This window comes from Streptomyces sp. SDr-06, from assembly GCF_003324565.1.
In the GTDB taxonomy this organism is placed as follows: domain Bacteria; phylum Actinomycetota; class Actinomycetes; order Streptomycetales; family Streptomycetaceae; genus Streptomyces.
The window spans coordinates 1-57,671 of sequence record NZ_QOLA01000014.1; the positions used below are offsets into that span (position 1 = coordinate 1).

At 72.1% G+C, this 57,671-nt stretch carries 46 protein-coding genes, 1 tRNA gene and 1 pseudogene; 34 read left to right on the forward strand and 14 right to left on the reverse strand.

The genetic code is table 11. The annotated features are described in order from the left end of the window. Positions 1 to 34 precede the first annotated feature (34 nt). Entirely contained in the window at positions 35 to 1,018 is a 984-nt protein-coding gene (locus DT019_RS25245; RefSeq protein WP_114039205.1) for a helix-turn-helix transcriptional regulator, read from the reverse strand. A 64-nt stretch (positions 1,019 to 1,082) separates the two neighbouring features. Here DT019_RS25245 and DT019_RS25250 point away from each other — a divergent pair, with 64 nt between their 5' ends. The 5 genes from DT019_RS25250 to DT019_RS25270 all read left to right on the forward strand — a co-directional run bounded on the left by DT019_RS25250 (position 1,083) and on the right by DT019_RS25270 (position 7,071). Next, positions 1,083 to 2,612 (forward strand): MFS transporter, encoded by a 1,530-nt coding sequence (locus tag DT019_RS25250; RefSeq protein ID WP_114039206.1) that lies wholly within the window; start codon positions 1,083 to 1,085, stop codon positions 2,610 to 2,612. Positions 2,613 to 2,930: 318 nt separating this feature from the next. Next, positions 2,931 to 3,692: a DeoR/GlpR family DNA-binding transcription regulator gene (locus DT019_RS25255; RefSeq protein WP_114039207.1), complete on the forward strand. Its 762-nt coding sequence runs from the start codon at positions 2,931 to 2,933 to the stop codon at positions 3,690 to 3,692. Then, on the forward strand, positions 3,689 to 4,639 hold the full coding sequence (gene pfkB, locus DT019_RS25260) for a 1-phosphofructokinase (RefSeq protein WP_114039208.1): 951 nt from the start codon (positions 3,689 to 3,691) through the stop codon (positions 4,637 to 4,639). Before DT019_RS25255 ends, pfkB begins: the two co-directional genes overlap by 4 nt. Positions 4,640 to 4,682: 43 nt before the next feature. Continuing rightward, entirely contained in the window at positions 4,683 to 6,677 is a 1,995-nt protein-coding gene (locus tag DT019_RS25265) for a fructose-specific PTS transporter subunit EIIC (protein ID WP_114039209.1), read from the forward strand. 139 nt (positions 6,678 to 6,816) lie between these two features. After that, positions 6,817 to 7,071 carry a hypothetical protein gene (locus tag DT019_RS25270; RefSeq protein WP_114039210.1) on the forward strand — a complete coding sequence of 85 codons (255 nt, stop codon included), beginning with the start codon at positions 6,817 to 6,819 and terminating at the stop codon, positions 7,069 to 7,071. Positions 7,072 to 7,140: 69 nt separating this feature from the next. On the opposite strand, the gene DT019_RS25275 is transcribed toward DT019_RS25270, so the two are convergent. The 3 genes from DT019_RS25275 to DT019_RS25285 all read right to left on the reverse strand — a co-directional run bounded on the left by DT019_RS25275 (position 7,141) and on the right by DT019_RS25285 (position 10,643). Beyond that, entirely contained in the window at positions 7,141 to 8,001 is an 861-nt protein-coding gene (locus tag DT019_RS25275; protein ID WP_411292733.1) for a DUF6227 family protein, read from the reverse strand. Positions 8,002 to 8,167: 166 nt separating this feature from the next. Further along, a complete protein-coding gene (locus DT019_RS25280; protein ID WP_114039211.1) occupies positions 8,168 to 9,466 on the reverse strand; it encodes an Ig-like domain-containing protein in 1,299 nt (432 codons plus the stop codon). A 112-nt stretch (positions 9,467 to 9,578) separates the two neighbouring features. Further along, positions 9,579 to 10,643, reverse strand: a complete 1,065-nt coding sequence (locus tag DT019_RS25285) for a P1 family peptidase (RefSeq protein WP_114039212.1) — start codon at positions 10,641 to 10,643, stop codon at positions 9,579 to 9,581. A gap of 768 nt (positions 10,644 to 11,411) precedes the next feature. Here DT019_RS25285 and DT019_RS25295 point away from each other — a divergent pair. The 15 genes and pseudogenes from DT019_RS25295 (at position 11,412) to DT019_RS25365 (ending at position 30,617) form a co-directional block, all read left to right on the forward strand. Beyond that, positions 11,412 to 12,071: a sirohydrochlorin chelatase gene (locus tag DT019_RS25295; protein ID WP_114039213.1), complete on the forward strand. Its 660-nt coding sequence runs from the start codon at positions 11,412 to 11,414 to the stop codon at positions 12,069 to 12,071. A gap of 38 nt (positions 12,072 to 12,109) precedes the next feature. Further along, positions 12,110 to 13,264, forward strand: a complete 1,155-nt coding sequence (locus DT019_RS25300) for a low temperature requirement protein A (RefSeq protein ID WP_411292728.1) — start codon at positions 12,110 to 12,112, stop codon at positions 13,262 to 13,264. Positions 13,265 to 13,765: 501 nt separating this feature from the next. Further along, positions 13,766 to 13,915 (forward strand): annotated as a pseudogene (locus tag DT019_RS25305) (cupin domain-containing protein); the annotation flags it as partial. A gap of 62 nt (positions 13,916 to 13,977) precedes the next feature. Continuing rightward, positions 13,978 to 14,724, forward strand: coding sequence for a DUF1838 family protein (locus DT019_RS25310; RefSeq protein ID WP_114039215.1), 747 nt, complete (start codon positions 13,978 to 13,980; stop codon positions 14,722 to 14,724). Positions 14,725 to 14,861: 137 nt separating this feature from the next. Beyond that, positions 14,862 to 17,627 (forward strand): nitrite reductase large subunit NirB, encoded by a 2,766-nt coding sequence (nirB, locus tag DT019_RS25315; protein ID WP_114039216.1) that lies wholly within the window; start codon positions 14,862 to 14,864, stop codon positions 17,625 to 17,627. 183 nt (positions 17,628 to 17,810) lie between these two features. Beyond that, on the forward strand, positions 17,811 to 19,241 hold the full coding sequence (locus tag DT019_RS25320) for a NarK family nitrate/nitrite MFS transporter (RefSeq protein ID WP_114039217.1): 1,431 nt from the start codon (positions 17,811 to 17,813) through the stop codon (positions 19,239 to 19,241). 332 nt (positions 19,242 to 19,573) lie between these two features. Then, a complete protein-coding gene (gene pflB / locus DT019_RS25325) occupies positions 19,574 to 21,844 on the forward strand; it encodes a formate C-acetyltransferase (RefSeq protein ID WP_114039218.1) in 2,271 nt (756 codons plus the stop codon). A gap of 114 nt (positions 21,845 to 21,958) precedes the next feature. Further along, positions 21,959 to 22,789 (forward strand): pyruvate formate-lyase-activating protein, encoded by an 831-nt coding sequence (pflA, locus tag DT019_RS25330; RefSeq protein WP_114039219.1) that lies wholly within the window; start codon positions 21,959 to 21,961, stop codon positions 22,787 to 22,789. A gap of 379 nt (positions 22,790 to 23,168) precedes the next feature. Next, positions 23,169 to 24,818 (forward strand): TlrC/CarA/OleB/SrmB family ABC-F type ribosomal protection protein, encoded by a 1,650-nt coding sequence (locus DT019_RS25335; protein ID WP_114039220.1) that lies wholly within the window; start codon positions 23,169 to 23,171, stop codon positions 24,816 to 24,818. A 46-nt stretch (positions 24,819 to 24,864) separates the two neighbouring features. Then, entirely contained in the window at positions 24,865 to 25,983 is a 1,119-nt protein-coding gene (locus DT019_RS25340; protein WP_411292729.1) for an MFS transporter, read from the forward strand. Further along, on the forward strand, positions 25,980 to 28,280 hold the full coding sequence (locus tag DT019_RS25345; protein WP_114039221.1) for a molybdopterin oxidoreductase family protein: 2,301 nt from the start codon (positions 25,980 to 25,982) through the stop codon (positions 28,278 to 28,280). The genes DT019_RS25340 and DT019_RS25345 overlap by 4 nt, the downstream gene beginning before the upstream one ends. Before the next feature lie 8 nt (positions 28,281 to 28,288). Next, positions 28,289 to 28,948 carry a 4Fe-4S dicluster domain-containing protein gene (locus DT019_RS25350; RefSeq protein WP_114039222.1) on the forward strand — a complete coding sequence of 220 codons (660 nt, stop codon included), beginning with the start codon at positions 28,289 to 28,291 and terminating at the stop codon, positions 28,946 to 28,948. Then, on the forward strand, positions 28,945 to 29,664 hold the full coding sequence (locus DT019_RS25355; protein WP_114039223.1) for a ubiquinol-cytochrome c reductase iron-sulfur subunit: 720 nt from the start codon (positions 28,945 to 28,947) through the stop codon (positions 29,662 to 29,664). Before DT019_RS25350 ends, DT019_RS25355 begins: the two co-directional genes overlap by 4 nt. Next, entirely contained in the window at positions 29,661 to 30,155 is a 495-nt protein-coding gene (locus tag DT019_RS25360; RefSeq protein WP_223279745.1) for a hypothetical protein, read from the forward strand. The genes DT019_RS25355 and DT019_RS25360 overlap by 4 nt, the downstream gene beginning before the upstream one ends. A gap of 258 nt (positions 30,156 to 30,413) precedes the next feature. Further along, complete coding sequence (locus tag DT019_RS25365; RefSeq protein WP_114039224.1) at positions 30,414 to 30,617, forward strand: hypothetical protein; 204 nt, start codon at positions 30,414 to 30,416, stop codon at positions 30,615 to 30,617. Positions 30,618 to 30,633: 16 nt separating this feature from the next. Here DT019_RS25365 and DT019_RS25370 read toward each other — a convergent pair whose 3' ends face one another. The 6 genes from DT019_RS25370 to DT019_RS25400 all read right to left on the reverse strand — a co-directional run bounded on the left by DT019_RS25370 (position 30,634) and on the right by DT019_RS25400 (position 36,414). Then, a complete protein-coding gene (locus DT019_RS25370; protein ID WP_411292734.1) occupies positions 30,634 to 31,041 on the reverse strand; it encodes an MscL family protein in 408 nt (135 codons plus the stop codon). Between the two features lie 171 nt (positions 31,042 to 31,212). Next, positions 31,213 to 31,713: an RcpC/CpaB family pilus assembly protein gene (locus DT019_RS25375; RefSeq protein WP_317617799.1), complete on the reverse strand. Its 501-nt coding sequence runs from the start codon at positions 31,711 to 31,713 to the stop codon at positions 31,213 to 31,215. Between the two features lie 277 nt (positions 31,714 to 31,990). Then, the gene (locus DT019_RS25380; RefSeq protein ID WP_114039227.1) at positions 31,991 to 32,824 is read right to left on the reverse strand and encodes an S-methyl-5'-thioadenosine phosphorylase; all 834 of its coding nucleotides are present in this window, start codon (positions 32,822 to 32,824) and stop codon (positions 31,991 to 31,993) included. 74 nt (positions 32,825 to 32,898) lie between these two features. Further along, positions 32,899 to 33,210, reverse strand: a complete 312-nt coding sequence (locus tag DT019_RS25385; protein WP_114039228.1) for an FmdB family zinc ribbon protein — start codon at positions 33,208 to 33,210, stop codon at positions 32,899 to 32,901. A gap of 68 nt (positions 33,211 to 33,278) precedes the next feature. After that, positions 33,279 to 34,550, reverse strand: a complete 1,272-nt coding sequence (locus DT019_RS25390; protein WP_114039229.1) for an MFS transporter — start codon at positions 34,548 to 34,550, stop codon at positions 33,279 to 33,281. A 295-nt stretch (positions 34,551 to 34,845) separates the two neighbouring features. Further along, positions 34,846 to 36,414: a potassium/proton antiporter gene (locus tag DT019_RS25400; RefSeq protein WP_114039230.1), complete on the reverse strand. Its 1,569-nt coding sequence runs from the start codon at positions 36,412 to 36,414 to the stop codon at positions 34,846 to 34,848. Between the two features lie 253 nt (positions 36,415 to 36,667). Between DT019_RS25400 and DT019_RS25405 the strand changes: the two genes are divergently transcribed. Continuing rightward, a complete protein-coding gene (locus DT019_RS25405; protein WP_114039231.1) occupies positions 36,668 to 39,421 on the forward strand; it encodes a penicillin acylase family protein in 2,754 nt (917 codons plus the stop codon). Positions 39,422 to 39,430: 9 nt separating this feature from the next. Here DT019_RS25405 and DT019_RS25410 read toward each other — a convergent pair whose 3' ends face one another. Then, positions 39,431 to 39,994 (reverse strand): 5-formyltetrahydrofolate cyclo-ligase, encoded by a 564-nt coding sequence (locus DT019_RS25410; protein WP_411292730.1) that lies wholly within the window; start codon positions 39,992 to 39,994, stop codon positions 39,431 to 39,433. A 124-nt stretch (positions 39,995 to 40,118) separates the two neighbouring features. Between DT019_RS25410 and galU the strand changes: the two genes are divergently transcribed. The 7 genes from galU (at position 40,119) to DT019_RS25445 (ending at position 45,501) form a co-directional block, all read left to right on the forward strand. Continuing rightward, a complete protein-coding gene (gene galU / locus DT019_RS25415; RefSeq protein ID WP_114039233.1) occupies positions 40,119 to 41,021 on the forward strand; it encodes a UTP--glucose-1-phosphate uridylyltransferase GalU in 903 nt (300 codons plus the stop codon). A 6-nt stretch (positions 41,022 to 41,027) separates the two neighbouring features. Continuing rightward, positions 41,028 to 42,329 carry a gephyrin-like molybdotransferase Glp gene (gene glp / locus DT019_RS25420; protein WP_114039234.1) on the forward strand — a complete coding sequence of 434 codons (1,302 nt, stop codon included), beginning with the start codon at positions 41,028 to 41,030 and terminating at the stop codon, positions 42,327 to 42,329. Positions 42,330 to 42,388: 59 nt separating this feature from the next. Then, positions 42,389 to 42,886 carry a cyclic pyranopterin monophosphate synthase MoaC gene (gene moaC / locus DT019_RS25425; protein ID WP_114039235.1) on the forward strand — a complete coding sequence of 166 codons (498 nt, stop codon included), beginning with the start codon at positions 42,389 to 42,391 and terminating at the stop codon, positions 42,884 to 42,886. Between the two features lie 95 nt (positions 42,887 to 42,981). Further along, positions 42,982 to 43,488 carry a molybdenum cofactor biosynthesis protein B gene (locus tag DT019_RS25430; RefSeq protein ID WP_114039352.1) on the forward strand — a complete coding sequence of 169 codons (507 nt, stop codon included), beginning with the start codon at positions 42,982 to 42,984 and terminating at the stop codon, positions 43,486 to 43,488. Then, on the forward strand, positions 43,485 to 44,111 hold the full coding sequence (locus DT019_RS25435; RefSeq protein WP_114039236.1) for a GNAT family N-acetyltransferase: 627 nt from the start codon (positions 43,485 to 43,487) through the stop codon (positions 44,109 to 44,111). The genes DT019_RS25430 and DT019_RS25435 overlap by 4 nt, the downstream gene beginning before the upstream one ends. A gap of 152 nt (positions 44,112 to 44,263) precedes the next feature. Continuing rightward, positions 44,264 to 45,352, forward strand: a complete 1,089-nt coding sequence (glpR, locus tag DT019_RS25440; RefSeq protein ID WP_114039237.1) for a gephyrin-like molybdotransferase receptor GlpR — start codon at positions 44,264 to 44,266, stop codon at positions 45,350 to 45,352. 75 nt (positions 45,353 to 45,427) lie between these two features. Continuing rightward, a tRNA-Ala gene (locus tag DT019_RS25445) sits at positions 45,428 to 45,501 on the forward strand. 87 nt (positions 45,502 to 45,588) lie between these two features. Here the strand turns inward: DT019_RS25445 and DT019_RS25450 are convergent. Continuing rightward, on the reverse strand, positions 45,589 to 46,074 hold the full coding sequence (locus tag DT019_RS25450) for a GNAT family N-acetyltransferase (RefSeq protein WP_114039238.1): 486 nt from the start codon (positions 46,072 to 46,074) through the stop codon (positions 45,589 to 45,591). A 58-nt stretch (positions 46,075 to 46,132) separates the two neighbouring features. Here DT019_RS25450 and DT019_RS25455 point away from each other — a divergent pair, with 58 nt between their 5' ends. Further along, positions 46,133 to 46,936 carry an exodeoxyribonuclease III gene (locus DT019_RS25455; RefSeq protein WP_114039239.1) on the forward strand — a complete coding sequence of 268 codons (804 nt, stop codon included), beginning with the start codon at positions 46,133 to 46,135 and terminating at the stop codon, positions 46,934 to 46,936. A gap of 45 nt (positions 46,937 to 46,981) precedes the next feature. Here DT019_RS25455 and DT019_RS25460 read toward each other — a convergent pair whose 3' ends face one another. Next, on the reverse strand, positions 46,982 to 47,602 hold the full coding sequence (locus DT019_RS25460) for a MerR family transcriptional regulator (RefSeq protein ID WP_114039240.1): 621 nt from the start codon (positions 47,600 to 47,602) through the stop codon (positions 46,982 to 46,984). 250 nt (positions 47,603 to 47,852) lie between these two features. On the opposite strand from DT019_RS25460, the gene DT019_RS25465 reads away from it, so the two are divergent. From DT019_RS25465 to DT019_RS25475, 3 genes are read left to right on the forward strand one after another with little or no spacing between them, the layout of a single operon-like run. Then, a complete protein-coding gene (locus tag DT019_RS25465; protein WP_114039241.1) occupies positions 47,853 to 49,385 on the forward strand; it encodes a flavin-containing monooxygenase in 1,533 nt (510 codons plus the stop codon). Continuing rightward, positions 49,382 to 50,323, forward strand: a complete 942-nt coding sequence (locus tag DT019_RS25470; RefSeq protein ID WP_114039242.1) for an alpha/beta fold hydrolase — start codon at positions 49,382 to 49,384, stop codon at positions 50,321 to 50,323. Before DT019_RS25465 ends, DT019_RS25470 begins: the two co-directional genes overlap by 4 nt. After that, a complete protein-coding gene (locus DT019_RS25475) occupies positions 50,320 to 51,213 on the forward strand; it encodes an SDR family oxidoreductase (protein ID WP_114039243.1) in 894 nt (297 codons plus the stop codon). The genes DT019_RS25470 and DT019_RS25475 overlap by 4 nt, the downstream gene beginning before the upstream one ends. Before the next feature lie 72 nt (positions 51,214 to 51,285). On the opposite strand, the gene DT019_RS25480 is transcribed toward DT019_RS25475, so the two are convergent. Then, a complete protein-coding gene (locus tag DT019_RS25480; protein ID WP_114039244.1) occupies positions 51,286 to 54,561 on the reverse strand; it encodes a S41 family peptidase in 3,276 nt (1,091 codons plus the stop codon). Between the two features lie 151 nt (positions 54,562 to 54,712). On the opposite strand from DT019_RS25480, the gene DT019_RS25485 reads away from it, so the two are divergent. Both DT019_RS25485 and DT019_RS25490 read left to right on the forward strand, forming a co-directional pair. After that, positions 54,713 to 55,291: a TetR/AcrR family transcriptional regulator gene (locus DT019_RS25485; protein WP_114039353.1), complete on the forward strand. Its 579-nt coding sequence runs from the start codon at positions 54,713 to 54,715 to the stop codon at positions 55,289 to 55,291. A 118-nt stretch (positions 55,292 to 55,409) separates the two neighbouring features. Beyond that, complete coding sequence (locus DT019_RS25490; RefSeq protein WP_114039245.1) at positions 55,410 to 57,641, forward strand: MMPL family transporter; 2,232 nt, start codon at positions 55,410 to 55,412, stop codon at positions 57,639 to 57,641. Positions 57,642 to 57,671 lie beyond the last annotated feature (30 nt).

Consider the following 57,671-nt stretch of genomic DNA (forward strand, 5'->3'; position numbering starts at 1 on the left):
TCCCCCCCTGGTGTCGGGGCCCCTCTCATTCCCCTCATTCCCCGGGGCCGCCGGAGGTCGCCCGGGTGAGGCGCTCGCCCAGCTCGTGCAGGTAACTCGTCATCGCCTGCGGCCCGTTGACGGTGAACTCGCAGTCCACCAGGGCGAGCCGCAGCGCCACCCACTCCAGCGAGTCCGTGCACGAGGTGCGCAGCCGGCAGCGCCCGGCGTCCAGCGGCTCGGGCGCGCCGAGCGAGGCGGGCAGCCGGGCGGTCACGAAGTCGGCCGGTGCCTCGAAGGTGACGTCGACGTCCAGAACGGGCTGGAGCCGGTTCATGGAGGTGCGCACGAACTCCGCCGCGTTCGCCTCGGGCAGCTCGCGCGGCGCGAACCGGGCCCCGGTCGCGAACGGCTCGGCGACCCGGTCGACCCGGAACGTACGCCAGTCGCCGCGCTCCACGTCGTACGCCACCAGGTACCACCGGCGCCCCGTCGACACCAGGCGGTACGGCTCGACCAGGCGCTTGGTGGCCGTGCCGTCGCCGGATACGTAGCCGAAGCGGAGCCGTTCCTGGCCGGTGACGGCCGAGGCCAGCGTGGTCAGGGTGCGCGGGTCCACCGTCGCGCCGTCCCCGCGCCAGGGACCGGACAGCGGCATCGTGGCCGCCTGGAGGCTCGCGACCCGGTGGCGCAGGCGCGCGGGCAGCACCTGCTCCAGTTTGGCGAGGGCCCGCACCGAGGCCTCGTCCACCCCGTCCACGGCATGGCCCGCGCCCGCGCGCAGCCCCACCGCGATGGCCACCGCCTCCTCGTCGTCCAGGACCAGCGGGGGCATCGCCTTGCCCGCGACCAGCCGGTAGCCGCCGTCGGCGCCGCGCGCCGCCTGGACCGGATAGCCGAGCTCGCGCAGCCGGTCGATGTCGCGCCGGACCGTGCGCCGGGAGACCCCGAGCCGGTCGGCGAGCTCCCCGCCGGGCCACTCGCGCGGGGTCTGGAGCAGGGAGAGCAGTTGCAGCAGCCGTGCCGGAGTGTCGGTCATGCCGTCCAGGATGCCCCGCCAAAGAGGACACACCCTGACCTATAGGGGGTCTAACTTTCTTCCCATGACCTCCACCACGACCAGTAGCACCCCAGAGTCCGCGGCCACGGCCGCAGCAGACCGCCGCCGGTGGTTCGCCCTGGCCATCGTGATGACCGCGGCCTTCATGGACCTGGTCGACGTCACGATCGTCAACATCGCCATACCGTCCATCCAGAAGGACACCGGGGCGACCTTCTCCTCGATCCAGTGGATAACCGCCGGCTACGCGCTCGCGTTCGCCGCGGGCCTGATCACCGGCGGCCGCCTCGGCGACATCCACGGCCGCAAGAAGCTCTTCCTGCTCGGCATCGGCGGCTTCACGCTCGCCTCCGCGCTGTGCGGCTTCGCCGCCAACCCCGAGATGCTGGTCGCCTCCCGCATCCTCCAGGGCGCCATGGCCGCCATGATGGTGCCGCAGGTCCTCTCGATCGTCCACGCCACCTTCCCCGCGCACGAGCGCGGCAAGGTCTTCGGCCTGTTCGGCGCGGTCGTCGGGCTCGGCGCGGTCTCCGGACCGCTGCTCGGCGCGCTGCTCACCGAGTGGAACCTGTTCGGTCTGGAATGGCGTCCGATCTTCCTGATCAACCTGCCGGTCGGCATCGCGGGCCTGGTCCTCGGCACCAAGTTCATCAGCGAGTCCAAGGCCCCCAAGGCACTCCGCCTCGACCTCGTCGGCGTGGTCCTGGTGACGCTCGGCCTGCTCATGCTGCTCTACCCGCTGACCCGCGGCCGCGAGCTCGGCTGGCCGCTGTGGGGCTACCTGTCGATGGCGGGCAGCGTCCTGGTCTTCGCCGGTCTGGTCGCGTACGAGCGGATGAAGGCGCGCCGCGACGGCTCCCCGCTCATCGAGCTGTCGCTGTTCAAGGTGAAGAGCTTCGCTGCGGGCATCGCCGTCCAGGCCACCTTCGGCGTCGGCCTCGGCATCTTCTTCCTGGTGTGGACGCTCTACATGCAGACAGGCCTCGGCTGGAGCGCCCTGCGCGCGGGCCTGACCGGCGTGCCGTTCTCGATCGCGGTCTCGGTGGCGGCCGGCATGTCCGTGCAGAAGCTGGTGCCGCGCTTCGGCCGCAAGGTCCTCCAGGCGGGCGCCCTGACGATGGCGGCCGGGCTGCTCATCTACATCTGGGAGGCCGACCGCTACGGCATGGCCATCGCCTCCTGGCAGATGGCGCTCCCGCTGGTCGTGATGGGCCTCGGCATGGGGCTCATCGTCGCCCCGCTCACCGACGCGGTGCTCTCGGAGGTCCCCAAGGAGCACTCCGGCTCGGCGTCCGGGCTCATCAACACCGTGCAGCAGATGGGCAACGCGCTGGGCCTCGGCCTCGTCTCCGTCGTCTTCTTCGGCTCGATCGGCGACGACGTGGTGCCGCCGCAGCTGAACCAGGAGTTCGTGGACGGCTTCCAGCACTCGCTCTGGTACGTGGCCGGGGTCCTCGTGGTGATCTTCCTGGTCATGTTCGCGCTGCCGGCGCGGGCGCGGCAGCAGGTGGAGGGTGCGGCTGGCGAGGCCGAGCTGCTCGACCTCGCCAGGGAGGCTGAGCCGGTCGGCTGACCCTGGGCCGCCCCGGTCTCGCGTGGTTCGATGGCCCGCACCTTTCTAGGGTGCGGGCCATCGGCCGTTTTGGCCCCGCTCCGGGGGCTGCGCCCCTGAACCCCGATCTCGCCCGCGGGTCGTGGTCGCTTCTCGCGCAGTTCCTCGCGCCCCTGCCAGGGCCCTTGCTTGCCCGGATCGGTGGCTTTGGCCTGGGTGGGGCGGGACCTAAGTCTGTTTGTGTCCGATGAATGTCCGAATCGATTTACATGGCCGATTCCTGGTCGTACTCTGGCGGGGTAACCACAGGTACGGGCAGGGAAACGGACGTAAACAGACATGTATGCACCGGAGCGGCAGCAGGAGATCCTGCGGATCGCGCGGGAGAGCGGGCGCGTGGACGTGCTCTCGCTCGCCGAGGCCTTCCAGGTCACCGCCGAGACCGTACGGCGCGATCTGAAGGCGCTCGACCGGGCCGGGCTCGTGCGCCGCGTGCACGGCGGGGCCATCCCGGCCGGGCGGCTCGACTTCGAGCCTGACCTCGCCGAGCGGGAGTCCACCGCCGCCGACGAGAAGGACCGCATCGCACGGGCCGCCCTCGCCGAACTGCCCGCCGAGGGCAGCGTCATCCTGGATGCCGGGTCGACCATCGCCCGGCTCGCCGCCGTCCTTCCCCTGGAGAGCGGGCTGACCCTCGTCACCCACGCCCTGCCCGTCGCCGCCCGGCTCGCCGACCACCCCGCCATCGACCTCCACCTCGTGGGCGGCCGGGTCCGGCACCGCACCCGGGCCGCCGTGGACGCCTGGGCGCTGCGCGCCTACGGCGAGATCCGCGCCGACGTCGTCTTCCTCGGCACCAACGGCTTCTCCGCCGCCCACGGCCTCACCACCCCCGACCTGGCCGAGGCCGCCGTCAAGCGCGCCGCGATCGGCGCCGCCCGGCGGGTGGTGCTGCTCGCCGACTCCGCCAAGCACGGCCAGGAACACTTCGCCCGCTTCGGCGACATGGCCGACGTCGACGTCCTCGTCACCGACGCCGGGCTCGCCCCCGACGACCGCGCCGCCATCGAGGCCGCGGGCACGGACGTGATCACCGTATGAACATCCTCACCGTCACCCCCAACCCCAGCCTCGACCGCACCTACGAGGTCCCCGGCCTCGTACGGGGCGAGGTGCTGCGCGCGACCGGCGAGCGGGTGGACCCCGGCGGCAAGGGCGTCAACGTCTCGCGCGCCGTCGCCGCCGCCGGACACCGCACGGTGGCCGTCATGCCGCTCGGCGGCGCACCCGGCGCGCTGGTCGCCGAGCTGCTCCGCGCCGAGGGCATCGAGGTGGCCCCCGTCACCGTCGCGGGCCACACCCGGTCCAACATCGCGGTCGCCGAACCCGACGGCACCCTGACGAAGATCAACGCGCCGGGGCCCGAACTGACCGCCGCCGAGGGCGAGTCGCTGCTCGACACCGTGCGCGAGCACTCCGGTCGGGCCGACTGGATCGCCTGCTGCGGCAGCCTGCCGCGCGGGCTCGCCCCCCAGTGGTACGCGGACCTCGTCGCGCGTGCCCACGCCGCCGGGGCCAAGGTCGCCCTCGACACCTCGGGCCCCTCCCTCCTCGCCGCGCTGCGCGAGCGCCCCGACGTGGTCAAGCCCAACGCCGAGGAACTCGCCCAAGCGGTCGGCCGCCCCCTCGCCACCGTCGGCGACGCCGTCAAGGCGGCCGAGGAAGTGCGGGAGTTGGGGGCGGGCGCCGTCCTGGCCAGCCTCGGCGCGGACGGCCAGCTCCTGGTCACCGCCTCCGGGACGTACTTCGCCTCGGCGCCCGTCGCGACCGTACGCAGCAACGTCGGGGCCGGGGACGCCTCGCTCGCCGGGTTCCTCGCGGCGGGCGGCGAAGGCCCCGCGGCGCTCGCCGCCGCCGTCGCGCACGGAGCGGCCGCCGTCCAGCTGCCCGGCAGCGTGATGCCCACGCCCGGCGACCTCGACCCGGCGGCCGTCACCGTCACCGACACAGTCCCGCTGGACCGGACCCTGACGGAACCGGCGTCATGATCCCCGCCCCGTCCGCCCCTCACCGCCCGCAAAGGAGCCCGCGATGAGCCAGATGATCACCGCGGAACTGGTCGACCTCGAACTCGACCTGGCCGCCGACTCCAAGGAAGCCGCCGCACGTTCGCTCGCCGAGCGGATGGTCGCGCTCGGCCGCGTCACCGACCTCGACGGCTTCCTCGCCGACGTGGCCGCCCGCGAGGCCCAGATGCCGACCGGGCTCGACGGCGGCATCGGCATCCCGCACTGCCGCAGCGCCCACGTCACCGAGCCGACCCTGGCCTTCGGACGCAGCGCCGCCGGGATCGACTTCGGGGCGCCGGACGGCCCGGCCGACCTGATCTTCCTCATCGCGGCCCCGGCGGGCGCGGACGACGCCCACCTGTCCATCCTGTCGAGCCTGGCCCGGCAGCTGATGGACGCCGAGTTCACCGCCGCGCTGCGGGCCGCGGCCACCCCCGCGCGGGCGGCCGCGCTGATCCGCGGCGAGGAGGCGGGGGAGCCGGAGGGGGCCGGGGAGCCGGAGCCCGTCACCGAGGAGCCCGCGGCCGACCCCGCGGCCGGGCCGTTCCGGATCGTGGCGGTCACCTCCTGCCCCACCGGCATCGCCCACACCTACATGGCGGCGGAGTCCCTGGAGCGGGCCGGGCGGGCCGAGGGCGTCGAGATCACCGTCGAGACGCAGGGCTCGTCCGGGTTCACCCGCCTGGACCCGGCCGTCATCGCCGCCGCCGACGGCGTGATCCTCGCGCACGACGTGCCCGTACGGGACAAGGAGCGCTTCACCGGGAAGCCCACCGTGGACGTCGGCGTGAAGGCGGGCGTCAACCGTCCCGCCGAGCTGATCGCCGAGGTGCGCGACAAGGCCGCCCGCGGCGAGATCACCGAGCCGGGCGCCCGCCCGACCCCCGTCGAGGCGGGCGGTGAACCGGGCGAGGGCTACGGCACCATGCTCCGCAAGTGGCTGATGTCCGGCGTCAGTTACATGGTCCCGTTCGTCGCCGCGGGCGGCCTGCTCATCGCCCTCGGCTTCGCCCTCGGCGGCTACAAGGTCAGCGAGGCGCCCTCCGTCATGGAGCACTTCGTCTGGACCGACGCCACCAGCTGGGCCGCGCTGCTCTTCCAGATCGGCGGCGTCGCCTTCAAGTTCCTCGTCCCGGTCCTGGCGGGCTACATCGCGTACGGAATGGCCGACCGGCCGGGCCTGGTGCCCGGGTTCGTCGGCGGCGCGATCGCCCTCGACATCAAGGCGGGCTTCCTCGGCGGTCTCGCGGCGGGCCTGATCGCGGGCGCCGTGGTCATGGCGGTCCAGAAGGCCAGGATCCCGGCACCGCTGCGCGGCATCATGCCCGTGGTGGTGATCCCGCTGATCTCCTCGGCGGTCGTCGGCTTCCTGATGTTCCTGGTCGTCGGCGAGCCGATCTCCAAGCTCCAGTCCGCGCTGACCAGTTGGCTCAACGGCCTCTCCGGCGCGAACGTGATCGTCCTCGGTGTGGTCCTGGGCCTGATGATGTGCTTCGACCTGGGCGGCCCGCTCAACAAGGTGGCGTACACCTTCGCGATCGGCGGGCTTGCCGACGGGAGCGACGGCAGCTTCAAGGTGATGGCGGCCGTGATGGCCGCGGGCATGGTCCCGCCGCTGGCGATGGCCCTGGCCACGACCGTACGGGGCCGCCTGTTCACCCGCGCCGAGCGCGAGAACGGCAAGGCGGCCTGGGTGCTCGGCGCCTCGTTCGTCACCGAGGGCGCGATCCCGTTTGCCGCGGCCGACCCGCTGCGGGTCATCCCCTCGGCGATGGCGGGCGGCGCGGTCACCGGCGCCCTGTCGATGGCCTTCGGCTGCACCCTGCGGGCGCCGCACGGCGGGATCTTCGTGGTCCCGCTGATCGGCAACGCCTTCCTGTACCTCCTGGCCATCGCCGCGGGCACCGCCGTGAGCGCGGCGCTGGTCGTCCTCCTCAAGGGCCTGCGCAAGCAGCGGCCCGAGGCCGAGGCGGGCGCCGAGGACCTCGACGGGGCGAAGGTGGCCGTCGCCGCCTGAGCGCCTCCCCACCGGTACGCCCGGCCCCTGCCACGGGGCCGGGCGTCTTCGGCCGCCATGACGTGACATGTACCACTTGAGGACCAAAGTCCCGGCACACCCTGCCGCAAGTCCCGGCCGGTGTTGTCTACTGGGGCGCGTGGCTCAGAACATCACGATCATTCAGCAGATAGGCCTCTCCGTCCTCGCTGCGGCGAGTGTCGCCTGGGTCGTCGGACTGGTCCGCGTCCTGCGCCGGGAGCGCGCCGACCGCGCCGAGTGGCGCGCCATGCGCCCCCTGCGGGCGGTGGGCCGCCAGGCGGGGCCGCCCGCCCGGGAGGCCGTGGCGCTCACCGAGGCCGAGCGGGACGCGTTCGCCGGCCTGATCCGCCAGCTCGATCCGCGCAGCTCCTGACGCGCGCCTTCGGCGTGTGCGCGCCCTGAGCCGACCGCCCCCTTCCCAGGGGGTCGGCTTGCGCGGCCCTCAACTCACGTGGGCCCGGCGCTCCATGGCCGTCCGGGCCGCCTGCTCGGTCGCGTAGACCTCGCACATGTGGCGCCCGTCCGGGGTCGCCGTGTGCTCGACCTCCCACAGGCTCACCTCGCCGCCGTCGAGCAGCCGAAACGCGTGCTCGTACAGCGTGAACGCGGCGTCCCGGCCCGCCGGGCGGCAGTGGCTGCCGAACGCCTGGGTGATCCGGTGGGCGTGCGCGGACCGCAGCCGCAGCGCGGTGCGCTCGCCCGGCCGGTCCGGGTTCTCGGCGCGGCGCAGCAGCCGGCGCGCGTGGTCCGCCGCGTCCTCAGGGGCGTACGGGCCCGGGGCGGGCGGTGCGGCGCGGTGCTCCGCCAGGGTGTCCGGGCCGAGCCCGGCCTCCCAGCAGTCGTCGACGTCCTGGAACGGACCCCCGACGCCGCCCCCGTAGCCGCTCAACTCCGCTTCCAGCGCGCCCAGTTCCTCCTCGGGGCCGGGGGCCGGCTCGGTCGGCAGGGCCTTGCGGCGCAGCCGGACGGCGGCGATGCGGGCGTCCTCCTCGGATCCGTACACCTCGTGCGCGTACTCGCGGCCGTCGTGGTGGGCCAGCTCCCACAGGGTGACCGTGGAGCCGTCCAGGAGCAGATAGGAGTGCCGGTACGTCTCGCGGCTCAGGCGGTGGCCGCCCGGCCCCGCCGCAGAGGTGTGCAGGGAGGAGTGCAGGGACGTGGTGTGCGCCATCGCGAGATCGAGGCGCTCGACGAGCTCGTCCGGCAGGTCGAAGGAGTTCAGGGCCCGCCCCAGGAGTGCGGCCAGCTGTTCCTGGGCCGAGCCGTCGCCGGGGCCGCGCTCGCCGTCGAGCGGGTGGGGCACATGGAGCACCAAGGCTTCTCCTGGCCGTCGCTGTTGGTCACGTAGAAGGTGCTCAACGTAGCCCCTGAGGGCGGATCGCGCAGCGGGGATGGCCGAAACTTTTCCGGCCGGCACCTCGCGAAGGAGGTACCGGCCGGTCAAGTGGCGCTGGATGAAAGGGAGTTGGTCAGGAGGTGGAGTCCGCCGTCCACTGCGACCACGGCATGTTCCAGCCGTTGAGGCCGTTCTCGGGGGCGATGGTCTTGTCCGGCGAGCCCTTCACCACGACGACGTCACCGATCAGGCTGTGGTCGAACATCCACTTGGCCGGAGTGTCCCCGGCAGCGCCCTGGACGTCCTTCATGCCGACGCAGCCGTGGCTGGTGCCGTCGTTGCCGAACGGGTCGCCCTTGTACCAGTAGTTGCCGTGGATGAAGGTGCCCGACTGGGACAGGCGCATCGCGTGCGGCACGTCCTTGATGTCGTACTCACCGCCGAAGCCCACGCTGTCGCCGTTCATGCGGGTCTGCGTGAACTTCTCCGAGATCACCATCTGCCCGTTGTAGGTGGGGTGTTCGGAGCTGCCGGTGGAGACCGGGATCGTCTTGATGGTCTTGCCGTCCTGCTGGACGGTCATCTCCTGCGTCTTCACGTCCACGGTGGAGACCTGGTTGCGGCCGATGGTGAAGGTGACTTCCTTCGACTGCACGCCGTAGACGCCCTTCGAGCCCTCCACCTTGTCCAGGTCGATCTTCATCGTGACCTTGGACCCGGCCTTCCAGTAGTCCTGGGGACGGAAGTCCAGGCGGTCCGAGCCGAACCAGTGGCCGACGACCTGCTGGCCGCTGCTGCTGGTCACCGTGATGTGCGAGAGGACGTCCTTCTTGTTGGTGATCGCCTTGTTGAAGTTGAAGGACACCGGCATGCCGACACCGACCGTGGAGCCGTCGTCGGGGGTGTAGTTGGCGATGAAGCTGTCCTTGGCCGAGACGGTGGAGAACTGCGAGTTCTCCGTCGCGGGCCGGCCCTTGTCGTCCTTGCCGTTGGCGGTGATCTTGTACTGGGTGCCGCGCTCGACCTTGCCGGTCGGCTTCCAGGAGAGCCCGTCGGCCGCGAGCGTGCCGGGCACGGCCTTGCCGCCCTGCACCTCGGTCATCGTCACGTCGGAGAGCTTGCCGCCCTCGGCCTTGACGGTGACGTCGTTGATGGAGGCGTTGGTGGAGCCGTTCTTCGCCGAGATGGTGATCTTCAGCGTGGAGGCGTCCTTGGCGGCCGCGGCGTCGGTGCCCTTGCCGTCCTTGGCGTCGTCGTTCGCCTTCGCGTCGCCGCCGCAGGCGGTCAGCGCGAGCGCGCCGACCAGGAGGCCCGCCGCTCCCGCGATCAGCCGGACACGACGCCGGGCGAGCGGACGCGCGGGGCGCGGGGTGCTGAACTGCTGGGGGTGCGCTGCGATGTCCGACGCCGGCGGTGTCACGGGCTGCTCCATGTATGTGTGATGTACTGCGAAATGAATCCAGTACGGGCATAGAGAACCCAAATGGGTCAACGGTTGCGACAGTGGGCTGTGACGCCGGTCACAAACAGGGGGTTTCTGGCCCTCAACTGCCGTACAAATCCCCGTAAGCGGGGAAACTTCCCCCCGGCCCGTCGACGCTCGCCGCGGCCCGCATGCCCCGCACGATCGCCCGCGCGACGACGTCCGCCCCGGCGGCGAGAACGAAGTTGAACTCCTCGGGGGTGAGGGCGCCGGGCGTATCGGAAGAGTGGGTTCCGGCTGGTGCGGGGGAGTTGGCGGCTCCGTGGGTTCCGGTCGCCAGGGCGAACACCGTGTCGCCGTCGTGCATCAGGTGGACGGGCCGGATGGCGCGGGCCAGGCCGTCGTGCGAGGTCCCGGCGAGCTTCTGCGCCTGCGGCCGGGTGAGCCGCGCGTCGGTCGCCACCACGGCGAGGGTCGTGTTGAGCGGCGGGAGCCCGGACCCCGCTCCGGCCTCGGCGAGCCGGGCGGCGGCGGCCAAGTGGCGTGCGCGGGACGGTACTTGGAGCGGGCCGGCCGATCCGTACTCCCCGTACAGCACCCCGTTGTGCGGGTCGATGGCCGACCCGGCGGCGTTGACGACGGCCAGGGCGGCCACCGTGACCCCCGACGCGAGCCGCACGCTCGCCGTGCCGACCCCGCCCTTCACGCCGCCGACCACCGCGCCGGTCCCGGCCCCCACGTTGCCCTCCGCGACCTCCACCCGGGCGGCGCCGGCCGCCTCGGCCGCAGCCCGGCCCACCTCGGCGTCGGGCCTGGCCCGCCAGTCGCCGCCGCGGCCCAGGTCGAACACGCAGGCCGCGGGCACCACCGGCACCACGTGGTGCGGCTCGGGCCCCACCCGCACGCCGCGCCGCTGCTCCTCCAGCCAGGCCATCACGCCGCTCGCCGCGTCGAGCCCGTACGCGCTGCCGCCGGTCAGCACCACCGCGTCGATGCGCTCGACGACGTTCTTCGGGTCGAGGGCGTCGGTCTCCCGGGTGCCGGGCCCGCCCCCGCGCACCGCGACCCCCGCGACGGCGCCGCCGGGCGGGGCGAGCACGACGGTGGTGCCGCTGAGGGCGCCGGGGCCGGTAACGGCGGCGTGGCCGACTCGGAAGCCGGGCACGTCGGTGAGGGAGTCATTCATGGCCCATCCCTACCACGGGGGTTGGGGGTGGGGGTGGGGGTTGGGTTGGGGTGGCTGCTCCTCGGCCCCGCTTGCGGGCGGCGGTTGTCGCTGCGGTTTACGGTTCGCGCCGTTCCCCGCGTGGGCCGTTTCGGCCTGCGGGACGAGGGCGGCTGTTCGCGCAGTTCCTCGCGCCCCTGAGCCCCCTTTCCTCTGCGGGCCGAGGGTGGCTGGTCGCGCAGTTCCCCGCGCCCCTGGGTATGTCGGTCCTCGCGGGGTGCCCGAGTTCGCCCTCCGGCCCTCTTCGGCCTGCGGGTCGAGGGTGGCTGGTCGCGCAGTTCCCCGCGCCCCTAACCCCCTTTTCTTGTGCGGGTCGCGGGTGGTTGCTCGCGCAGTTCCTCGCGCCCCTGGGGGTGTCGGTCCTCGCGGGGTGCCTGCGTGCCCCCTCAGCCCCCTTCGGTCTGCGGGCCGTGCCCGCTGCTCGCGCAGTTCCTCGCGCCCCAACAGCACCATGCTGGCCAGCACAGGCATACCCAGCCCGTCATGGGGGTCCCCCCTGGCCCTTAAGGCCTTGGGGGAGATTGAGGACGAGCGCCGTTCAGGCGCGAAGGGGGGTGCGGGGGCGGAGCCCCTCAGGGGGTCGGGGCGGATTGAAGCTGCGGGAGGTGTCCAATGGCTCCCCGTCAGGGGACTTTGGCGGCGTCCTGACCCGTCCGGACCGGGCTAGCGTGAGGGTGCCGGGGTGCCACGACACCACCCCGGCACCCACCCCCACCCCGGGAGGCCACGATGCTGGTGCTCGCCGTGCACGGCAGCTCCGCCCCCGAGGCGGGCGAGACGATCGCCCGCCTCGTGAGGACGCTGCCGGTCCCCACCCTCGTGGCGCACCTGGACGTCCAGCGCCCGACGCTCGCCGACGTCCTCGCCAGGAACCCCGGCGCCATCGTCGTCCCCCTGCTCCTGGGCGACGGCTACCACCGCCACGTGGACATCCCCTCCGTCGCCCGCCGCCACCGCTGCACCGTCACCGACGGGCTCGCGGGCGAGCCGGACGTGGCCCGCGCCGTGCACGAGCGGCTGCTCGCGGCCGGTGGCCCCGGGGACGCGATCGTCGTGGCGGGCGCCGGATCCACCAGGCCGCACGGAATCGACGGAACCGGGGCCGTGGTACGGGAGTTGAGCGCCGCGCATCCCGACATCCCCGTACTCGACGCGTACTGCGCCGCCGCGTCCCCCACCGTCCCGGAGCGGGTCGGGCACCTCCGCGCCGCCGGATTCCGGCGGATCACCCTCGCCGCCCACCTGCTCGCGCCCGGCCGGTTCACCCGCGCCCTTGAGGCGACCCCCGGTGTGCACGCCGTGTCCGCGCCGATCGCCGACCACCCCCTCCTCGCGCGCCTTGTGCTGAACCGGTACGAATCCGTACACCCTGAAGTGTTGGCGGCTTAGCCCACCGGCCGGTCTGCTGTGCTGTGCGCATGCCACGCATGACCGCACGCAGCCGCCACGAGGCGCACCGCGCCTCCACCCCGCTGGAACTGTTCTTCGACCTCTGCTTCGTCGTCGCCGTCGCCCAGGCGGGCGCCCGGCTCGTCCACGCCCTCGCGGAGGGGCACGTGGGGCCGGGCCTCGCCGGATACGCGGCGGTGTTCTTCGCCATCTGGTGGGCGTGGATGAACTTCACATGGTTCGCCTCGGCATACGACACCGACGACGCCCTGTACCGGGTGGTGACCCTCGTCCAGATCACCGGCGTGCTGATCCTCGCCGCGGGAGTGCCGCGCGCGTTCGACGACGGGGACTTCACGATCAGCGTCATCGGCTACATCGTGATGCGGCTCGCGCTCACCAGCCAGTGGCTGCGGGCGGCGATGACCAGCGAGAACCCGGCCGAACGCCAGGTGTGCCTGCGGTACGCGGCCGGGCTCGTGGTCTGCCAGCTCGGCTGGATCGGCATGCTGTTCGTCCCCGACTCCACCCGCCCCTGGGCCTTCCCCCTGCTCGCCCTCGCCGAACTGTCCGTACCGATGATCGCCGAGCACCGCCACACCACCACCTGGCATCCGCACCACATCGCCGAGCGGTACGGCCTGTTCACGCTCATCGTGCTCGGCGAGACGGTGTCGGCCGCCACCATCGCCGTACAGGAGGCCCTCGACGAGCACGACGAGCTCGGCGACCTGCTGCCGCTGGCGGCGGGCGGGCTGCTCATCGTGTTCGCCGCCTGGTGGATCTACTTCGCGGTCCCCATCCACGACCACCTGACCTCCAACCGGCAGGGTTTCGTGTGGGGTTACGGCCACTACGTGGTGCTGGCTTCGGCGGCGGCGATCGGGGCGGGCATGGAGGTCGCGGTCGAGCAGACGGTCGGCAAGGCCCACATCTCGACGGCGGCGGCCGCGGCGGCGGTGACGGTCCCGGCGGCGCTGTTCATGCTGACGGTGTGGCTGCTGCACGCGCGGCACTTCAAGCGGGGGCTCGCTCAGCAACTGGCGTTGCCGGTCTCGGCGTTGGTGATTCTGGGGTGCACGTTCGCGGGGCGGGGGGCGGTGCCGCTCGCCGGAGGTGTGGCCGCGCTGACCGTCGCGGTCGGCTGGACCCTGAACCGGCAGCGCACGGAGTCGCCCTCGCCGCAGCACTGATCCCCCCACCCCGCGGTAACACCCTGCGGTTCCGCCGCGTGACCTCCGGAGGCGTGACCTGGGGCTCCGCCCCAGACCCCCCTCGCGCCTCGAGGGTGCTCGTCCTCGATCTCCCCCAAGACCTCAGGGGCCAGGAGGGGACCCCATGACAGGCCAAGGATTCCCCTGCCGGCCCCCCACAGGGGCGCGGACAACTCCGCACGGAGCCAGGCAAAGGGAACCCAGGGGCGCGGGGAACTGCGCGAGTAACCACGCACGGTGGACGGACACATGCGGGCCAGGGTGCCCCGGGGAGGGAACTGCGCGACGAGCCACGCACGGTGGACGGACGGAGGGGGATCCGGGGCGCGGGCGCCTGGGCGCGAGGGCAAGCAAAGGTGCGCGGGGAACTGCGCGGGCGGCCCGCCACGGGGCGCGGGCAAACGGGGAGTCGGGGGCACCAGGCCCCCCGACAGCGACACCCCCCAGGCGCGGCCGCCCCCCGACGCCCCGCCGCGTCGGGGGGTGGGACGCTTCGACTACCTGCGCCTGCTCGGCCGGGTCATGCGCGGCGAGGCCGACCCGAAGGAGATCGCCGAGTCCGCCGAGCGGTTCGACAACCACTACTGCGACAGCCCCGCCTGGCGCGCCGCCCTGGAAGCGTCCGCCTGACCATGCCGCCGCCGGGCCCCGCGGGGTTTCCCGCAGGGGCCCCGACCCGCAGAGTGGTGTCCATGACCACACACGCCGCGCTGCTCCGCGACTTCGCCCGCACCCGTGCCTCCCTCGACGGGGAGGAGGTCACCTACTGGTGGTCCGGGGACGTGTACTCCTGGGCCCCCGACGAGCCCTACCGGCGTCTCTTCGGTTTCGAGGGGGTCAACGTCGCCCGTCTGGTGCGGGACGAGGAGGCCGGGCCGGACGCCTATCAGCTGCTCACCCGGGAAGCCGCCTTCTACCTGGACCCGGGCACCCGCGAGATCCTGGAGACCTGGCAGGGCCTGCCCGTCGTGCACATCTGGAACGACCCCGCCAACCAGAAGTGGCGCCCCTTCCCGATCCCGACGACCGAGCTCGGCGGGCAGGTCTGCTTCAGCCTGGAGATCCCGCTCGCCTACCCGTCGCCGCTCCCGGTGGCCGAGTATCCGCTGCACTCGGCGGGCGACACGTACAAGGCCCTGGAACTCTTCCAGTTCTTCGTCGACCGCGCCGATCTGGCGGGCCCGGCGGCCGGTGTCCCGGCCAGCATGTCGTGGACCCGGATGTCCCCGTGGCTTCCCTGGATGGCGCGCGGGCAGCGGCCCGGCGGGCTCACCTACCACTGCCGGGGCCGCAAGCTCGGCTCCTACGCCGAGGTTCCCGAGCGCACCCGCGCCTACATAGCGGACCACCACCCGGAGTTCGCGCAGGCCCCGGAGAAGTGGAGCGAGCCGAACGAGACCAGCTGGACCTACTTCCGCAAGCTCAACCCCCCGGCCTAGCCGAAGCCCGGGGCGGGTCCAAGTGCCCGGCCCCGGGGGCCGCAAGGCCCTGGCGGGCAGGGCTTTTTCGGGGGCCGCGGCGGGCCCGGCCGGACTAGCGTCGAAGGGGTAGCACCCCCCAGCCCCGGAGCGAAGCCATGTCGCAGCCCGCGCAGAACCTCGTGCTGATCGGCCACGGCATGGTCGGCCACCGCCTCCTGGAGTCCCTCGCCGAACGCGGGGCCTTCGCCCGGCCCGGCGGCCCCGGCTGGCACGTCACGGTGCTCGCCGAGGAGGACGTCCCCGCCTACGACCGCGTCCACCTCTCGTCCGCCTTCACCGGGGCCACGCCCGAACAACTCGCCCTCACGGACGACGCGTTCCTCCGGACGCACGGCATCGACCTGCGGCTCGGCGACCCCGCCGAGTCCGTCGACCCCGCGGCCCGCACCGTCACCACCACCTCCGGCGCTGTCGTCCCCTACGACGCCCTCGTCCTCGCCACCGGCTCCTACCCCTTCGTGCCGCCCATCCCCGGCGCCGACGCCACCGGCTGCTTCACCTACCGCACCCTCTACGACGTCGAACAGCTCACCGGCTACGTCCGCGAGGGTGCCCGCGGCGGCGGCGTCGTCATCGGAGGCGGGCTGCTCGGCCTGGAGGCGGCGGGCGCGCTGCGCACGCTCGGGCTGCGGACCCACGTCGTCGAGTTCGCGCCGCGCCTCATGCCGCTCCAGGTCGACGACGGCGGCGCGGCCGCCCTGCGCACCACCATCGAGTCCATGGGCGTGGCCGTGCACACCGGTGTCGGGGCCCACGAGGTCGAGCTCGACGACGCGGGCCGGGTGCGCGGGCTCCGCCTCGGCGACGGCCGCCGCATCGACGCCGACGTCGTGGTCTTCTCCGCCGGAGTACGCCCCCGCGACCGGCTCGCCCGGACCTGCGGGCTCGCCGTCGGCGACCGGGGCGGCGTGGCCGTGGACGCGTACTGCCGCACCACCGACCCGTACATCTACGCCATCGGCGAGTGCGCCCAGACCGCCGACGGCCGGGTCTACGGCCTGGTCGCCCCCGGCTATCAGATGGCCGAGACCGTCGCCGAGCGCCTGGCGGGCGACGGCGCGCTCACCTTCACCGGCGCCGACACCTCCACCAAACTGAAGCTGATGGGCGCCGACGTCGCCTCCTTCGGCGACCCCTTCGCCACCTCCGAGAGCGGCGCCGTCGAGGTGCTCTTCTCCGACGGGCGCAAGGGCGTCTACAAGAAGCTGCTCCTCGGCCCCGACGGGCGCCTCCTCGGCGGCATCCTGGTCGGCGACGCCGACGCGTACGGCTCCCTCAAGCCGCACACCGGACGCCAACTGCCCGCCCCGGCGGCCGTGTTCATCGCCCCGGGCGGCGGGGACGCGCCCGGCGCCGACGCGCTGCCGGACGACGCCGTCGTCTGCTCCTGCCACAACGTCACCAAGGGCCAGGTGCGCTCCGCCGTCGCCGAGCACGGGCTAACCGACCTCGGCGGCGTCAAGCGCTGCACCAAGGCCGGCAGCGGCTGCGGCGGCTGCACCGGCGCGCTCCAGGCCGTCCTCGACACCGAGCTCGCCGCGTCGGGGGTGACCGGGCCGCAGGGGATCTGCGAGCACTTCGCGCTGTCCCGCTCCGAGATCTACGGTGTCGTCAAGGACCAACGCATCCGCTCCTTCGGCGAGTTGATGGCGCGCCACGGGCGCGGCGGCGAGGGATGCGCGGTGTGCAAGCCCGTCGTCGGCAACGTGCTCGGCACGCTCGCCCCCGAGCTCGGCATCGGGCACGTCCTCGACGGCGAGCAGGCCGCCCTCCAGGACTCCAACGACCTCTTCCTCGCCAACCTCCAGAAGGACGGCACCTACTCCGTCATCCCGCGCGTCCCCGGCGGCGAGGTCACCCCCGAGCAGGTCATCGTGCTCGGCGAGGTCGCCCGCGACTACGGCCTCTACACCAAGATCACCGGAGCCCAGCGCATCGGTCTCTTCGGCGCCCGCGCCGACCAGCTCCCCGACATCTGGCGCCGCCTCGGCGCGGCGGGCTTCGAGTCCGGGCAGGCGTACGGAAAGTCGCTGCGGGCCGTCAAGTCCTGTGTGGGCGCCCGGTTCTGCCGCTTCGGACAGGGCGACTCCATCCAGCTCGCCATCGATCTGGAGACCCGCTACCGGGGGCTGCGCACCCCGCACAAGTTCAAGGGCGGCGTCTCCGGGTGCCTGCGCGAATGCGCCGAGGCGCGCGGCAAGGACATCGGCGTCATCGCGACGGCGAGCGGCTGGAACCTGTACGTCTGCGGCAACGGCGGCGCTCGGCCCCGCCACGCCGACCTGCTCGCCCGCGACCTGTCGACGGCCGAACTCCTGCGGACCGTCGACCGCTTCCTCATGTACTACGTGCGCACCGCCGAACGCCTGGAGCGCACCGCCGCCTGGATCGAGCGCATCGACGGCGGCCTGGAGCACCTCAAGGACGTACTCCTCGAAGACTCCCTCGGGATCTGCGCCGAGCTAGAAGCGCAGATGGACCGCCACGTCGCCGCCTACCAGGACGAATGGCAGGCCGTCCTCGCCGACCCCGCCGCCCTCGACCGCTTCGGGCGCGTCGACTTCGGCGCCCTCGATGACCTGGAGCCCGGCCGCGGCCGCCCCGCCCGGCTCCCCGACGGCGGCGAGGCAGCCCTGTTCAAGTCCCGCACCGGAGAGGTGTACGCGGTCTCCAACCGCGACCCGTTCTCCGGCGCCGACGTCATCGCGGGCGGCATCATGGGCACCCGCGACGGCGTCCCCGTGGTCACCTCGCCCATGCACAAGCAGGACTTCGACCTGCGCACCGGCCAGTGCCTCGACGACCCGGACGTCAGCCTCCCGGTCGTCGACCTCGCCGACCTCCCCGCCACCCGCTTCTGAGCGGTCCCGGCGCCGTGCGGCGGCCCCGCCGGGACCCCGGCCCTGATCCGCAGGAAGGGCCGTACGGCGGCCCCACCGGGACCAACGGCAGCCCGCAGTCATGGCATTCGCCTCTCACCCCCACCCCGGCCGGCGACGCACCGTGGATATGTCAGGACTCGTCTCAACCCCCTGGGAAGCACCATGAGTTCCGCGCTCCAGCCGTCCACCCGGCCCCCGGCAGGCCCCGACGCCCCCGTCTCGTACGACCCCGAGGACTACCGGCCCGGCCGCACCATCACCGCATGGGAGCCGGAGAACGAGGTCTTCTGGCGTTCGGTCGGCCGCAAGGTCGCCACCCGGAACCTGTGGATCGCCGTCCCCGCCCTGCTCGTCGCCTTCGTGGTCTGGCAGGTGTGGTCCGTCACCGCGACGAACCTCAAGGACGTCGGCTTCTCCTTCTCCACCTCGCAGCTGTTCTGGCTCACCGCCATCCCCGGCCTGACCGGCGGCACCGCCCGCATCTTCTACACCTTCCTCGGCCCGATGATCGGCCAGCGCCGCTTCACCGCGCTGTCGACGGTCGTGCTGATCGTGCCGCTGATCTGGCTCGGCATCGCCATCCAGGACACCTCGACCCCGTACGGCGTCATGGTGATCATCGCGGCGCTGTGCGGCATCGGCGGCGCCAACTTCGCCTCCTCGCTCGCCAACATCGGCTTCTTCTTCCCGAAGAAGGAGAAGGGCAACGCCACCGGCATCAACGGCGGGCTCGGCAACCTCGGCGTCTCCGTCGTCCAGCTGCTCACCCCGATCGTGATCACCTTCTCGACCATCGCGATCGGCACCGCCCAGCACAAGAAGGACGGCACCCCGGTCTACCTGCAGAACGCCGCGTTCCTGTGGGTCCCGGTCCTCATCGTCCTCGCGCTGATCGCCTGGTTCGGCCAGAACGACCTGAAGGTGGCCGCCACCCCGTTCAGCAAGCAGAAGGTGATCTTCCGCCGCAAGCACACCTGGCTGATGACCTGGCTGTACGTCGGCACCTTCGGCTCCTTCATCGGCTTCGCCGCCGCCCTGCCGCTGCTCATCAAGACGACCTTCCCGGCCTACTCGGTGGCCACCTACGCCTGGATGGGCCCGGCGCTCGGCGCGCTGGCCCGCTGGGCGGGCGGCTGGATCGCCGACAAGCTCGGCGGCGCGCGGGTCACCATCATCTCGTTCGTCGGCATGGCGCTCGCGATCATCGGCGTCATCAACTTCCTTCCGGCGGGCGGCGGTTCGGGCAACTTCTACGGCTTCTTCGGCTGCTTCCTGGCCGCGTTCTTCTTCTCCGGCGTCGGCAACGGCTCCACCTTCCGGCAGATCCCGGTGATCTTCCGCAACCAGCACCTGAAGGGGCTGGCCGAGGGCACGCCGGAGTACGCCAAGGCGCTCAAGCAGGCCGAGATGGAGGCGGGCGCGGTCACCGGCTTCACCTCCGCGATCGCCGCGTACGGCTTCTTCTTCATCCCGGCGATGTTCGCCAACTTCGCGGTGACCAGCGCGATGTGGGGCTTCGTGGCCTTCTACGCCAGCAGCGTCGTGCTCGCCTGGTGGTACTACGCCCGCACGTCGGCGGAGGCCCCGAGCTAGGCCGGAACCGTTCCGGGGAAAAGGGCCCGCGCGTCGGATCGAACCGGCTGCGCGGGCCCTTTCGGTGTCTGTGACGGAAATCCGGCCCAGGGTGGAGAAATTCTTGTGAATGCATTCACAAGTGAACTAGGGGCCAAGGTCCCGGAGAAAAATGCAGGTCAAGGGCGTCGTCAAGAGTGATGGGAGGGAGGGGGCGGGACTTCCGGCCCGATTCTGGTGACCTATGCCGACCCCTCTGATCGATCAAAAGGAGTGGAATGGGAACAGGCCAAGAGAGCCCCGGCTCCACGGCCGAAGTGCCACACCAACGGTGATTCGGAAGGGTGTCTGCCATGACCGCGACTCCTGCAGAGGCAACGAAGAACGGCGGAGCCTGGGACGGCTTCAAGGGCGGACTGTGGCGCGACGCCATCGACGTCCGCGACTTCGTCCAGCAGAACTACACGCCGTACGAGGGTGGCGCCGACTTCCTCACCGGCCCCACCCGGCGCACCACCGCCGTGTGGAACAAGCTCCTGTCGATGTTCCCGCAGGAGATCGAGCAGGGCATCCACGACGTGGACGTGAAGACCCCGTCCCGCATCGACGCCTTCCGCCCCGGCTACATCGACGGCACCGCCGCCGACCACAGCGACCTCATCGTGGGCCTCCAGACCGACGCCCCCCTCAAGCGCGCCATCATGCCCAACGGCGGCTGGCGCATGGTCGAAGGCGCCCTCAACGCCTACGGCTACGAAGCCGACCCCGAGGTGCGCGAGGTCTACACCCACCTCCGCAAGACCCACAACGAAGGCGTCTTCGACGCGTACACCCCCGAGATCCGCGCCTGCCGCTCCTCCGGCATCATCACCGGCCTGCCCGACGCCTACGGACGCGGCCGCATCATCGGCGACTACCGGCGCGTCGCCCTGTACGGCGTCGACCGCCTCATCCAGGCCAAGGAGGCCGACAAGGCGCGCCTCGGCGAGGCATGGGCCACGGAAACGGTCATCCGCGACCGCGAGGAGATCTCCGAGCAGATCAAGGCCCTGAACGAACTCAAGGCCATGGCCCTCGCCTACGGCTACGACATCTCCGGCCCCGCCACCACCGGCCGCGAAGCCGTCCAGTGGCTCTACTTCGCCTACCTCGCCGCCGTGAAGGAGCAGAACGGCGCGGCCATGTCGATCGGCCGCATCGACAACTTCCTCGACATCTACCTCCAGCGCGACATCGACGCCGGACTCCTCACCGAGGAGCAGGCCCAGGAGTTCATCGACGACTTCGTCATCAAGCTCCGCATCGTCCGCTTCCTGCGCACCCCCGAATACAACGAGCTGTACTCCGGCGACCCCACCTGGGTCACCTGGTCCATGGCCGGCATCGGCGAAGACGGCCGCCCCCTCGTCTCCCGCACGACCTTCCGCGCCCTGCAGACCCTCTACAACCTCGGCCCCGCGCCCGAACCGAACCTCACCGTCTTCTGGTCCAGCCGACTCCCCGCCGGATTCAAGGACTTCGCCGCCAAGGTCGCCATCGACACCTCGGCCATCCAGTTCGAGTCCGACGAGCTGATGCGCCCCAAGTACGGTGACGACACCGCCATCGCCTGCTGCGTCTCGGCCATGGCCACCGGCAAGCAGATGCAGTTCTTCGGCGCCCGCGTCAACGTCGCCAAGGCCCTGCTCTACGCCATCAACGGCGGCCGCGACGAGAAGAGCGGAAAGCTCGTCGTCGAGGGCTTCACCCCCATCGAGGGCGAGTACCTCGACTACGAGAGCGTCGCCGCCCAGTACGACGCCATGCTGGACTGGCTCGCCAAGACGTACGTCCACGCCCTCAACGTCATCCACTACATGCACGACAAGTACGCCTACGAGCGCATCGAGATGGCGCTGCACGACCAGCAGATCCTGCGCACCATGGCCTGCGGCATCGCGGGGCTCTCGGTCGCCGCCGACTCGCTGTCCGCCATCAAGCACGCCAAGGTCAAGGTGGTCCGCGACGAGACCGGCCTCGCCGTCGACTACGAGATCGAGGGCGACTACCCGGCGTACGGCAACAACGACGACCGCGCCGACGAACTGGCCACCAAGATCGTGCACGACTTCATGGAGAAGGTGCGCAAGCACCCCACCTACCGCGACGCCGTCCACACCCAGTCCGTGCTGACCATCACCTCCAACGTCGTCTACGGCAAGAAGACCGGCAACACCCCCGACGGGCGCCGCGCCGGCACCCCGTTCGCGCCCGGTGCCAACCCCATGAACGGCCGCGACGAGCACGGCTACATCGCCTCCGCCCTGTCCGTCGCCAAGCTGCCCTACGACGACGCCGAGGACGGCATCTCGCTCACCAACACCATCACCCCCGACGCGCTCGGCCGCACCCCGCAGGAGCGCATCGACAACCTGTCCGGCGTCCTCGACGGCTTCATGGCCAGCGACGGCTTCCACATGAACGTCAACGTCCTCGACAAGGCCACCCTGGAAGACGCCATGCGGCACCCGGAGAACTACCCCCAGCTGACCATCCGGGTCTCCGGCTACGCCGTCAACTTCGTCCGCCTCACCCGCGAACAGCAGCTGGACGTCATCAACCGGACGTTCCACGGGGCGCTTTGAGGACGCGGGGGTGGGGGGGCTCCCCCTCCCCCCCACCCCCCTCGCCCACCCACCCCCACCTCCGCCCAACCCCTCCCTCAATCCCAGCCGGTCCCAGTCCAGGAAGGTCCTGCCATGGCCGTTCTGCTCAGCTCCGAGATCCCCGTCGGCCGCCCGGCGCACGCCGACCGCGACGAGGACGCCAGCACGCTCGCCGGGGCGGCCACCCGTCGGCCGATCGTCGGGTCGGTGCACTCCTGGGACCTGTCGACCGGCGTCGACGGGCCGGGCACGCGCTTCGTCACCTTCCTCTCGGGCTGTCCGCTGACCTGCCTGTACTGTCACAACCCCGACACCTGGCGGATGCGCAACGGCAAGCGCACCACCGCCGACGACGTGGTCGCCGAGGCCGCGAAGTACACGACCTTCATCCGCGCGGCGGGCGGCGGCGCCACCGTCAGCGGCGGCGAACCGCTGCTCCAGCCCGTGTTCGCCGGTGAACTACTGCACCGCTACAAGCACGAACTCGGCCTGCACACCGCCCTGGACACCTCCGGTTTCCTCGGCACCCGGGCCACCGACGCGCTGCTGCGCGACGTGGACCTGGTGCTCCTCGACATCAAGTCCTGGGACCGCGAGACGTACCGCGAGGTCACGGGCCGGCCGTTGCAGCCCACGCTGGACTTCGCGCGGCGTCTCGCGGACCTCGGCAAGGAGGTCCATGTCCGCTTCGTTCTGGTGCCGGGTCTCACGGACGCCCCCTCCAACATCGAGGGCGTCGCCTCCTTCGCCGCCTCACTCGGCAATGTGTCCCGCGTCGACGTCCTTCCCTTCCACAAGCTGGGCGAGGCCAAGTGGCAGGCCCTCGACATGAACTTCACCCTCCACGACACCCCGTCCCCCACTCCGGACCAGGTGGCCACCGCCCGCGAGCACTTCACCGCCCACGGCCTGCATGCGGTCTGAGGCAGCGGCCACACCACCACGCGCGCGAGCTGTCCCCGAAAGACCACCAGCGACCGCGTGCGATCCGCCCTCAAATCGGCGCCAGTGAGCGGTAGTTGGGGAGAGCCCTCGCCCCCTCCCCGCACCCCTCCCATCTCTTCCCCCTCCCCGTTAATGCTTTGCGGGTGGGGGACGGCCGTGCGTACGGTGCTGCGCATGGGTTCCCTGTGACAGTCCCCGTACGGCCGCGTTGAGCTTCGCTCCGCCGCCGTACGTCGTCATCCGCGTTCCGCCTCCTCCCGCGCTGCCGTCTGCCCGGCCCCGTCGCGGACTGTTCCGGCTGAGCGGATGCGTTCATCCGCCCATTCCTTCCGGCTCGGCCGAGAACAGGGGACTGCCCATGCCTGCCGCACAACTCTCGCTTCACCACGTCACCCGCCGATACGACGAGCGCCTCGTGCTCGACGATGTCTCGTTCACCGTCAAGCCCGGCGAGAGGGCCGGCGTCATCGGCGACAACGGGGCCGGAAAGACGACCCTGTTGCGCCTGCTCTCGGGGCAGGACCGCCCCGACAACGGCGAGCTGACCGTGACCGCGCCCGGCGGCACCGGTCATCTCGCCCAGTCGCTCGCGCTGCCTCCCCGGGCCACGGTCCAGGACGCGGTGGACGTGTCCCTGGCGGACCTGCGCGACCTCGAAGCCCGGATCCGCCACGCCGAGGCCGCCCTGGACGGCCCGGCCGGGCCCGAACTCACGGCCGCCCTGGACGCCTATGCCCGGCTGGTGGCCCGCTACGAGGCGCGCGGCGGATACGGGGCCGAGGCCCGGGTCGACATCGCCCTGCACGGTCTCGGCCTGCCCCACCTCGAACGGGACCGGCCGCTCGGCACCCTCTCCGGCGGCGAGCGCTCCCGGCTGGCGCTGGCCGCCACGCTCGCGTCCCAGCCGGAGCTGCTCCTGCTCGACGAGCCGACCAACGACCTCGACGACCAGGCCGTGGCCTGGCTGGAGACGCGTCTGCGGTCCCACCGCGGCACGCTCCTGGTGGTCACCCACGACCGCGTGTTCCTGGAACGGGTCACCACCACGATCCTGGAGGTCGCCGAGGGCAAGGTGTCCCGCTACGGCGACGGCTATGGCGGATACCTGTCCACCAAGGCCGCCGAACGCCGCGGGCGGTTGCGGGAGTACCACGCCTGGTGCGCCGAACTGGCCCGCAGCAAGCGGCTCGCCGCCACCAACGCCTCCCGGCTCGCGGCGATCCCGCAGAAGCTGCCATTCGCCGTGTTCGGCCACGGTGGCTTCCGTGCCCGCACCCGGGGGCACGGAGCGATGGGCCGGATCCGCAACGCCAAGGAGCGCGTCGAACGCCTGACGGACAACCCCGTTGCGGCGCCGCCCGACCCGCTGGTCTTCACCGGCCGCCTCGCCACCGCCGCGCCGGACGAGCCGCGGACCGCCGCCGAACTCACCGGAGTCCGGGTCGCCGGTCGGCTGTCCGTGCCGGAGCTGCGGATCGGGTCCCGCGAACGCCTGCTCGTCACCGGCCCCAATGGCGCGGGCAAGACCACCCTCATGCGGATCCTGGCGAACGAACTCGTCCCCGACGAGGGCACCGTCCGCACCCACGGCCGGGTCGGCCACCTGCGCCAGGAGGAGACCCCCTGGCCCGCGGGCCTCACCCTGCCGCAGGCCTTCGCCCACGGGCGGGCCGGAGACCTGGACGCCCACACCGACCACCTCCTCTCTCTCGGTCTGTTCAGCCCCGCCGACCTGCGTCTCAAGGTCGGCGAACTCTCCTATGGACAACGCCGGCGCATCGAACTGGCACGGCTGGTCAGCGACCCCGTCGACCTGTTGCTCCTGGACGAGCCCACCAACCACCTCTCCCCGGCCCTGGTCGAGGAACTGGAAGGAGCCCTCGCCGACTACCCGGGCGCCGTGGTGGTCGTCACCCACGACCGCCGGCTGCGCGCCCGCTTCGCCGGCACCCACATCGAGCTCGTCGACGGCCGGATCACCCCGGAGCCCTGTGACTCACCCCGTTGAGCGTCAAAACAGGTGAAAAGGGGTGTAATGTCCCTACCGTGGCAGGGTGAGCGAGCCACCCGCACCTCCCGCCGCCCCACCGGACGCGTCCGCCCGGGGAGTGCCGCCACCCGTGGCGGCCGCCCCCGCCGGACGCGCCCCGCGTCCGGTGGCGCTGCGCGCGACGCTGGCCGGTACCGCCGTGTCCGTCCTGCTGATCCTGGCCATCGTGCTCGGCAGCCGCCTGCTCAAGGACTTCGACTCCGCGCTCCTTCCGTACGCGGTCGCCACGGTGTTCCTGGCCTTCGGCGTCGCCTACCGCTACACCGTGTGGATCTCCTCTCCGGGCGCCCGCCGCCTGTTCCGGCAGGGCTGGCGCAGCCTGTTCTCGGCGGCCAACTTCCGCCGGGCGCCCACCGCCCTGCCGAAGATGATCGCCACGTATCTGGGCTTCCAGAAGTTCCTCGGTGCCCGCTCGCACGCCCGCTGGGCGGCCCACCAGCTGATCTTCTGGGGCTGCATCCTGGCCGCGGCCATCACCTTTCCGCTGACCTGGGGCTGGTTCACCTTCACCTCCGCATCCGGCTCGGGCCCCGGCTACGAGATGCGGATCTGGGGGCTGAAGGTCCTCGGCTTCGACTCGCTGAGCTTCGTCGGCTGGCTGATGTTCCACGGCCTGGACATCGCCGCCGTCCTGGTGATCCCGGGAGCCTCGTACTTCCTGTGGCGGCGGATGAAGGACCGCGGGGCCATCACGGGCCAGCGCTTCGCCTACGACCTCGTCCCGCTGATCGCGCTGATCGTCATCTCCGTGACGGGCCTCCTCCTCACCTTCTCGTCGATCTTCCTGCACGGCGGCGGCTACCAGTTCCTCGCGGTGCTGCACATGGTGTCGGTGGTGTTCACCCTCATCTACATCCCGTTCGGGAAGTTCTTCCACATCGTGCAGCGGCCCGCCGCGGTCGGCATGCAGCTCTTCAAGTACACGGCCCGCCAGGACGAACAGGTCTTCGCGTGCAAGCGCTGCGGCGAGCCGATCGACACCGCCCCGTACGTCGAGAACCTCCAGGGCACCATGCGCGACCTGAAGCTCGACTTCGATGCCTGGGCCGCGTACTGCCCGCGCTGCAAGCGGGTGCTGCGCGGTGCCGCCTACCTCAGCCACGTCAAGAAGGGCTTCAAGTGAGCAGTGCCCCCCTTCCGCTCGACCCTTCGATCGCGCCGCCCGGCACCCGCAACTTCCGGGACGCGGGCGGCATCCCGGCCGACCAGTGGCACGCCGACCAGAACGGCGAGACCCTCGTCCCCACCCACTGCTGCTTCTGCGGGGTGCAGTGCGGCATGTATCTCCGGGTCGACCGCGCGGGCAAGGTGTTCGGCGTCGAACCCCGCAACCACGACATCAACCGGATGCGGCTCTGCCCCAAGGGCATCAACGCCTACCAGCAGGTCAACCACCCCGACCGGCTGACCGCCCCGCTGATGCGCCGCACGCGCGACGAGCCGTTCCGCGAGGTCTCCTGGGAGGAGGCCCTCGACTTCACGGCCGCCGAGATCCGCCGCATCCAGGCCGCCCACGGCAACGACGCCTTCGGGCTGCTCGGCGGTGCGAGCCTGTTCTCCGAGAAGACCTACCTGGTCGGCAAGTTCGGCCGGGTCGCCCTCAAGACGCGGCACGTCGACTACAACGGCCGCCTGTGCATGGTGTCCGCCGCCGGCGCCAACAAGCTCGCCTTCGGCATCGACCGGGCGGGCAACCCGTTCTCCGACATCCTGCTCACCGACTGCCTGCTGATCGCCGGTTCCAACGTCGGGGAGTGCTTCCCCGTCATGACCCAGTACCTGTGGGGCGCCCGCGACCGGGGCGCGAGCCTGATCGTGGTCGACCCGCGCGAGACGGCCATCGCCCGCACCGCCGACATCCACGTCGCGCTGCGGCCCGGCACCGACGCCGCGTTCTTCAACGCCGTACTCAACGTGGTCATCGAGGAGAACCTCGTCGACAAGGAGTTCGTCGCCGAGCACACCACCGGCTGGGAGGAGGTGTGCGCCGCCGTCGCCTCCTGCACCCCCGACGTGGCCGCCGAGATCTGCGGCATCCCCGCCTCCCAGGTCGTCCAGGTGGCCCGGACCTTCGCGGGGGCCCGGCGGGCGATGGCCTGGCACGCCCGGGGCATCGAGCACCATTCGCAGGGCGTCGAGAACTGCCTGACCGTCATCAACCTCTGCGCGGCCACCGGCCACCTCGGCAAGCCCGGCGCCGGGTACGGCACCATCACCGGCCAGGGCAACGGGCAGGGCGGCCGGGAACACGGCCAGAAGTCCGACCTGCTGCCCGGCGGGCGGTCCATCTCGAACCCCGAACACCGCAGGCAGATCTGCGAGATCTGGGGGATCGAGGAGTCCGAACTGCCGCCCGCGGGCACCTCGATGATGGAAATGGTCTGGCAGATGCAGCGCCGCGAGATCCGCGGCCTGATCGGCATCTGCAACAACCCGTTCGTCTCCCTTCCCAACTACGCGACGGTGAAGGACGGTTACGACACTCTGGAGTTCCACGCCCAATTCGACTTCTTCCTTTCCGAGACCGCGGCCAACGCGCATGTCGTCCTTCCGGTCACCACCTGGGCCGAGGACGAGGGCGTGATGGCCAACGCCGAGGCCCGGGTGGTCAAGCACAACAAGGCGCAGGAGCCGCCCGCCGGGGTGCGCACCGACACCTGGGTGATGTGCCAGCTGGCCCAACGCCTGGGCGTGGGTGACAAGTTCGCCTATCCGGGATCGCGCGAGGTCTTCGAGGAGCTGCGGATCGCGTCGGCCGGAACGGTCAACGACTACTACGGCATCACATACGAGCGCCTGGAGGAGACCGGCGGTATCGCCTGGCCCTGCCCCTCCACCGACCACCCGGGCACGCCCCGCCTGTTCGAGGGCGGCCGCACCTTCCATCCGGACGGCAAGGTCCACCTCCAGGTCGTCGAGTGGCATCCGCCGATGGACCCGTACGACGAGGAGCACCCGATGTCGCTGACCACGGGCCGCACCGTGGCGCACTTCCTGTCCGGCAACCAGACCCGCCGGCTCGGCGCGCTCGTCGAGCAGACCCCGCGTCCGTGGGTGGAGGTCCACCCCGCGCACGGCTTCCGCAACGGCGACCCGGTCCGGGTGGTGACCCGGCGCGGCAGCGAGGTCTTCCCCGCCCTGGTCACCGCGGCCATCCGCCCCGACACGGTGTTCATCCCGTACCACTGGCCGGTCCCCACGGCCGCCAACGCGCTCACCATCGACGCCCTCGACCCCCGCTCCAAGATCCCCGAGTACAAGGTGTGTGCCTGCCGCATCGAGGCCGCCGAGCGGATCGACGAGGTGCCGGCGCCGCCGACCGCGCCGGGCCACGACGCGTACCCGGCGACCCAGGTCTCGCGCACCGACCCGCTGCCGCCCACCTCCCCGCAGGGCCGGGGCACCGCGGAGAGGGGCTGAGCGCCGCCATGATGGGCAGAACGATCTTCATCGACCCGGGGCGCTGCATCGGCTGCCAGGCCTGTGTGTCCGCCTGCCGCGAGTGCGACTCGCACCGCGGTAAGTCCATGATCCATCTCGACTATCCCGACGAGGGTCATTCCGTCGCCTCCCTTCCGACCGTCTGCATGCACTGCGAGGACCCGGTCGCCCCGTGCGCCGAGGTGTGTCCCGCCGACGCGATCCTCGTGACCGCGGACGGCGTGGTGCAGCAGGCCGACACCACCCGCTGCATCGGCTGCGCGAACTGCGTCAACGCCTGCCCCTTCGGCGTACCGAAGATCGACCTCCAGGCGAAGCTCCAGATGAAGTGCAACCTCTGCTACGACCGCACCGCCTACGGTCTGGCTCCCATGTGCGCCACGGTCTGCCCGACCGGAGCGCTGTTCTACGGGACGGTCGAGGAGCTCCGTGCCGAGCGCCCCGGCGTCCAGGTCGCCGACTCCTTCACGTTCGGCGATGTCGTCGTCTCCACCGGCGTGGCCATGGTCGTCCCCGCCGACAAGGTCCAGTGGCCGGTGCCGGGCGGCCTCCCGATCGTCGAGGTGAACGGAAGAGCCGTGAACGAAGCGAACTCCGACCAGGGCGGCGGCGCTCGACGGGCGGGCGGGAAGGACATCACCCGATGAGCGTCACCGACCAGCACCCCGCCTCCGGCCCCGGCCCGGACGCCGCCCAGGCCGCCCTCCACGACCGCATCGCCGCCGACTCGCTCACCACCCGCCGCGACTACCTCCGCATCGTCGCCACCGTCTCGGGCGGCCTCGCCGTCGGCGGGGTGGCGGTGGCCGGGGGAGTGTTGCACCGGCACGGCGACAACGACGCCCCGCCCGACGCCAAGCGCGTGGCGGCCGCGCTCGCCCCCGGCGAGTCCGTCGCCTTCCGCTTCCCCGGCGAGGACGACCGCGCGGTCGCCGTCCGCCTCAAGGACGGCACCCTCGTCGGCTACTCCGCGATCTGTACGCACCTGGCCTGCGGGGTGCTGTGGCGCGAGGACCGCGGCGCCGAGGGCGAGCTGTACTGCCCCTGCCACGAGGGGGTCTTCGACGCCCGCACCGGCGAGGTCACCGCCGGTCCGCCGCCGCGCCCGCTGCCCAAGGTGCTCCTCGTCGAGGAGCCCGACGGCAGCGTCTGGGCGGTGGCCACGGCGCGCTCCGGCGAGAGCGTCAAGGACGCCATGTGCCGCCAGTTCGCCGACGCCCGCCCCGACATGGCGGCCCGCCTCGGCTGCCCCGGCGCGAACGCCAAGCCGAACGCCAGGACCAAGGCAGAGACCGACGCCAAGACCAACGCGTCCAACGCCGAGTCCACCGCCACCAGGGGCGAGAGGAGTGAGCGGACATGAGCAGGGAAGGGAACGCGTTCCCCGGCGGCTCGGGCGGGACCTCGGGTCCGCGCGGCACCCAGGGCGCCGGCGGAGCTCCGGGGTTCGACGGGCCCCAGGGCGGCGGTGCCGCTCCGGGCCACGGCGAGGGTCTCGGGGCGTCCCCCCGCCCCTCGTACACGCCCGGCTCCGCCCAGCCCCGGCTCAACCGGCCGGTCCGCGAGCGCTACCCGCAGATCCGCCCGACGAGCGGCTACGGCGACCCCCGGATCCGGCACACCGGGCCCGGCCCGGGCGCGGGCAGCGAGCAGGAGCCGGAGCGCTCCTCGAAACTGACGGCCCGCCTCACCCTGGCGATCACCGTGGTCATCGGCCAGCTCTGGGGTCTGACGGTGGTGGTCAACGAGTGGATGCGGGGCAACACCGGCACCGCCTGGTGGGGGGCGGGCTTCCTCGTCCTGTCGTTCCTGGTGGTCCTGGGCCTCTGGCTGCTGGACCCGAAGGACCGCTGACCCCCCGGAACGGGAAGCAGGGCTTGAGGCCCGTGCCCGGCGCACGGGCGCCGCTGATGATCCGGTACCGAGGCCTGCGGCCCGGACCGCGAGCGGGGCTGATGATCCGGTACCGGAGTTCGCGGTCCGGATCGCGAGCGCCGCTGGTGATCCGGTACGGGAGTTCGCGGCCCGGGCCGCGAGGGCCGCTGAGCGCCCGGCGGGGGCGCCTCGCGTCCGTCCCGGGAGGGCCGTTGTCGCTCGCCGTACCCTTGTCGTATGAGTACCGCCCCCGCCCCCGGACCGCGCGACCGGGAACCGGCGCCCAAGCAGCAGGCCAAGCCGACGCTGGTCTTCGACGATCCGCTGGACCAGCAGTCGGCGGACGACACGGATCGCGGGTGGGGCGAGCGGCCCACGTCCGCGGGCAGCGCCGCCGACCTGGCGCGCTTCCTCGACGAGAAGCCGCCCCACCACATCTGAGCGTCGCGCGCCGGGGCTAGGGCTGTGCGGGCCCCGAGCCGCGCTGGGCGACCAGCACGTCGCGGATCTCCTTGAGCACTTCCAGCTCGCTGATCTCCATCGTCTCGCGCACGCCCTCCTTCGCCTTGTCCTGCCGGGCCCGCCGGGCCAGAAACTTGGCCATCGGCAGCACCATCAGGAAGTACACGACGGCGGCCGTGATGAGGAAGCTCAGCAGCGCGCTGAGCACTCCGCCCCAGGCGATCTGGATGCCGGAGCCGGCGGTGCAGGGGCCCTTCAGGCAGGAGCTGTAGCTCTCCAGGTCCTTGGTGCCGAACGCGCCGACCAGAGGGTTGATCACGCCCTTCACGACCGAGTTCACGACGTTGGTGAACGCGGCGCCGATCACCACGGCCACGGCCAGGTCGATCACGTTCCCGCGCATCAGGAAGGCCTTGAAGCCGGCCAGTACGCCTGTCTTCTCCTCGGTCACCAATGAACCCTTCTTCGTGTGTGCAGGGGGCGGAGCGAACTCCTGCGCCACCTTGGACAGCGCGGGGTCGCACTGTCCAATCCGCGCACGCGAATTGGGTACGCGCCCGATCGCCCGTGCGAATCAGCACAGCGTCACCGCCAGCCGGGATGTCGTGCCCGCCCCGGCCAGCGCCCTGGCGGTCTCGCGCGGCACGGCGAGGACGACGAGCGCGCCGGACTCCGCGGAGCCTCCCTGCGCGCCCGGAACTCGCGTGACCCGGGCGTCCGTTGCCACCACACGGGCCTCGTCGCCGTGTGCCGAGGGCGAGTTGGGGGAGGCGATCACATCGACCCGGTCGCCGGGCCGCAAGAGGCGTACGGTCTCCGCGTCCGCGATCCGTACCGGCGCCGACACCACGGCGGGCGGCCGCGCGGGCCCGCGTTCCCGCGGCGCGGGGGCCGCGACCGGGTGCGGACGCTCCGCCGCCTGGGGGCTGGAGACGGCGAGGGCCGCCGCCGTGACGGCGAGGCCCGCGGCCATCGCGCGCCGTCGCTTGCGCAGGGTGCGCCGCAGCCCGTGCTTCCCGCCGCGCACCCGCAGCGGCGGGAACACCGGCACCGCGCCGGGCTCCGGAGCGGGCACGGGAGGCAGGAAGGGGAGCGGGCGGGGGTCGGGGGAGGCGGCTGACGCGGGGGCTGCTGACATGGGATCACTGCCGATCGTGAGGAGCCTGTGCTGCTCGGACGCTCCTCACGATCCCGTGTCCCGGGGAAACCCGCCGGGCCCTGTGGACCACACCCCGCCTGTGGACAACTCGCTCACCCGTAAGGGGGGGTTCAGCCCGCCAAGCCCCACCAGGCCCCGGCGGAGCCCGGCCTCCGGCGAGGACCGGAGGCCTGGAGGCGCGGAGGCCCGCCGGTCACGGCAGTTCGATGCCGAGGTCCCAGCCGTCGTGGGCGTGGGTGCACAGGCAGTCCCGGTCCTCGCTCGCCGGAAGGGCGGCGACCGCGTCGAAGAGCACCTCGCGCAGCCGCGCCACGTTCTCCCCGAAGACCCGCAGCACCTCGGTGTGCGAGACGCCCTCGCCGGTCTCCGCGCCCGCGTCCAGGTCGGTGACCAGGGACAACGACGTGTAGCAGAGCCCCAGTTCGCGGGCGAGGGCGGCCTCGGGGTGGCCGGTCATGCCGACCACCGACCAGCCCATCGCCGCGTGCCAGGCCGACTCGGCGCGGGTGGAGAAGCGAGGGCCCTCGATGACGACCATCGTGCCTCCGTCGACGGCCTGCCAGCCGCGCCCGTGGGCCGCGGTCAGCGCCGCCTTGCGGCCGCTGGGGCAGTACGGGTCGGCGAACGTGGTGTGCACGACGTTGGGGACCGTGCCGTCCGGCAGGGGCAGCCCGTCGAAGAAGGTCTGGGTGCGCGCCTTCGTACGGTCCACCAGCTGGTCCGGCACGAGCAGCGTGCCCGGCCCGTACTCCTGGCGCAGCCCGCCCACCGCGCACGGTCCGAGCACCTGGCGCACGCCGACCGAGCGCAGCGCCCACAGGTTGGCCCGGTAGTTGATGCGGTGCGGGGGCAGGTGGTGGCCGCGGCCGTGGCGGGGCAGGAAGGCCACCGCGCGGCCCGCGACCTCGCCCAGGAAGAGGGAGTCGCTGGGGGAGCCGTAGGGGGTGTCCACCTGGACCTCGGTGACGTCCTCGAGGAACGAGTAGAACCCCGAGCCGCCGATGACGCCGATCTCTGCATTAACCATGCCGGTCACACTAACCGGGGGCGGGTATGCCGGAACCCCCGCCGTCGGGGGCGGGGGTTCGGTGTGAAATCGGGTCAGGCGGCCGGGCTGGCGCTCGACGAGGCCGAGCCGGAGCTCGACGCCGACGCGGCGGGCTTGGCGTCCGAGCTCGACGACGTCGAGGTCTTCGACGCCGAGGACGCCGACGCGGGCGAGCTGCTCGACGACGCGCCGCGGCTGTCGTTCCGGTAGAAGCCGGAGCCCTTGAAGACGATGCCGACCGCCGAGAACACCTTCTTCAGGCGTCCGTCGCAGTTCGGGCATACGGTCAGGGCGTCATCGGTGAACTTCTGCACCGCCTCGAGGCCCTCGCCGCACTCGGTGCACTGGTACTGGTAGGTCGGCACTTGTCTTCCTCCTGGCACTCTCACTCGATGAGTGCTAACGACGGTCCATAGTGACGTATTCCCCGGGATCAGTCCACCGTGACGGGGACACGGTGACCGACGCCACGCGCCACGGTACGTGTCGCGGGGCGCGGCGTGAGCCGGGAGCGCAGGGCGAGCAGCGTGACCAGGGCCAGCGCCGTGCCCGCCATCGGCACCAGGAATCCGGCGGTCGAACCGTGGGCGTCGGTCAGCCGGCCGGCGACCGTGACGGCGGCGGCCTGGCCCAGCGCGACCGCGCCCGTCAGCCAGGTGAACGCCTCGGTGCGGGAGGTGGCCGGGACCAGGGTTTCGACCAGCGTGTAGCCGGTGATCAGGGCGGGGGCGATGCAGAGGCCGACGATCAGGCCGAGGCCGCCGAGCAGCAGCGCGGAGTGCGCGGCCCACAGTCCGGAGGCCGCCAGGGCCAGTGCCGCGTAGCCGGCGATCAGCCGGGTGCGGGGCGCGGACTTCCAGGCGATGGCGCCGCAGGCGATGCCCGCCAGCATGTTGCCGGCGGCGAAGATGCCGTAGAGGACGCCGTTGATGCCGGGGTTGCCGATCTCTTCGGCGAACGCGGTGAGCGAGACCTGCATGCCGCCGAAGACCGCGCCGATGCCGAGGAAGGCCATCGCCAGGACGCGTACGCCCGGGATGGACAGCGCGGAGGTGTGCTCGCCCTGCTCGCGTTCGGCGGCGCTGCGGACCGGCGGCTGGGTGCCGCGCCGGGCCGCGAACAGGAGGCCGCCGACGAGGGTCAGCGACGCCTCGGCGATGAGTCCGGCCGCCGGGTGCACACCGGTGCACAGGGCGGTCGCGAGGACCGGGCCGATGACGAAGGTGAACTCGTCCGTCACCGACTCGAAGGCCGCGGCGGTCGCCATCAGGGGTGAGCCGTCGAGCTTGCTGGCCCAGCGGGCCCGCACCATGGGGCCGACCTGCGGCACCGAGGCGCCGGTGGGCACGGCCGCGAGGAACAGCGCCCACAGGGGGGCGCCGGCCAGCGCGAGGGCGGTCAGCGCGGAGACGGAGGCCGCGTGCACGAGGACGCCGGGCACCAGCACCGCGCGCTGCCCGAAGCGGTCGGCGAGCTTGCCGCTCTGCGGGGCGAACAGCGCCATGGACACGCCGGTGAAGGCGGCCACCGCGCCGGCGCCGCCGTAGGAGCCGGTGGTGTGCTGGACGAGCAGGAGGATGCCGATGGTGAGCATCGCGAAGGGCTGCCGGGCCGCGAAGCCGGGCAGGAGGAAGGACAGTGCGCCAGGTGTGCGCAGAAGCTGCCCGTAACCGGGCCGCTTGTCAGAAGTGACCGTGGATGCCACGGCCCCTTGCCTTTCTGCCGCCTGGTAGCGCGCCCCATGCACAGATCTGTGGGTGCGGGCGTTGCCGAGAGCTGTCCTCTTGCGCGGAACTGCGGTAGATGCCGGGCGCTGCTGCGGGGAGCTCCCGACCGCCATACGGTCGCGCCAGCTCTGCGTCAGGCAGAGTTGGTCGATCAGTGGTGTGCCTTCATGATACAGAGTTTTGGCACTCCGTGCCTATGAATCCGCACGGAGTGCCCAGTTTCGGCCTGTGTTTATCCGGCCGTCATGTGGCTTGACGAGGGCGCCACCAGGCTTAACGCGCCGTTCGCCCGGTCTTCGTATTGCGGGGCGCCTCGTTCGCCTGACCGCCGGTGCCCAGCCAGCCTGCGAGCTTGCCGCCCTGGCCGACCGCCCGCAGCCGGGACTCGGCCGCGTCGCGCACCGGGTCCGTGGCGACCACCAGGAGCTCGTCGCCCTGGCGCAGCACGGTCGTGGGCCCCGGCACGAAGCTCTTGCCGTCGCGTACGACGAGGGTGACGGCGGCGCCGGACGGCATCCTCAGCTCGTGCACCTCGACGCCGTGCATCTTCGACTTCGGCGGTATGGCCACGGACAGCAGGTGGCCGCGCAGCCGCTCCAGGGGGGCCGATTCGACGCCCAGGTCGGCGGCCTCGTCGGCGTCGGAGAGCTGGAGCTTGCGGGCCAGCCACGGCAGCGTCGGGCCCTGGATCAGGGTGTAGACGACGACCAGGATGAAGACGATGTTGAAGACCTTCTCGCTGCCCTCGATCCCGGAGACCATGGGGATCGTGGCGAGGATGATGGGCACCGCGCCGCGCAGGCCCGCCCAGGACATCAGGGCCTTCTCCTGCCACGGCATCCTGAACGGCAGCAGGCTGAGCAGCACTTCCAGGGGCCGCGCGACCATCGTCAGGACGAGGCCGATGATCACGGCGGGCCAGAAGTCGACGCCCAGGTTGTGCGGGGTGACCAGCAGGCCGAGCAGGACGAACATGCCGATCTGGGCGATCCAGCCGAGCCCGTCCGCGAAGCCCCGGGTGGCGGGCCAGTGCGGCAGCTTGGCGTTGCCGAGCACCATGGAGGCGAGGTAGACCGCGAGGAATCCGGAGCCGTGGGCCATCGCGCCGGCCGCGTAGGCGGACACGGCGATCGCCATGACCGCGATCGGGTAGAGGCCGGAGGCGGGCAGCGCCACGTGGCGCAGTCCGAACGAGCCGAGCCAGCCCACCGCGAGCCCGATCGAGGCGCCGATGGCGAGCTCCAGGGCTATCTTCCCGACCAGCAGGTACCAGGAGTCGACCGGTCCCGGCGTGGAGAAGGCGACGACCAGGATCACCACAGGGGCGTCGTTGAAGCCGGACTCGGCCTCCAGGACGCCGGTGATGCGCGAGGGCAGCGGCACCTTGCGCAGCACCGAGAAGACGGCCGCGGCATCGGTGGAGGACACCACCGCGCCGATGATCAGCGCCTGCCGCCACTCCAGGCCCACCAGATAGTGCGCGCCCGCCGCCGTGACGCCCACGCTCACCGCGACACCGGCGAGCGACAGCACGACGGCCGCCGGCAACGCCGGTTTGATCTCCTTCCACTTGGTGCCCAGGCCGCCCTCGGCCAGGATCACCACCAGTGCGGCATAGCCGATCACCTGCGTCAGTTCCGCGTCGCTGAACTTGACGTGGAAGATGCCGTCCTGGCCGATCGCGATCCCGATGCCGAGATACAGGAGCAGGCTGGGGAGCCCGCTGCGCGAGGAGATGCGCACCGCCGCGACGGCGATGAGCAGGACGAGCGAGCAGATGAGCAGGAGTTCGTTGAGCTGGTGGACAGTCAGTGGCCGATCCTTCCCCTCAGGCACCGTCACGGCACCCCATGAAAATCGTGCATCCCCATGCGCCGGGTGCGCATCCGGGGACCCCTGGGGCAGACCTGGTGAAACGTTCCGTCGCCCAAGGTACTTCGTTACCTTACCTAATCTTTGACGCTTTCTTTACGCGCGGGCTCCTTTGTGCGACGTCCCGGTGCGCGAACGGCGACACCGCGTCAGGGGCTGTCAGCGGCTGCGCCTATGGTTGCTCCCAGCACTCCTGGACCACCCTGCCCCTCGAAGGACAGCGATGCCCGCCACCACAACCGCCCCTTCCGCCGGTACGACGGCCGGCAAGACGAGCAGGAAGAGGGGACGCCGCCTGAGGCTGTTCGTCCTCGTCCTGGTGCTGGCGCTGGTCGCGGGCGTCGCCTACGGCGCGTACTGGGGAGTGAGCACCGTGCGCGCCTCCTTCCCGCAGACCACCGGCACCATCAAGCTGCCCGGCCTGCTCGGCCAGGTCGAGGTCAAGCGCGACGACTACGGCGTCCCGCAGATCTACGCCGACAACGACGCCGACCTCTTCATGGCCCAGGGCTACGTCCAGGCGCAGGACCGGTTCTACGAGATGGACGTCCGGCGCCACATGACGTCGGGCCGGCTCTCGGAGATGTTCGGCAGCGGCCAGGTCGACACTGACGCCTTCCTGCGCACCCTGGGCTGGCGCAAGGTCGCGCAGCAGGAGTACGACACCAAGCTGACGCCCGCCACGAAGAAGTACCTCCAGTCCTACGCGGCGGGGGTGAACGCGTATCTGAAGGGCAAGGACGGCAAGGACATCTCCGTCGAGTACGCGGCCCTCGGCTTCACCAACGACTACACGCCGGAGGCCTGGTCGCCGGTCGACTCGGTGGCCTGGCTCAAGGCGATGGCCTGGGACCTGCGCGGCAACATGCAGGAGGAGATCGACCGGTCGCTGATGACCAGCCGGCTCAGCCCGAAGCAGATCAACGACCTGTACCCGGCCTATCCGTCCGCCACCCACCGCCCCATCGTCGACGAGGGCTCGTACAACAAGGCGACCGGCAAGTTCGACCCGACGCGCGCCGCCACCAGCTCCGACGGGACCTCGGGCACCGCCCTGGGCGCGGTCCAGGGCATGCAGAGCCAGCTCTCGGCGCTCTCCGACACCCTGGACAAGATCCCGGCGCTGCTCGGCCCGAACGGCAGCGGGATCGGCTCCAACTCCTGGGTGGTGTCGGGCCAGTACACGACGACCGGCATGCCGCTGCTCGCCAACGACCCGCACCTCGCGCCGATGATGCCCTCGCTCTGGTACCAGATGGGCCTGCACTGCCGGACGGTCTCCAGCACGTGCTCCTACGACGTGGCGGGATACACCTTCTCCGGCATGCCCGGCGTGGTCATCGGCCACAACCAGGACGTCTCCTGGGGCTTCACCAACCTCGGCGCCGACGTGACCGACCTGTACCTGGAGAAGATCTCCGGCTCCAACTACCTCTACGACGACAAGGAGACGCCGCTCGCCACGCGCGAGGAGGTCATCAAGGTGGCCGGCGGATCCAAGAAGACCATCACGATCCGCGAGACCAACAACGGCCCGCTGATCTCCGACCGCGACGACGAGCTGGAGAAGGTCGGCCAGAAGGCGCCCGTCAACTCCGCGGCCCCCGACCGGGGCAGCGGCTACGCGGTCGCCCTCAAGTGGACGGCGCTGGAGCCCGGCAAGTCCATGGACGCCGTCTTCGAGCTGAACCGCGCCAACGACTTCAAGTCGTTCCGGGCCGCCGCCAAGGACTTCGAGGTCCCCTCGCAGAACCTGATCTACGCCGACACCAAGGGCAACATCGGCTACCAGGCCCCGGGCAGGATCCCGGTGCGCGCCGAGGGCGTCGACGGCACCATGCCCGCCCCGGGCTGGGACCCGAAGTACACGTGGAAGAAGAACTACGTCCCCTTCGACGCGCTGCCCTACGAGTACAACCCCAAGCGCGGCTTCATCGTCACCGCCAACCAGGCCGTGATCGACGAGAAGAAGTACCCGTACCTGATCACCAAGGACTGGGGCTACGGCACCCGCAGTCAGCGGATCAACGACCTCATCGAGTCGAAGATCAAGGGCGGCGGGAAGATCTCCACCGAGGACATGCAGAAGATGCAGATGGACAACAGCAGCGAGATCGCCGCGCTGCTGACGCCCGCCCTGCTGAAGATCGACGTGACGGACCCCTCCGTCCGCGAGGCGCAGAAGCTCCTGGAGGGCTGGGACTACACCCAGGAGAACGACTCGGCGGCCGCCGCCTACTTCAACGCGGTGTGGCGCAACGTCCTGAAGCTGGCGTTCGGCAACAAGCTGCCCAAGGAGCTGCGTCCCAAGGGCGAGTGCCTGTACGTGACGCCGCCGGCCGGCACGGGCCCGGTCGACGATCCGAACAAGAAGGTCCAGGAGTGCGGCGAGCGCGACGGCGACTCGGCACAGCCCGACGGCGGCGACCGCTGGTCCGAGGTCGTGCGCAAGATCTTCAACGACCAGAACAACGCCTGGTGGCAGTCGCCCGCGACCCGTCTGGACAAGGCGACCACCACCCGTGACCAGCTGCTCGCCCGGGCCATGAAGGACGCCCGCTGGGAGCTGACCGCCAAGCTCGGCAAGGACACCACGACCTGGAGCTGGGGCCGGCTGCACCAGCTGATGCTGAAGAACCAGACCCTCGGCAAGGAGGGCCCCGGCTTCCTGCAGTACGTCCTCAACCGCGGCCCGTGGAACCTGGGCGGCGGCGAGGCCGCGGTCAACGCCACCGGCTGGAACGCGGCGAGCGGCGACTACGGCGTCACCTGGGTCCCCTCGATGCGGATGGTCGTCAACCTCAAGGACTTCGACAAGTCCAAGTGGATCAACCTCACCGGCGCATCGGGCCACGCCTACAGCGCGCACTACTCCGACCAGACGGAGAAGTGGGCCAAGGGCGAGCTGCTCGACTGGTCGTTCAGCGGCAAGGCGGTCGACGGGGCGAGCGTCGACACGCTGAAGCTCACGCCGTAGGGCGGGCCTTCAGGCGCTGAAGCGCGTCACCCCGTAGGGGGTGACCACAGCCTGCACGGGGTGGTCGTGCGGTTCCTCCGGAACCCGCGCGACCACCTCGTTCGCGTAGAGCAGCACCACCAGGGCGGGTGCGTTCCCCGACGCCTCCACCCGGGCCAGCACCCGGTCGTAGGAGCCGCCGCCGCGCCCGAGCCGCATCCCGCGCGCGTCCACGGCGAGGCCCGGCAGCAGCACCGCGTCCGCCGTGGTCACGGCGTCCGGGCCGAGCCGTTCGCCGTCCGGTTCGAGCAGCCCGCGCCCGGCCGGCACCAGATGCCCGGGACCGGCGTAGACGGCCCAGTCCAGGTCGTTGTCCGCGAGCAGCACCGGGAGCAGCACCCGTACGCCCCGCGCGTGCAGGGCGTGGACGAGGGCGCGGGTGCCGGGTTCGCCGCCCACCGAGATGTACGCGGCGACCGTGCGGGCCGCCGCGAGTTCGGGCAGGGCGAGGGCCCGGTCGGCGAGCGCCAGGGACGCCGCGCGCCGCTCCTCGTCCGGCAGCCTCCTCCTGGCGTCGAGCAGGCTGCGCCGCAAGAGGGCCTTTTCTGCCGCGTGATCACTCACCGTGTCTCTGCAATCCCCATCAAATGCGCGGGTAAGAGAGCGAATTCACCGGCGGATCATCCTCCGCACATACGCAGCGGATAGGGTGCCCCGCATGACTCAGTCGCCCCCACGGATCACCAAGGCTGTCATCCCCGCGGCCGGGCTCGGTACCCGGTTCCTTCCGGCCACCAAGGCCACGCCGAAGGAAATGCTGCCGGTGGTGGACAAGCCGGCCATTCAGTACGTGGTGGAGGAGGCGGTGGCCGCGGGCCTGTCGGACGTCCTGATGGTGACCGGCCGCAACAAGCGTCCTCTGGAGGACCACTTCGACCGGAACTACGAGCTGGAGTCGGCGCTGACCCGCAAGGGCGACGCCGGCCGGCTCGCCAAGGTGCAGGAGTCCAGCGACCTGGCGACCATCCACTACGTACGCCAGGGCGACCCGCGGGGCCTGGGCCACGCGGTGCTCTGCGCGGCCCCGCACGTGGGCAGCCAGCCCTTCGCGGTGCTCCTCGGCGACGACCTGATCGACGCCCGCGACCAGCTCCTCTCGCGCATGGTGGAGATCCAGGAGCACGAGGGCGGCAGCGTGATCGCGCTCATGGAGGTCGACCCCGAGCAGATCCACCTCTACGGCTGCGCGGCCGTCGAAACCACCGCCGAGAGTGATGTCGTGCGGGTCACCGGGCTGGTCGAGAAGCCCGAGGCCACCGACGCCCCCTCCAACCTCGCCGTGATCGGCCGCTACGTCCTGGACCCGGCGGTCTTCGACGTGCTGCGCACCACCGAGCCCGGCCGCGGTGGCGAGATCCAGCTCACCGACGCCCTCCAGCACATGGCCGCGGACGAGTCGATCGGCGGCCCGGTGCACGGCGTCGTCTTCAAGGGCCGCCGCTATGACACCGGCGATCGCGGAGACTATCTGCGAGCCATTGTCAGACTGGCGTGCGAACGTGAGGACCTGGGCCCGGACTTCAAGGCCTGGCTTCGCCGGTACGTCACCGAGGAGATGTAGGCACCCGTGAGCAACACGATCTGGTCGGTGGACGAGCACCTGGACGACATCCTCGCCGCCGTCAGGCCGCTCGAACCCATCGAGCTGCAACTGCCGGACGCCCAGGGCTGTGTTCTGGTCGAGGACGTCACGGTCGCCGTCGCCCTGCCGCCCTTCGACAACAGCTCGATGGACGGCTACGCGGTGCGGGTCGCCGATGTCGCGGGCGCGAGCGAGGAGTTCCCGGCCGTGCTCACGGTCATCGGTGACGTCGCGGCGGGCAGCGGCGAGCTGCCCACCGTGGGGCCCGGCCAGGCCGCCCGGATCATGACCGGCGCCCCGCTGCCGCCCGGCGCCGAGGCCGTCGTCCCGGTCGAGTGGACCGACGGCGGGACGGGCCAGGGGGCCGCCACCACCATGCGCCCGGCGGGGGACGCCCCGGAGGGCGCGAGCGGCGAGGTGCGGGTGCACCGCCCCGCCGAGGCCCGCGCCCACGTCCGCGCACGCGGCAGCGACGTCCAGGTGGGCGACCTCGCCCTCAGGGCGGGCACCGTGCTCGGCCCGCCCCAGATCGGCCTGCTCGCCGCGATCGGCCGTGGCACCGTGACCGTACGGCCGCGCCCGCGCGTGGTGGTGCTCTCCACCGGGAGCGAACTGGTCCAGCCCGGCGAGGAGTTGGGCGAGGGTCAGATCTACGACTCCAACAGCTTCGCGCTCGCCGCGGCCGCCCGGGACGCGGGCGCCATCGCCTACCGGGTCGGCGCGGTCACCGACGACGCGGCGGTCCTGCGCGACACCATCGACGACCAGCTGATCCGCGCCGACCTCCTGGTGACCACCGGCGGGGTCAGCGTCGGGGCGTACGACGTCGTCAAGGAGGCGCTGTCCTCGGTGGGGGACGAGGACGAGCCGGGCAGCGGCATCGACTTCCGCAAGCTGAAGATGCAGCCCGGCAAGCCGCAGGGCTTCGGCTCGATCGGCCCCGACCACACCCCGCTGCTCGCCCTGCCCGGCAACCCGGTCTCCTCCTACGTCTCCTTCGAGCTGTTCGTCCGCCCCGCGATCCGCACCCTGATGGGCCTCGACGACGTGCACCGACCCACCGTGCGCGCCGTCCTGAACGCCGACAAGGCGCTGTCCTCGCCCGCGGACCGGCGCCAGTTCCTGCGCGGCAGCCACGACGCGGACGCGGGCACCGTCAGCCCGGTCGGCGGCTCCGGTTCGCATCTGATCGCGGCGCTCGCGCTCGCCGACTGCCTCATCGTGATCCCCGAGGACACCACGTCGGCGGAGCCCGGCAGCGAGGTGGAGGTGATCCTGCTCGGCTGATCGCCGGCCGGTGGGGGTACGGTGTCTGCCCACAGAAGCCGTACCGGGAGCGCCACCGAATGAGTACGACGCAAGGCAGGCTCACGCACATCGACGAGGCGGGTGCGGCCCGCATGGTCGACGTCTCGGAGAAGGACGTCACCGCACGCACCGCCCGCGCGAGCGGCCGCGTGCTCGTCTCCCCGCGCGTGGTGGAACTCCTGCGCGGCGAGGGCGTCCCCAAGGGCGACGCCCTGGCCACCGCCCGCATCGCCGGGATCATGGGCGCCAAGCGCACCCCCGACCTGATTCCGCTCTGCCACCCGCTGGCCGTCTCCGGAGTGAAGCTCGACCTTGCGGTCGCCGACGACGCCGTGGAGATCCTCGCGACGGTGAAGACCACCGACCGCACGGGCGTCGAGATGGAGGCGCTGACCGCGGTGTCCGTGGCCGCGCTCACCGTCGTCGACATGGTCAAGGCGGTCGACAAGGCCGCCGTCATCACCGACATCCGGGTCGAGGAGAAGACGGGCGGCAAGTCCGGCGACTGGAACCGGCCCGAGGCGGCCGGAGCGTGACGCCCCCTCAGCGGGAACCCGCCGCGACCCCGCCCCGCCCGGGTCCGCAGGCCGCCGCCCCCTTCCCGCCCGGCGGCGAGGGGCTCGGCGGGGCCCTGCTCGCGCCGTACGCCGCGCTGGTCGTGACGGCGTCCAACCGGGCGGCCGCCGGGGTGTACGCGGACAAGGGCGGCCCGCTGCTGGCCGAGGGCCTCAGCAGGATCGGCTTCGCGGTGGACGGGCCGCTGGTCGTGCCCGACGGCGACCCGGTCGCCCAGGCGCTGCGGGCCGGGGCGGCCGCCGGGTACGACGTCATCGTCACGACCGGTGGCACCGGCATCTCGCCCACCGACCGCACCCCCGACGCGACCCGGGGCGTCATCGACTACGAGGTCCCCGGCATCCCGGAGGCCATCCGCGCCGAGGGCCTGGCCAAGGTCCCCACCGCCGCGCTCTCGCGGGGCCTGGCCGGGGTCGCGGGCGGCCGCACCCTGATCGTGAACCTGCCGGGCTCCACCGGCGGGGTGCGCGACGGACTGGCCGTCCTGGAGCGGATCCTGACGCACGCCGTCGACCAGCTCCGCGGCGGCGACCACCCGAGACCCGCGGGGAGCCCGAGCTGAACGTTCCTTCCTGGCCGGTCGAGCTGGCGGAGGGCGATGTGGTCCTCCGCCCCATAAAGCTGCGCGACCAACGGGCCTGGCGCGAGGTCAACCGGCGCAACCGCGACTGGCTGCGGCCCTGGGAGGCGACGATCCCGCCGCCCGCGCCCGGCGCCCCGTTCGCGCAGCGCCCCACCTACCGGCAGATGGTCCGCCACCTGCGCGCCGAGGCCAACGCGGGCCGCATGCTGCCGTTCGTCATCGAGTACCAGGGCCGCCTGGTGGGCCAGTTGACGGTCGCCGGGATCACCTGGGGCTCGATGTGCTCGGGCCACGTGGGGTACTGGGTGGACCGCGAGGTGGCGGGCCGGGGCGTCATGCCGACCGCCGTCGCGCTCGCCGTCGACCACTGCTTCCGCGCGGTCGGGCTGCACCGCATGGAGGTGTGCATCCGCCCCGAGAACGCGCCGAGCCGCCGGGTGGTGGAAAAGCTCGGATTCCGCGAGGAGGGGCTGCGCCCGCGCTATCTCCACATCGACGGCGCCTGGCGCGATCACCTGGTCTACGCGCTCACCGCCGAGGAGGTCCCCGAGGGGCTCCTCGCCAGGTGGCGGCGGGGGCGCCAGTCCCACCCCGGGAAATGACATAAACGTTCGAATTTCATTGCGACCCGATCGCTCTCTCTCGTCGAACGATCCGAGAAATCACAAAAAAAGCCGGTGATATCAGCCAGATCGTGCGACACACCGGCTCAATTGGCGTATCCCCGCGCGCCCGCCCCTCTACGGTGTGGTGTGTGAGCAGCAGCGGCCTCATCTACGCAGTCATCGTCGGGGCCTGGGCCGCCTACTTGGTGCCGATGTGGCTCCGCAGGCAGGACGAACTCAACGAGGCCCGTCCGACGGAACGCTTCAGCACCGCCATCCGGCTGCTGTCCGGACGGTCGGCCATGGAGCGCCGGTACGCCAAGGAGCTGCGCCAGCGGGCCACCGAGGAGGCAGCGCCCGAGGCGGAGCCCGTGACCCCGCCGGACGCCCTGACGGAACCCCTGGCCACCCGCGGGGAGTCCACGGGCGCCCGGCACGTCGCCGTGCCCCCGGCCCGCTCCCAGCGCCCGCCGCGCCAGGAGCAGCCGAGCGAGCACCAGGAGCGCCCGCGCCCGCGCAGCGCGGCCGCCGCGGAGCGGGCCCGGCGCGCCCAGCGCAGCGCGGTGCTCGCCCGGCGCCGGCGCACCACGGTCGTCCTCTTCCTCGCCTTCACCCTTGGCGCGGTCGTCGCGGCGGTCGGCGGGCTCGGCTTCCTGTGGGCGCCGGCCGTCCCGGCCGCGCTGCTGAGCGCGTACATCGTGCACCTGCGGATCCAGGAGCGGCGGCGCTTCGCCTTCACCATGGACCGCCGACGCGCCGAGGCCGCGGCCCAGCGGCTGCGCGAGAGCCGGCCGCGCACCCGGGCCACCCCGCCGGGCATCGAGGCCGACGACGAAGCGGAGTCCCACCAGCCGGTCCCCGTGCCCGAGCCCGCGCCCGCCCCGGCCCTGTCCCCGCAGGAGGCCGGACGGCGCGCGCTGGTCGAGCAGACGGACCATGCCGAGTGGGTCGACCAGCAGCGCGAGCGCGGCCCCGAGCGGGGCGCGAGCTGGGAGCCGGTGCCGGTCCCGCTGCCGACGTACGTCACCGCTCCGGTCGCCCCGCGCGCCACCGGCAGCATCGACCTCGGCGCCCCCGACACCTGGTCCTCGGCCCGCTCCTCCACGGCCGACCCCACGCCCGCCCCGGCCCCTGCCGCCGAGCCGCCCCCGCGCCAGCGCACGGGCTCAAGTCGCCGCCGGACCCCGCTCTTCGACCAGTACGCGGACGAGGACCGGCCCCGCGCCGCCAACGAATGACCCCGCTCTCGCTGACCAGCGGGGAACGGATTTCCAAGCACTCCGATCGGGGTGCTAAGGTTTCACTCGTTGCAAGGGCCTGTGGCGCAGTCCGGTAGCGCACCTCGTTCGCATCGAGGGGGTCAGGGGTTCGAATCCCCTCAGGTCCACAACAACGACGGAATCCCGTCCGATCATCACGATCGGGCGGGATTCCGTCGTTTCCGGGGCAGTTGGAGCGGCCGCCGCCGCGGAGGTCAGGACGTCCCGAGCGTCTTCGCGAAGCAGCGGCTGGTCTCGTACGCGCGGTAGTAGCCGAACTTCTCGCAGGGTTCGTAACCCGTCGAGGCGTACAGGGTGATGGCCTCGGGCTGCTTGGTGCCGGTCTCCAGGACCATGCGGGTGCGGCCGGCCGCGCGGGCGTCGGCCTCCAGGGCGGCGAGTATGCGGCGGGCCAGGCCCAGGCCGCGGGCCTCGGGGACGACGTACATGCGCTTCAGCTCCGCGTCGCCGTCGCGGTAGTTCTCCTCGTTGGCGTCCTGGCTGCGCCAGCCCCCGGTGGCCACCGGGCGGCCCTCGGCGTCGTACGCGATCAGGTACAGGCCGCGCGGGGGCGCGAACATCGACGCGTCCAGGAAGGTGGCGTCGCCCTCGTCCCCGTACCGCTCGGCGTATTCGAGCTGGACCTCGTCGTTGAGCTTGACGGCGTCGGGGTGGTCGTAGGCCAGCTGGCGAATAATCATGCGAGATAGCGTACTTCTATGCGTCGGCTGGGTGGAGCCGGGTGGGTAGGGTGCCGGGATGCTCACTGTTACCTCTGTGAATGTAAACGGGCTGCGGGCCGCCGCCAAGAAGGGCTTCGTGGAGTGGCTCGGGGGCAGCGAGGCGGACGTCGTCTGCCTGCAGGAAGTGCGGGCCGAGCCCCATCAGCTGCCCGCCGATGCGGGTGCCCCCGAGGGCTGGTTCGCCGTGCACGCCCCGGCCGCCGCCAAGGGCCGGGCCGGTGTGTCGCTGCTCACCCGCCGCGAGCCGGACCGGGTTCGGACCGGGTTCGGGAGCGCGGAGTTCGACGGCAGCGGGCGCTACGTCGAGGCGGATCTGCCCGGCGTGACGGTGGCCTCGCTCTATCTTCCCTCCGGCGAGGTCGGCACCGAGCGGCAGGACGAGAAGATCCGCTTCATGGCGGAGTTCCTGGAGTACCTGAAGGAGCTGAGGGTGCGGGCCGCCGCCGACGGCCGCGAGGTCGTCGTCTGTGGCGACTGGAACATCGCCCACCAGGAGGCCGACCTCAAGAACTGGAAGGGCAACAAGAAGAACTCCGGTTTCCTGCCCGAGGAGCGCGCCTGGATGTCGCGCGTCTTCGACGCCGCCGACGGCGGCTACGTCGACGTGGTGCGCGCCCTGCACCCGGACGTCGAGGGCCCGTACTCGTGGTGGTCGTACCGGGGCCGCGCCTTCGACAACGACACGGGCTGGCGCATCGACTACCAGGTCACCACGCCCGGCCTCGCCGAGCGGGCCGTGAAGGCGTTCGTGGAGCGGGCCGCGACGCACGGCGAGCGGTGGTCCGACCATGCTCCGGTCACCGTCGTCTACGACCTCTAGCCAGGACCGCGCGGGACGCCCGCGCGTGCGCTCCGTTCGGTCCGCTCAGGGTTCCTGTGTGAGGCGGCGGTCCAGGGCGAGCGACAGTTCCGCGTCCACCACCGCCTTGGCCAGCGGGCGCAGGCGTTCGGTGTCCTTCTCGGAGGCGTGCGTGCGCAGGAGGTCGGTGAACAGGGCGGCCAGCGCGTCGGCGTGCTCGCGGACCTCGCGGCCCGCCGCGAGCACCGCCGCCAGCGGGACGCCCTCGCGGACCAGGGAGGCCGAGACGTCCAGGAGGCGGCGGCTGATGTGGACGATCTCCTCGCCGGAGACGGCCAGGTAGCCCAGGTCCAGCGCCGCCGCCAGGTTCTCGGGCGTCACCTCGCCCGCGAAGTGGTCGGCCAGCGCCTCGGGGGTCAGCCGCACCGGGGTCTCCTCGGTGGGCTCCACCAGGCCGAGCGCCTCGCCGGCGTCGCGGCCGGACTCGAAGGCCGAGGTGAGGTCGGCGATGCCGGAGAGCGTGTGGCCGCGCTCCAGGAGCGCCGAGATGGTGCGCAGGCGGGCCAGGTGGTGATCGTCGTACCAGGCGATGCGGCCCTCGCGGCGCGGCGGCGGGATCAGGCCGCGCTCGCGGTAGAAGCGCAGGGTGCGTTCGGTGATGCCCGCCTTCCGGGCCAGCTCCGACATGCGGTACTCGCGGACACCGCCCGCGGGCCCGCCCCGCCCCGGCGTCCCGTTCGCGCGGGCTCCCTGACTTGCCTGGTCTTCTGCCACCCCGTCAGCCTATGCGGTGCCCGGCGCCCCGCAGGAGCGAGTTGTACCGCCGGTAACTTTCCCCGCCCGCACCCCTACCGCTCGGTAGGTGTCTGCTCTACCCTCCCAACAGTGCCAGTGATTGCTGGCAACGTTTGCGGGACCGATCGTGGAGGCGGGTGGCATGGCCCAGCGCGAGCATGTACGTGTGGCGGTGATCGGGTCGGGGTTCGGCGGGCTCGGGGCGGCGGTCCGGCTGCGCCGCGAGGGGATCACCGACTTCGTCGTCCTGGAACGGGCCGGCTCCGTCGGCGGCACCTGGCGCGACAACAGCTACCCCGGGTGCGCCTGCGACGTACCCTCCCACCTGTACTCCTTCTCCTTCGCGCCCAACCCCGACTGGCCCCGCACCTTCTCCGGGCAGGAACACATCCGCGCCTATCTGGAGCACGTCGCCGACGTCTTCCGGCTGCGCCCCCACATCCGCCTCGACCACGAGGTGACGATGATGCGCTGGGACGCCGAGCGGCTGTGGTGGGAGATCGAGGTCGGCAACGGGACCACGCTCACCGCCGACGTCGTCGTCTCGGCCACCGGGCCGCTCTCCGATCCCAAGATGCCCCGGATCCCGGGGCTCGCCTCCTTCCCCGGCAAGGTGTTCCACTCCGCGCGCTGGGACCACGACTACGACCTGCGCGGCAAGCGCGTCGCCATGGTCGGCACGGGCGCCTCGGCGATCCAGATCGTGCCCTCCATCCAGCCCGAGGTCGGGCGGCTCACGCTCTTCCAGCGGACGCCGCCCTGGGTCATGCCGCGCATGGACCGCCCGATCACCGCGGTCGAGCGCTGGCTGCACCGCCGGCTCCCCGCCACCGGCGCCGCCCGCCGCGGACTCCTGTGGGGGATAAGGGAGTTGCAGGTCAGCGCGTTCACCAAGCGGCCCAACGAGCTCGGGCTCGTCGAGTCCATCGCCAAGTCCAACATGGCCCGCGCCATCAAGGACCCGCAGCTGCGGGCCCGACTGACGCCCGACTACCGGATCGGCTGCAAGCGGATCCTGCTGTCCAGCTCGTACTATCCGGCGCTCGCCGAGCCCAACGTGGACGTCGTCGCCTCCGGGCTCGCCGAGGTGCGCGGCTCCACGGTCGTGGCGGCCGACGGCACCGAGGCCGAGGTCGACGCGATCATCTTCGGCACCGGGTTCCACGTCACGGACATGCCCATCGCCGACCGCGTCGTCGGCGCGGAGGGGCACACGCTCGCCGAGTCGTGGAAGGACGGCATGCAGGCACTGCGCGGGGCGACCGCGGCCGGGTTCCCCAACTGGATGACCATCATCGGGCCCAACACCGGGCTCGGGAACTCCTCCATGATCTTGATGATCGAGTCCCAGCTGAACTACATGGCCGACTACCTGCGCCAGCTGGACGTGCTCGGCGGCCGGGTCGCGCTCGCCGCCCGGCCCTCCGCCGTCGGCGCCTGGAACCGGCGGGTGCAGGAACGCATGAAGCGCACCGTGTGGAACACCGGCGGCTGCACCAGCTGGTACCTCGACGCGGCCGGCCGCAACACCACCGTCTGGCCGGGCACCACCGGCGAGTTCCGCCGCGCGACCCGCGAGGTGGACCTGGCGGAGTACGAGGTCGTACGCGCCCGGGCGGCCGGGGCCGAGTCCGCCCTCGCCGCCGCGGGCGAGGAAGCGGCGGTGTCCGCGTGAGCCGGGCCGGGGCCGCGCGGCGCGCGGTGCCTGCGCCGCCCGTCGCCGGGCGCGAGCTGACCGCCGTGTCCGCCGACGGCACCGCGCTGCACGTCGAGGTGCACGGGCCCGCGGAGGCGCCCGCCGTCGTCCTCGCGCACGGCTGGACCTGCTCGACCGCGTTCTGGGCCGCCCAGATCCGGGCGCTGGCCGGTCAGTGCCGGGTCATCGCCTACGACCAGCGCGGCCACGGGCGTACGGCCGCCTACGAGGTCTGCTCCACCGAGGTGCTCGCCGACGACCTCGAAGCGGTGCTCGGCGCGACGCTCGCGCCCGGGGAACGGGCGGTGCTCGTCGGGCACTCCATGGGCGGCATGACCCTCATGGCGGCCGCCGGGCGGCCCGCTCTGCGCGAGCACGCGGCGGCCGTCCTGCTGTGCAGCACGGGCGCCTCGCGCCTGGTCGCCGAGTCCCGGGTGCTGCCGCTGCGGGCCGGGCGGCTGCGGACCGCCCTCACCCGGCGGGTCCTCGGATCGGGGGCGCCGCTCGGGCCGGTCACCCCGCTCGCCCGGAAGGTCCTGCGGTACGCGACGATGGGGCCCGGGGCCGCTCCCGACAAGGTCGACGCGTGCGCCCGCATCGTGCACGCGTGCCCGCGCGGGGTGCGCCAGGCCTGGTCGCACGTGCTGGCCGATCTCGAACTCGGCCTGTCGGTAAGGAAGTTGGACCTGCCCACGGCCGTGGTGGCGGGCAGCGCGGACCGGCTCACCCCGCCCGTGCACGCCCGCCGGATCGCGGCCGGGCTGCCCGACTGCCGCTCGCTCGACGTGCTCACCGGCGTCGGGCACATGACGCCCATCGAGGCGCCCGAGTTCATCACCGAGAAGATCCGCGCGCTGGTGGCCACGCATCTCGCCGCCCCGGCCGCCGTCACCGCCACCGAGGAGCGTGCCGTATGAGCAGGGTCAGTCTGGAAGGGCAGGTCGCGGTCGTCACCGGCGCCGCGCGGGGCGTCGGGGAACTCCTCGCCCGCAAGCTGTCGGCGCGCGGTGCCAAGGTCGCCCTGGTCGGCCTCGAACCCGACGAGCTGAAGCAGGTCGCGGCCCGGCTGCACAGCGAGGCCGAGTCCTGGTACGCGGACGTCACCGACCACGCGGCGATGGCGCGGGTCGCGGGCGAGGTCAAGGAGCGGTTCGGGAAGGTCGACATCGTCGTCGCCAACGCGGGCGTCGCCTCCGGCGGCCCGTTCGTCGACTCCGACCCCGACGCCTGGCGCCGGGTCATCGAGGTCAACCTGATCGGCGGGGCCGTCACCGCCCGCGCCTTCCTGCCCGTCCTGATGGAGTCACGCGGGTACTTCCTCCAGATCGCCTCGCTCGCTGCGATCACGCCCGCGCCCATGATGACGGCGTACTGCGCCTCCAAGTCCGGGGTCGAGGCGTTCGCGCACAGCCTGCGCGCGGAGGTGGGCTACAAGGGGGTGCGGGTCGGGGTCGGGTACCTGTCGTGGACCGACACGGACATGGTGCGCGGTGCCGACCAGGACGACGTCATGCGCGAGCTGCGCTCCCGGCTGCCCTGGCCCTCCAACCGGACGTATCCGCTCGGGCCGGCCGTCGACCGGATCGTCGCCGGGATCGAGCGGCGGTCCTCGCACGTGTACGCGCAGTGGTGGCTGCGGGGGATGCAGTCCGTGCGGGGGTACTTGCCGGGGGTCATCGGGGCGGTGGGGCAGCGGGAGATGCGGCGCTTCGAGCCGCGGCTCTCCGCGGTGGGGCGGGGGCTCGTGGGGGCGGGGGGTGCGGCCGACGAGGCGGCCCGGGCTCTCCCCGCCCCGCCCCTTCCCTAGACCCTCCGGGGGTTGAAGGACCCTGGGGGCTCCGCCCCCAGACCCCCGTTCGCGCCTGAACGGCGCTTGTCCTCAATTTCCCCCAAGGCCGGTCTGCTCCCTCGGGGGCAGTTTGGGGCGTTGGCGGTCGGGGGTTGCCGTGTAGCCGGGGGGGAGGGAGGCGGGGTGGAGGTGCAGGAGGTCCAGGGCGAGGCGTACCGCGTCGTCGAGCTGGGCGTGGCGGCCCTCCGCCCAGTCCAGCGGCGTGCGCAGGATCTCCAGGTCCGGCTCCACCCCGTGGTTCTCCACGGACCACCCGTACTCGTCGAACCACGCCGCGTTCATCGGCACGGTGATCACCGTGCCGTCGCCCAGGGTGTGGCGGCCCGTCATGCCGACCACGCCGCCCCAGGTGCGCTGGCCCACCACCGGGCCCAGCTTCAGGAGCCGGAAGGCCGCCGTGATCATGTCGCCGTCCGACGAGGTCGCCTCGTCGGCGAGGGCGACCACCGGGCCCCGGGGGGCGTTGGAGGCGTACGAGACCGGCTGGGCGTTGCGGGTGAGGTCCCAGCCCAGGATGCGGCGGGTCAGCTTCTCCACCACCAGCTCGCTGATGTGGCCGCCCGCGTTGCCGCGTACGTCCACGATCAGGGCGGGGCGGCTCACCTCCAGGCGCAGGTCGCGGTTGAACTGGGCCCAGCCCGAGCCGCCCATGTCCGGGATGTGCAGATAGCCGCACTTGCCGCCGCTCAACTCCCGTACCACTTCGCGGCGTTTGGCCACCCAGTCCTGGTAGCGCAGGGGCCGCTCGTCCACCAGTGGGACCACCGCCACCCGGCGCGCCCGGCCCTCGCCCTCGGCGGGCTGGAAGGTCAGCTCGACCGTGGTGCCGCCCGCGCCCGCGAGGAGGGGGTAGGGGCCCGCGACCGGGTCGACGGGGCGGCCGTCGACATGGGTCAGGACCGCGCCCTCGCGGATGCCGGCGCCCGCCAGGGGTGAGCGCGCCTTGGAGTCGGAGGAGTCGCCGGGCAGGATGCGCCTGATCTGCCAACTGCCGTCCCTGCACACCAGGTTGGCGCCGAGCAGGCCCTGGGCGCGCTGGTAGTGCGGGGGCCCCTCGTTGCGGCGGGCGGCGGTGACGTAGGCGTGCGAGGTGCCCAGTTCGCCGAGGACCTCGCGCAGCAGGTCCGCGAACTCGTCGGGGGACGCGACCCGTTCGACCAGCGGGCGGTACTGGTCGAGCACCGCCGTCCAGTCGATGCCGCACATCTGCGGCTCCCAGAAGTAGGAGCGGATGATGCGGCCCGCCTCGTTGTAGGCCTGGCGCCACTCCAGGGCCGGGTCGACGTCGTGCAGGATGCGGCGCAGGTCGAGGTAGACCGTCGAGTCGTTGTCGCCCGACTCGGTGGAGGGCACCGCGCGCAGCTCCCCCTCGTCCACGACCACCAGGCGGCTGCCGTCGCCGCTGACCGCGAAGTAGTCGAGGTGCTCGACCAGTTCGGTCCTGCGGGCCTTGGAGATGTTGAAGTGCTCCAGGGTGGGACGGCCCGAGGTGTCGGCCGGGTTGGCGAACGTCTCGCCCAGCGCGCCCGAGATGGGCCAGCGCAGCCAGACCAGGCCGCCGCCGGAGACCGGGTGCAGGGCGGAGTACTTGGAGGCCGAGACGGGGAACGGGGTGACCCGGCTCTCCAGGCCCTCCACCTCGACCGTCACCGTGCCGTCGGCCGAGTCGTCCAGCGGGTCCAGGCCGCCCGCCGCGGGCCGCCCGTCCGGGGAGAGGGCGAACGGGGACGGCGTCGCCGAGTTGAGCGGTACGAGATAGGGGCGGCAGCCGAGCGGGAAGGAGAGGTCGCCGGTGTGCACGTCGTACACCGGGTCGAAGCCGCGCCAGGACAGGAACGCCAGATAGCGGCCGTCGCTGGTGAACACCGGGTTCTCGTCCTCGAAGCGGCCGTTGGTGACGTCCACGACGGTGCGGGCGCCGGGCCCCGCGATGCGGGCCATCTTGATCTGCCGCAGCGAGCGGCCGATGCCCGGGTGCGACCAGGTCAGCCAGGCCCCGTCGGGGGAGAAGGCGAGGTCGCGCACCGGCCCGTTGAGCGAGGTGATGAGCTCGGTGACCTCGCCGGTGGACTCCTCCGTCACGTCGAGGAGCAGCAGGCGGCCGTCGTTCGCGGCGATCGCCAGGCGTTCGCCGTCGGGGTCGGACACCATCTCCTGCACCCGGCCGAGCTCGCCCGCCGCCAGCCGCCGCGGCGCGCGCTCGCCGCTGGCGCGCGGCAGGAAGGCGATCTCGACCGCGTCCTCGCCGTCCGCGTCCGTGATGTAGGCGACCTGGCCGCCGCTGCCCAGCATCTCGGGCAGCCGCACGCGGACCCCCGGGGTGTCGGCGATGGTGCGGGCCGGGCCGTCGCGGTGGGTGAGCCAGTACAGGCTGCCGCGCACCACGACGGCGCTGGCCCGGCCGGTGGTGTCGACGGACAGCGCGTCCACGTGGTTGGCGGCCGGGACCTGGTAGCTGCGCCGCCCCGCGCGCGGCCCGCCCAGGCGCACGTCCAGCTTGCGCGGGACCGAGTCGGGGGTGAGGGCGTCGACGATCCACAGGTCGCCCGCGCACTGGTAGACGACCCGGCGGCCGTCGCTGGAGGCGTGCCGGGCGTAGAAGGAGTCGTGGTCGGTGTGCCGGGTCAGGTCGCTGCCGTCGGGCAGGCAGGAGTACAGGTTGCCGACGCCCTCGTGGTCGGAGAGGAAGGCGACGCGGCCGTCCACGAACATCGGCGAGTCCAGGTGGCCGCCGATGTCGGCGAGCAGCCGCCTGCCGTGCAGCCACAGCCGGCCGGTGGCGCCGCCGCGGTAGCGCTTCCAGGCGGCCGGCTCGTGCGGCGGCTTTCCGGTGAGTAGCAGGGTGCGCCGCTCGCCGTCCACATCGGTGACGGCGATGTCGGAGACCGGGCCCCAGGGGAGCTTTCCGCCGGGGGAGCCGTCGGTGGGCACGCTGTAGGCCCAGGAGAAGTACGAGAACGGCTGTCCGTGCGAGGACACCGCGAGGATGTGGCCGTCGGGGGTCCAGCCGCACACCCGGGTGTCGGACGACCCCCAGTACCCGATCCGGCGGGCCGGGCCGCCGCTCACCGGAGCCAGATGGATCTCCGGGTCGAGGCTGCGCCAGGTCGTGTACGCGATCTGGCTGCCGTCGGGCGAGAAGCGGGGGTGGCCGACCTTGGTGCGGTCGACGGTGACCCGCCAGGCGCGCGAGGGGCTGTGCCCGGCGGGCACCAGCGGGGCGACCCAGAGGTCGTCCTCGGCGGCGAAGCAGAGCAAGTCGTCGTGCAGATGCGGGAACCGGAGGTACGCGGCGTCGTCACTCACCCCCCAATGCTTTCCGCGCGAGGGGGCCGCGGCAACTCGTAGGAGCGCTTTATTCCGTTCCGACACCTGTGGTCGACGACACAAGCGAAACGGTTTCGTTTCGCTTCAGGGCGGGGTTACCTTCGTACGGTACGCACAGGAAAGGAGGTCGATCATGGCAGGCAGGCTCACCCCGGAACGCGAGGCCGAGCTCCACGAAGCCGTGCTCGACCTGCTGCGCGAGGTCGGTTACGACGCCCTCACCATGGACGCCGTCGCCACCCGCACCCGATCCAGCAAGGCCACCCTCTACCGCCAGTGGGGGAGCAAGCCGGAGCTGGTGGCGCGCGCCCTGCGGCACAACAAGCCGGTCGGTCTCGCCGAGATCGACACCGGCTCGCTGCGCGGCGACTTCCAGGCGATGGTCGACCGTGAGGACGACTGTCAGATGGAGAAGGACTCCGCGCTGATGCGGGGTCTGATGCGGGCCGTCCACGACCATCCCGAACTCCACCAGGCGCTGCGCGAAGTGCTGATCGAGCCGGAGATCACCGGCCTCGACACGGTGCTGCGGCGCGCGGTGGAACGCGGCGAGGTCAGGGCGGACAACCGCGCGCTCCCCTATGTCGTACACATGATGGTCGGCGCCTTCGCCGCCCGGCAGTTCATCGAGGACCGGCCGGTCGACCAGGCCTTCCTCGCCGACTACTTCGACGCCGTGGTCCTCCCCGCCCTCGGCGCCCCCCGCTAGGCTCCCCGCCCGGCTTCCCCGCGCAGTACCCGCCCCACCTGACGCACGCCGCTCTCGTCGTCGGGCTGATTCCCCATGCCCTGCTGGTTCCATACGACTTGACCGGGAGTACGCCCTCGTGGCCACGTTCCTCTACCGCCTAGGCAGGTTCGCCTTCCGGCGCCGCCGCTACGTCGCCCTGGTGTGGGTGGCGCTGCTCGCCCTCGCCGGGTTCGGCGCGGCCTCCGCCACCACCGCCACCTCCTCCTCGTTCTCGATCCCGGGCACCGAGGCCCAGCGCGCCTTCGACCTGCTCAAGGAGCGGTTCCCGAACGCGACCGCGGACGGCGCCACCGCCCGGATCGTCTTCAAGGCGCCCGAAGGCCAGAAGATGGCCGACCCCGCCAACAAGGCCGCGGTCGAGAAGACGGCCGCCGACCTGCTGGCGGGTTCGAACCAGATCGCCTCGGTGACCGACCCGTTCACCGCCCACGCCGTCTCGCAGAACGGCCAGGGTCCCATCGCGTACGTCCAGGTGTCGTACAAGGCCAACGCGATGCAGCTCACCGAGGAGACCCGCGACGCGCTCAAGAAGAGCGGCGAAACGGGGAGGGCGGCCGGGCTCACGGTGGAGATCGGCGGTGACGCGCTGCAGGCCATGCCGGAGACCGGTTCGGGCGAGATCGTCGGCGTGGTCATCGCGGGCCTCGTCCTGGTGATCACCTTCGGCTCGCTGGTGGCGGCGGGGCTTCCGCTGCTCACCGCGATCATCGGCGTCGGCATCGGCGTCTCCACCATCACGGCGCTCGCCAACGTGCTCGACCTCGGGTCCACCACGTCCACGCTCGCGATGATGATCGGGCTCGCGGTCGGCATCGACTACGCGCTGTTCATCGTCTCCCGCTACCGGGCCGAGCTCGCCGAGGGCCGGGAGCGCGAGGAGGCCGCCGGACGGGCCGTGGGCACGGCCGGCTCCGCCGTGGTGTTCGCCGGTCTGACCGTGGTCATCGCGCTGGTCGGCCTCGCCGTCGTCAACATCCCGATGCTCACCAAGATGGGCGCGGCCGCGGCCGGCACGGTCGTCATCGCCGTCCTCATCGCGCTCACCCTGATTCCCGCGCTGCTCGGCTTCGCCGGCAAGCGCGTGCTCGGCCGCAAGGCCCGCAAGGCGTACGCGCTGGGCGAGCAGGCGGCCGAGGGCAAGCCCAACGCGGGCACCCGCTGGGCGAGCTTCGTGCTGCGCAAGCCGGTGTGGGTGCTGCTCGTCGGCGTCCTCGGACTCGGCGCGATCGCGCTGCCCGCGAGCTCGCTGCAGATGGGCCTGCCCGACGACGGCTCGCAGCCCACCTCCACCACCCAGCGCCGCGCCTACGACACGCTGTCGGAGGGCTTCGGGCCCGGCTTCAACGGGCCGCTCATGGTCGTCGTCGACGGCAAGGGCAGCAAGGACCCGCGGGCCGCGGCCGACCGGACGGTCGACGCGATCAAGAAGCTCCCGGACGTCGGTCCGGTGATGCCCCCGATGTTCAACAAGGACACCGGCAACGACACCGCGACCATCACGGTCATACCGAAGTCCAAGCCGTCCTCCACCCAGACCGAGGATCTCGTCCACTCGATCCGGGACACCGGCGCCACGATCAAGGCCGACACCGGGGCCAAGCTCCTGGTGACCGGTTCGACCGCGATGAACATCGACTTCTCGCAGAAGATGAACGACGCCCTGCTGCCCTACCTGGCCCTGGTCGTCGGTCTCGCCTTCCTGCTCCTGATGGTGGTCTTCCGCTCGGTCCTGGTCCCGCTGAAGGCGGCCCTCGGCTTCCTGCTCTCGGTGGTCGCCGCCCTCGGCGCGGTCGTCGCGGTCTTCCAGTGGGGCTGGCTCGGCTCGCTGTTCGGCGTGCAGCAGACCGGCCCGATCATGTCCATGATGCCGATCTTCATGGTGGGCGTGGTCTTCGGCCTCGCGATGGACTACGAGGTCTTCCTGGTCACGCGGATGCGCGAGGCGTACGTCCACGGCGAGCGGCCGGGGCAGGCGATCGTCACCGGGTTCAAGCACGGCGCCCGGGTGGTGACCGCCGCCGCCGTCATCATGATCGCGGTCTTCTCCGGCTTCATCGGCTCCAGCGAGCAAATGATCAAGATGATCGGCTTCGGTCTCGCGATCGCGGTCTTCTTCGACGCGTTCATCGTCCGCATGGCGATCGTGCCCGCGGTGCTCGCGCTGCTCGGCGCGAAGGCCTGGTGGCTGCCGCGCTGGCTGGACCGGGTGCTGCCGAACGTCGACGTCGAGGGCGAGGGCCTGCGCCGGCACCAGGACGCCGAGCGCGACGGGGACTCCGACGACCACCGCGAGCTGGCGCGGGTCTGACCCCGCCTCCCTGAACGCCGGGGCCCGAGC

Excerpts from the sequence above, each read along its gene's own strand:
- DT019_RS25360 (WP_223279745.1), top strand. The coding sequence starts at position 29,661 with ATGAGCAGGGAAGGGAACGCGTTCCCCGGCGGCTCGGGCGGGACCTCG.
- nirB (WP_114039216.1), top strand. The coding sequence starts at position 14,862 with ATGTCGCAGCCCGCGCAGAACCTCGTGCTGATCGGCCACGGCATGGTC.
- DT019_RS25250 (WP_114039206.1), top strand. The coding sequence starts at position 1,083 with ATGACCTCCACCACGACCAGTAGCACCCCAGAGTCCGCGGCCACGGCC.
- DT019_RS25365 (WP_114039224.1), top strand. The coding sequence starts at position 30,414 with ATGAGTACCGCCCCCGCCCCCGGACCGCGCGACCGGGAACCGGCGCCC.
- DT019_RS25455 (WP_114039239.1), top strand. The coding sequence starts at position 46,133 with ATGCTCACTGTTACCTCTGTGAATGTAAACGGGCTGCGGGCCGCCGCC.
- pflB (WP_114039218.1), top strand. The coding sequence starts at position 19,574 with ATGACCGCGACTCCTGCAGAGGCAACGAAGAACGGCGGAGCCTGGGAC.
- DT019_RS25465 (WP_114039241.1), top strand. The coding sequence starts at position 47,853 with ATGGCCCAGCGCGAGCATGTACGTGTGGCGGTGATCGGGTCGGGGTTC.
- galU (WP_114039233.1), top strand. The coding sequence starts at position 40,119 with ATGACTCAGTCGCCCCCACGGATCACCAAGGCTGTCATCCCCGCGGCC.
- DT019_RS25475 (WP_114039243.1), top strand. The coding sequence starts at position 50,320 with ATGAGCAGGGTCAGTCTGGAAGGGCAGGTCGCGGTCGTCACCGGCGCC.
- DT019_RS25405 (WP_114039231.1), top strand. The coding sequence starts at position 36,668 with ATGCCCGCCACCACAACCGCCCCTTCCGCCGGTACGACGGCCGGCAAG.
- DT019_RS25285 (WP_114039212.1), bottom strand. The coding sequence starts at position 10,643 with ATGAATGACTCCCTCACCGACGTGCCCGGCTTCCGAGTCGGCCACGCC.
- DT019_RS25300 (WP_411292728.1), top strand. The coding sequence starts at position 12,110 with ATGACCGCACGCAGCCGCCACGAGGCGCACCGCGCCTCCACCCCGCTG.
- DT019_RS25460 (WP_114039240.1), bottom strand. The coding sequence starts at position 47,602 with ATGTCGGAGCTGGCCCGGAAGGCGGGCATCACCGAACGCACCCTGCGC.
- DT019_RS25355 (WP_114039223.1), top strand. The coding sequence starts at position 28,945 with ATGAGCGTCACCGACCAGCACCCCGCCTCCGGCCCCGGCCCGGACGCC.
- moaC (WP_114039235.1), top strand. The coding sequence starts at position 42,389 with ATGAGTACGACGCAAGGCAGGCTCACGCACATCGACGAGGCGGGTGCG.
- DT019_RS25335 (WP_114039220.1), top strand. The coding sequence starts at position 23,169 with ATGCCTGCCGCACAACTCTCGCTTCACCACGTCACCCGCCGATACGAC.
- DT019_RS25255 (WP_114039207.1), top strand. The coding sequence starts at position 2,931 with ATGTATGCACCGGAGCGGCAGCAGGAGATCCTGCGGATCGCGCGGGAG.
- DT019_RS25245 (WP_114039205.1), bottom strand. The coding sequence starts at position 1,018 with ATGACCGACACTCCGGCACGGCTGCTGCAACTGCTCTCCCTGCTCCAG.
- DT019_RS25265 (WP_114039209.1), top strand. The coding sequence starts at position 4,683 with ATGAGCCAGATGATCACCGCGGAACTGGTCGACCTCGAACTCGACCTG.
- DT019_RS25295 (WP_114039213.1), top strand. The coding sequence starts at position 11,412 with ATGCTGGTGCTCGCCGTGCACGGCAGCTCCGCCCCCGAGGCGGGCGAG.
- DT019_RS25450 (WP_114039238.1), bottom strand. The coding sequence starts at position 46,074 with ATGATTATTCGCCAGCTGGCCTACGACCACCCCGACGCCGTCAAGCTC.
- DT019_RS25320 (WP_114039217.1), top strand. The coding sequence starts at position 17,811 with ATGAGTTCCGCGCTCCAGCCGTCCACCCGGCCCCCGGCAGGCCCCGAC.
- DT019_RS25380 (WP_114039227.1), bottom strand. The coding sequence starts at position 32,824 with ATGGTTAATGCAGAGATCGGCGTCATCGGCGGCTCGGGGTTCTACTCG.
- pflA (WP_114039219.1), top strand. The coding sequence starts at position 21,959 with ATGGCCGTTCTGCTCAGCTCCGAGATCCCCGTCGGCCGCCCGGCGCAC.
- DT019_RS25280 (WP_114039211.1), bottom strand. The coding sequence starts at position 9,466 with ATGGAGCAGCCCGTGACACCGCCGGCGTCGGACATCGCAGCGCACCCC.
- pfkB (WP_114039208.1), top strand. The coding sequence starts at position 3,689 with ATGAACATCCTCACCGTCACCCCCAACCCCAGCCTCGACCGCACCTAC.
- DT019_RS25350 (WP_114039222.1), top strand. The coding sequence starts at position 28,289 with ATGATGGGCAGAACGATCTTCATCGACCCGGGGCGCTGCATCGGCTGC.
- DT019_RS25310 (WP_114039215.1), top strand. The coding sequence starts at position 13,978 with ATGACCACACACGCCGCGCTGCTCCGCGACTTCGCCCGCACCCGTGCC.
- DT019_RS25370 (WP_411292734.1), bottom strand. The coding sequence starts at position 31,041 with ATGCGCGGGAACGTGATCGACCTGGCCGTGGCCGTGGTGATCGGCGCC.